At 59.7% G+C, this 57,671-nt stretch carries 39 protein-coding genes and 2 tRNA genes (1 of these 41 cut by a window edge); 9 read left to right on the top strand and 32 right to left on the bottom strand.

Features of this window, described 5'->3' with window-relative positions; genetic code table 11:
- A protein-coding gene (locus AO716_RS10370) for a CDP-glycerol glycerophosphotransferase family protein (protein ID WP_055240795.1) crosses the window boundary here: on the top strand, positions 1-2,297 show its 3' portion. The gene continues 1,537 nt to the left of window position 1, outside the view; only the last 2,297 of its 3,834 coding nucleotides appear in the window; its start codon lies off the left edge, out of view; it ends in the stop codon at positions 2,295-2,297.
- An 87-nt stretch (positions 2,298-2,384) separates the two neighbouring features.
- Positions 2,385-3,359, top strand: a complete 975-nt coding sequence (locus tag AO716_RS10365) for a glycosyltransferase family 2 protein (protein WP_055240794.1) — start codon at positions 2,385-2,387, stop codon at positions 3,357-3,359.
- Positions 3,360-3,362: 3 nt separating this feature from the next.
- Here AO716_RS10365 and AO716_RS10360 read toward each other — a convergent pair whose 3' ends face one another.
- The 4 genes from AO716_RS10360 to AO716_RS10345 all read right to left on the bottom strand — a co-directional run bounded on the left by AO716_RS10360 (position 3,363) and on the right by AO716_RS10345 (position 13,388).
- Positions 3,363-4,079, bottom strand: coding sequence for an NTP transferase domain-containing protein (locus AO716_RS10360; protein ID WP_055240793.1), 717 nt, complete (start codon positions 4,077-4,079; stop codon positions 3,363-3,365).
- A 116-nt stretch (positions 4,080-4,195) separates the two neighbouring features.
- The gene (locus tag AO716_RS10355) at positions 4,196-7,549 is read right to left on the bottom strand and encodes a CDP-glycerol glycerophosphotransferase family protein (protein WP_160317928.1); all 3,354 of its coding nucleotides are present in this window, start codon (positions 7,547-7,549) and stop codon (positions 4,196-4,198) included.
- 126 nt (positions 7,550-7,675) lie between these two features.
- The gene (locus AO716_RS10350) at positions 7,676-10,399 is read right to left on the bottom strand and encodes a glycosyltransferase (RefSeq protein WP_055240791.1); all 2,724 of its coding nucleotides are present in this window, start codon (positions 10,397-10,399) and stop codon (positions 7,676-7,678) included.
- A complete protein-coding gene (locus AO716_RS10345) occupies positions 10,392-13,388 on the bottom strand; it encodes a CDP-glycerol glycerophosphotransferase family protein (protein ID WP_055240790.1) in 2,997 nt (998 codons plus the stop codon). Before AO716_RS10345 ends, AO716_RS10350 begins: the two co-directional genes overlap by 8 nt.
- A gap of 440 nt (positions 13,389-13,828) precedes the next feature.
- On the opposite strand from AO716_RS10345, the gene wecB reads away from it, so the two are divergent.
- From wecB to AO716_RS10330, 3 genes are read left to right on the top strand one after another with little or no spacing between them, the layout of a single operon-like run.
- The gene (wecB, locus tag AO716_RS10340; RefSeq protein ID WP_321164367.1) at positions 13,829-14,962 is read left to right on the top strand and encodes a non-hydrolyzing UDP-N-acetylglucosamine 2-epimerase; all 1,134 of its coding nucleotides are present in this window, start codon (positions 13,829-13,831) and stop codon (positions 14,960-14,962) included.
- Entirely contained in the window at positions 14,955-16,601 is a 1,647-nt protein-coding gene (locus AO716_RS10335; protein ID WP_055240788.1) for a DUF6270 domain-containing protein, read from the top strand. Before wecB ends, AO716_RS10335 begins: the two co-directional genes overlap by 8 nt.
- 16 nt (positions 16,602-16,617) lie before the next feature.
- Positions 16,618-17,790: a hypothetical protein gene (locus AO716_RS10330; RefSeq protein WP_055240787.1), complete on the top strand. Its 1,173-nt coding sequence runs from the start codon at positions 16,618-16,620 to the stop codon at positions 17,788-17,790.
- 30 nt (positions 17,791-17,820) lie between these two features.
- On the opposite strand, the gene AO716_RS10325 is transcribed toward AO716_RS10330, so the two are convergent.
- The 10 genes from AO716_RS10325 to AO716_RS10285 all read right to left on the bottom strand — a co-directional run bounded on the left by AO716_RS10325 (position 17,821) and on the right by AO716_RS10285 (position 33,343).
- On the bottom strand, positions 17,821-18,666 hold the full coding sequence (locus AO716_RS10325) for a hypothetical protein (protein ID WP_055240786.1): 846 nt from the start codon (positions 18,664-18,666) through the stop codon (positions 17,821-17,823).
- A 587-nt stretch (positions 18,667-19,253) separates the two neighbouring features.
- On the bottom strand, positions 19,254-23,621 hold the full coding sequence (locus tag AO716_RS10320; protein ID WP_160317927.1) for a glycosyltransferase: 4,368 nt from the start codon (positions 23,619-23,621) through the stop codon (positions 19,254-19,256).
- 83 nt (positions 23,622-23,704) lie between these two features.
- Positions 23,705-24,952 (bottom strand): UDP-N-acetyl-D-mannosamine dehydrogenase, encoded by a 1,248-nt coding sequence (wecC, locus tag AO716_RS10315; protein WP_055240784.1) that lies wholly within the window; start codon positions 24,950-24,952, stop codon positions 23,705-23,707.
- A gap of 7 nt (positions 24,953-24,959) precedes the next feature.
- Complete coding sequence (locus AO716_RS10310; RefSeq protein WP_152969942.1) at positions 24,960-26,846, bottom strand: glycosyltransferase family protein; 1,887 nt, start codon at positions 26,844-26,846, stop codon at positions 24,960-24,962.
- Between the two features lie 8 nt (positions 26,847-26,854).
- Positions 26,855-27,745: an ABC transporter ATP-binding protein gene (locus tag AO716_RS10305; protein ID WP_152969941.1), complete on the bottom strand. Its 891-nt coding sequence runs from the start codon at positions 27,743-27,745 to the stop codon at positions 26,855-26,857.
- Positions 27,729-28,616, bottom strand: coding sequence for an ABC transporter permease (locus AO716_RS10300; protein ID WP_055240782.1), 888 nt, complete (start codon positions 28,614-28,616; stop codon positions 27,729-27,731). Before AO716_RS10300 ends, AO716_RS10305 begins: the two co-directional genes overlap by 17 nt.
- Positions 28,613-30,340 (bottom strand): glycosyltransferase family 4 protein, encoded by a 1,728-nt coding sequence (locus tag AO716_RS10295; RefSeq protein ID WP_235472058.1) that lies wholly within the window; start codon positions 30,338-30,340, stop codon positions 28,613-28,615. The genes AO716_RS10300 and AO716_RS10295 overlap by 4 nt, the downstream gene beginning before the upstream one ends.
- Before the next feature lie 14 nt (positions 30,341-30,354).
- Positions 30,355-31,560 (bottom strand): glycosyltransferase family 4 protein, encoded by a 1,206-nt coding sequence (locus AO716_RS10290; RefSeq protein WP_055240780.1) that lies wholly within the window; start codon positions 31,558-31,560, stop codon positions 30,355-30,357.
- Between the two features lie 77 nt (positions 31,561-31,637).
- Entirely contained in the window at positions 31,638-32,339 is a 702-nt protein-coding gene (locus tag AO716_RS17290; protein ID WP_152969940.1) for a hypothetical protein, read from the bottom strand.
- 5 nt (positions 32,340-32,344) lie between these two features.
- Complete coding sequence (locus AO716_RS10285) at positions 32,345-33,343, bottom strand: LCP family protein (RefSeq protein WP_055240779.1); 999 nt, start codon at positions 33,341-33,343, stop codon at positions 32,345-32,347.
- A 132-nt stretch (positions 33,344-33,475) separates the two neighbouring features.
- Here AO716_RS10285 and AO716_RS10280 point away from each other — a divergent pair, with 132 nt between their 5' ends.
- The gene (locus AO716_RS10280) at positions 33,476-33,949 is read left to right on the top strand and encodes a DUF3515 domain-containing protein (protein ID WP_055240778.1); all 474 of its coding nucleotides are present in this window, start codon (positions 33,476-33,478) and stop codon (positions 33,947-33,949) included.
- Between the two features lie 18 nt (positions 33,950-33,967).
- On the opposite strand, the gene AO716_RS10275 is transcribed toward AO716_RS10280, so the two are convergent.
- The 6 genes from AO716_RS10275 to leuC form a co-directional block, all read right to left on the bottom strand.
- Positions 33,968-35,107, bottom strand: a complete 1,140-nt coding sequence (locus tag AO716_RS10275; protein ID WP_055240777.1) for a D-alanine--D-alanine ligase family protein — start codon at positions 35,105-35,107, stop codon at positions 33,968-33,970.
- Positions 35,104-36,144, bottom strand: a complete 1,041-nt coding sequence (locus AO716_RS10270; protein WP_055240776.1) for an NAD(P)H-dependent glycerol-3-phosphate dehydrogenase — start codon at positions 36,142-36,144, stop codon at positions 35,104-35,106. Before AO716_RS10270 ends, AO716_RS10275 begins: the two co-directional genes overlap by 4 nt.
- Positions 36,141-36,899 carry a lysophospholipid acyltransferase family protein gene (locus AO716_RS10265; RefSeq protein ID WP_055240775.1) on the bottom strand — a complete coding sequence of 253 codons (759 nt, stop codon included), beginning with the start codon at positions 36,897-36,899 and terminating at the stop codon, positions 36,141-36,143. Before AO716_RS10265 ends, AO716_RS10270 begins: the two co-directional genes overlap by 4 nt.
- Positions 36,900-36,909: 10 nt before the next feature.
- Positions 36,910-38,235: a UDP-N-acetylglucosamine 1-carboxyvinyltransferase gene (gene murA / locus AO716_RS10260; protein ID WP_055242116.1), complete on the bottom strand. Its 1,326-nt coding sequence runs from the start codon at positions 38,233-38,235 to the stop codon at positions 36,910-36,912.
- Positions 38,236-38,457: 222 nt separating this feature from the next.
- Complete coding sequence (gene leuD, locus AO716_RS10255; RefSeq protein ID WP_055240774.1) at positions 38,458-39,057, bottom strand: 3-isopropylmalate dehydratase small subunit; 600 nt, start codon at positions 39,055-39,057, stop codon at positions 38,458-38,460.
- A gap of 9 nt (positions 39,058-39,066) precedes the next feature.
- On the bottom strand, positions 39,067-40,530 hold the full coding sequence (gene leuC, locus AO716_RS10250) for a 3-isopropylmalate dehydratase large subunit (RefSeq protein ID WP_055240773.1): 1,464 nt from the start codon (positions 40,528-40,530) through the stop codon (positions 39,067-39,069).
- 143 nt (positions 40,531-40,673) lie between these two features.
- Here leuC and AO716_RS10245 point away from each other — a divergent pair, with 143 nt between their 5' ends.
- Both AO716_RS10245 and AO716_RS10240 read left to right on the top strand, forming a co-directional pair.
- Complete coding sequence (locus tag AO716_RS10245) at positions 40,674-41,393, top strand: IclR family transcriptional regulator (RefSeq protein WP_055240772.1); 720 nt, start codon at positions 40,674-40,676, stop codon at positions 41,391-41,393.
- A gap of 46 nt (positions 41,394-41,439) precedes the next feature.
- On the top strand, positions 41,440-41,862 hold the full coding sequence (locus AO716_RS10240) for a potassium channel family protein (RefSeq protein WP_055240771.1): 423 nt from the start codon (positions 41,440-41,442) through the stop codon (positions 41,860-41,862).
- A 3-nt stretch (positions 41,863-41,865) separates the two neighbouring features.
- On the opposite strand, the gene AO716_RS10235 is transcribed toward AO716_RS10240, so the two are convergent.
- A complete protein-coding gene (locus AO716_RS10235) occupies positions 41,866-42,873 on the bottom strand; it encodes a thiamine-phosphate kinase (RefSeq protein ID WP_055240770.1) in 1,008 nt (335 codons plus the stop codon).
- A gap of 80 nt (positions 42,874-42,953) precedes the next feature.
- Between AO716_RS10235 and AO716_RS10230 the strand changes: the two genes are divergently transcribed.
- Positions 42,954-43,490, top strand: a complete 537-nt coding sequence (locus AO716_RS10230; protein WP_055242114.1) for a DUF1697 domain-containing protein — start codon at positions 42,954-42,956, stop codon at positions 43,488-43,490.
- A gap of 411 nt (positions 43,491-43,901) precedes the next feature.
- Here AO716_RS10230 and AO716_RS17285 read toward each other — a convergent pair whose 3' ends face one another.
- The 11 genes from AO716_RS17285 to AO716_RS10185 form a co-directional block, all read right to left on the bottom strand.
- Positions 43,902-45,695 carry a DUF6270 domain-containing protein gene (locus AO716_RS17285; protein WP_152969939.1) on the bottom strand — a complete coding sequence of 598 codons (1,794 nt, stop codon included), beginning with the start codon at positions 45,693-45,695 and terminating at the stop codon, positions 43,902-43,904.
- A gap of 170 nt (positions 45,696-45,865) precedes the next feature.
- On the bottom strand, positions 45,866-49,348 hold the full coding sequence (locus tag AO716_RS10225) for a glycosyltransferase (RefSeq protein ID WP_152969938.1): 3,483 nt from the start codon (positions 49,346-49,348) through the stop codon (positions 45,866-45,868).
- A gap of 22 nt (positions 49,349-49,370) precedes the next feature.
- Positions 49,371-50,807 (bottom strand): FkbM family methyltransferase, encoded by a 1,437-nt coding sequence (locus tag AO716_RS10220; RefSeq protein ID WP_160317926.1) that lies wholly within the window; start codon positions 50,805-50,807, stop codon positions 49,371-49,373.
- Between the two features lie 100 nt (positions 50,808-50,907).
- Positions 50,908-52,761, bottom strand: coding sequence for a hypothetical protein (locus AO716_RS17280; RefSeq protein ID WP_152969937.1), 1,854 nt, complete (start codon positions 52,759-52,761; stop codon positions 50,908-50,910).
- 139 nt (positions 52,762-52,900) lie between these two features.
- Positions 52,901-52,973: transfer RNA gene (locus AO716_RS10215), tRNA-Glu, on the bottom strand.
- A 124-nt stretch (positions 52,974-53,097) separates the two neighbouring features.
- Positions 53,098-53,169, bottom strand: a tRNA-Gln gene (locus AO716_RS10210).
- 117 nt (positions 53,170-53,286) lie between these two features.
- Positions 53,287-54,033, bottom strand: coding sequence for an HAD family hydrolase (locus tag AO716_RS10205; protein WP_055240767.1), 747 nt, complete (start codon positions 54,031-54,033; stop codon positions 53,287-53,289).
- A gap of 7 nt (positions 54,034-54,040) precedes the next feature.
- Positions 54,041-55,561, bottom strand: coding sequence for a glutamate--tRNA ligase (gene gltX, locus AO716_RS10200; RefSeq protein ID WP_055240766.1), 1,521 nt, complete (start codon positions 55,559-55,561; stop codon positions 54,041-54,043).
- A 34-nt stretch (positions 55,562-55,595) separates the two neighbouring features.
- Positions 55,596-56,189, bottom strand: coding sequence for a hypothetical protein (locus tag AO716_RS10195; RefSeq protein WP_055240765.1), 594 nt, complete (start codon positions 56,187-56,189; stop codon positions 55,596-55,598).
- Positions 56,190-56,202: 13 nt separating this feature from the next.
- The gene (locus AO716_RS10190; protein ID WP_055240764.1) at positions 56,203-56,976 is read right to left on the bottom strand and encodes a fumarylacetoacetate hydrolase family protein; all 774 of its coding nucleotides are present in this window, start codon (positions 56,974-56,976) and stop codon (positions 56,203-56,205) included.
- 54 nt (positions 56,977-57,030) lie between these two features.
- Positions 57,031-57,210, bottom strand: coding sequence for a hypothetical protein (locus tag AO716_RS10185; protein WP_055240763.1), 180 nt, complete (start codon positions 57,208-57,210; stop codon positions 57,031-57,033).
- Positions 57,211-57,671: the final 461 nt, after the last annotated feature.

Genomic DNA, 57,671 nt, shown 5'->3' with positions numbered 1-57,671 from the left:
GGGAAAGCAATCACGGTGCGACGGTGGGCTGCCATCCCCTGGCGCTCTTCCGCCACCTCGCCGATTTGCCCGAATTCAGCGGCTACCGCCATGTTTGGGCGGTCAATGATCCTGCGGTCGTGCCCGACGATGTCCGGGACCGGGGTAATGTGTTTTTCGCCGTTCCCCACTCAGATTTGTATCTGCGGGTGCTGGCAACGGCATCACACTTGGTCAACAACGTCTCTTTCCCGCCCTATTTCATGCGCAGGGTGGGGCAGCGATACCTCAACACCTGGCATGGAACGCCTCTGAAGACCCTCGGTAGGGACATGCGGGGGCCAGCCATGGAACACAGCAACCTCGCTCGGAACTTTCTGCACAGCTCTCACATCATGTCCCCAAATGCCCATACGTCCTGGGCACTGATTGAGCGTCATGACCTCGAAGGACTTTTCCGGGGCAAGATCCGGGTGACGGGCTCACCCCGGCTGGACCGCATGGTGACCGGGGGCGGCCCGTTAAGGAACCACATTCGGAAGACCCTGAACGTCCCCGAGGACCTCCCGGTGGTGTTGTACGCACCGACCTGGCGGGGTTCCACCACCGACCGTGTCCTGGACAGGGACGCACTCCTGGCAGACCTGGAGGCGCTGGCCAGCACCCGGCACCAACTCGTCTTCCGTGCGCACAGGCTTACCGAGAAACTCCTCGCGGGCCTGGACCTCGGCGTCACCATCGTTCCACCGGAAATAGACACGAGCGACCTGCTCAGCGCCGTCGACGTCCTCGTCACGGACTACTCAAGCGTCGCCTTCGATTTCCTGCCGACGAAACGTCCAATCGTCTACTACGCCTATGACTACGAGCAGTATTCAGCAGAACGCGGCCTGTACCTGGACCTTGGGGAAATGCCGGGCGAGGTTTGCCTCACCAGGGAGGAACTCGGACCGCTGGTCAGTGACGCTCTTTCCGGCGGGCACACTGCATTCCAGGACCAGTATGCCGCGGGCGCCGAACAGTTTGCTCCCTATGAAGATGGCGGAGCCTGCGCGCGGGTTACTGACTTTTTCTTCCACGATTCCGATTCCGATTCCGATTCCGATTCCGGGACCGGGATCGGCATCGAGCCTGCGGCAGAACCGCCGGCTGCGCTCTTTCACCACAGCCTGATTCCAAACGGCATCTCCAGCTCGTTCCGGAATCTGGCAGGCAGCCTGAGCGGGGAAATCCGGAAAGTCCTGGTAGTCGAACCGCATGTGCTGAATAAGGACCCGGGGCGCCTCTCCCAGTTTCAGCTTCTCCCCGAGGACGTTCAGCTCGTTGGAAGAGTGGGTATCCATGCCTTTCGCCCTGAGGAACGCTGGCTCCATGACAGGTTCAACCGAAGCCACAGGCTTGATTCGCCGGAACAGCAGAAGATCCATTCGGCAGCGATGAAACGTGAGTTCTATCGAATCTTTGGTTCCTCGGTCTTCCAATCCCTGGTGGAATTCGACGGGTACTCGCCTTTCTGGACGGCCCTGCTGGCAGCCGGCGGGCGCGAAACCAAACGCACCATCTACCTGCATAACGACATGCTGAACGAATGGAAGATGAAGTTCGCCAACCTGGAGGCGGTGTTCCGCCTCTACCCGGAGTTTGACCGGCTGCTCTCCGTGTCAGAAAGCCTGGGGCACGAAAACGCCCGGAATGTGGGGAGCGCCTTCAACATTGACCGGGACCTCTTTGGCTACTGCAACAACCAGATCGATGCCGAAGCCGTAATGCAGAGGTCGGGCGCCTCGCTTGACCCCGACCTCGCAGAGTGGTTTGCGGCCGGCGAGCAGAACGTGCTGGCGATCGGCAGGCTCTCACCGGAGAAGGATCATGCCAAGCTCATCAGCGCTTTCATCCGGTACAGGGAGAACAACCCCGATGCGAACCTGACCATCATTGGTGACGGCCCGTTGCGGGCCGACCTTGAGCAGCAGATCCATAACTCCGGCGCCGGGGAATACATTCTGCTAGCCGGACAACGGGAGAATCCGTATCCGGCGCTTGCCCTCGCCTCGGCCCTGGTCCTCAGCTCACTGCACGAAGGACAGCCCATGGTGCTCTTCGAGGCGATGATTCTTCAGCGCCCCATTATCTGCACCAACCTTCCCGGGCCGCGCGACATCCTCCAGGACCGCTACGGGCTCATCGTGGAGAACTCCGAGGACGGAATTCACGGCGGGCTGATGCGGCTGGCGGACGGGAACCTGCCCAGGGAAACTTTCGATCCCGCTGCTTACGCCAAGGAGGCTGGATACCAATTCCTCACTGCTGTTCTTTGAACTGTTCTTTGAATCAGGCACCTTTCCGAATTGTCCAGCGCAATCCCAAGGTCCAGGAGGCGTAGCGTGCGTTCAGTTTGTTTTTCAATGGTCAAAAACGAAGAAGACATCATAGAAGCGTTCGTCCGTCACACACTAAGCCAAGTAGACCATCTCTACGTTGCGGATAACCTGTCCACGGATGGAACGAGGGACATCCTCGACGCGCTCGTGGCCGAAGGGCTCCCGTTGACGGTCTCCCTCGACCCTGCCCAGGCGATGGAACAAAACGTCAAAATGACATCCATGTACCGGCGATATGCTGCAGCCGACAACTTCGATTTCGCCTTTTTCCTGGACGCCGACGAGTTCCTCCGGCTGGACAAAGACCTTATGGTGGCCGTTCCACGACGGGCTGGCAAGGGCATGGCCTTCTATGTTCCCAGGCTGAATTATGTGTACACGGGAGAACCGAAAGCCGGAGATGCCCTTTCCGTTTTCGATACGATGATCACCTTGGACACGATGAAGCTGTCACCGAAATCGATGATTTTTCATGACAAGGCCGGGTGCCGCCGCTACCACATCGGTAACGGGAACCATCATGTACGTGACTGGGCGCAGGGCGGACAAACAGTCTCAGAAGAACAACCGCAGCCCTTTGCTACCATGCTGCACTTTCCCATTCGGTCCGTCGAACAGTACCTGAGTAAAAGTCTGCTCGGTTGGCTCGCGATGCAGCTGAGGGCGGAAGGGGTCAACGATGCAGATCAGACCATTGGCAAGCATTGGCGCACACAGTATCGGCTGATCCTGCAGGAAAATGCAGACGTGACGGAAGAACTGGTCAAGAAGAACCTCTACGGCTCAGCGCCGGAAAACAGGCGTGGAGAGGAAAGGCCATTCCGACCAGATTTCCCCATCCGCTATGCGAATCTCATGCGGCATGAATCCGTGATGGTCCAGTTGGTGAAAATGTACTCGCGGACCATCGACGCCCTGTGGCAGGAGCGTGCTGAATGGGAGCAGCGTCTTGAAGGTCTGAAGACGCAGGCCACAGAGCCCGAGGCCAGTGTCCCCTGACAGTCAGAGCGTCAACTGTGCTGATCGGTGCATCTCGTCATTCGCACGGTCAAGGTCCTCGGCAAAGTCGACTTCAACGGCGTAGTAGCGGCTGATGTCGACCGGGAGATAGGCCACGCCGTCGTGCCTGATCGTTCCGACAATCCCTCCCTCGAAGTACTCCTGGTCATCAACCTCAGCCAGACGGTTGAGCAGGTTTTTCTTGTCTGCCGCTGAGATGTAGTTGATACCAACGGCTTCTCCCAAAGCATTCCTCACCGCCTTGGACAACTGGTCGATGTGGCCGTGCCCGTCAACCGTGTACTTAACCTCTTCATCAGAGACCGCGGAGGTGTCAACGGCGACAAAGGACTGGTCGGCTTCGATGTAGGGCCTCAATTCCTCAAACATCGCCGGATCGAAAACCACGTCACCGTTCATCCAGAGCACACCGCCCTGGTAGGAGTTCCTGAGGGCTTTCAGCAGGCTCTTGGACGTGTTGGTCTGGTCAAAGGCTTCGTTGTAGACGAACGAAGCATCGGGCATATGCTCCATGATTTGTTCGAGCTTGTATCCCACCACGATTGTGAGGTGCAGCTCTTCCCCGAACGCGGAGCGGAGATTGCCCACCTGCTGTTCCATGATGGTCCGGCCGTCGTTTAGCTGGGTCATCGATTTAGGGTGTGGACTGGCAAGCCTGGTACCCATGCCGGCGGCGAGAATGACGGCTTGTACTGTCATGACTATGCTCCTGACACTCGGCAATCCGGCAGGTACGAATAGACCCTGATTTACACTCTGGATTGATTCGAAGACCTAGGAACTACCAGACAGGATGCATTGCCACAACAGTGCTTTTAATCGTCTCCAAAAACGGCCCGGCAAACACGGAGGGCCGCACCGCCGTCGTCCAGCGGAGCGTATGTCTCCACGAAAGTCCGGTACTTTCCTGTCCACCGCCCCGGCTCATAAGTACGTATTTGCTCGAACAGTTCCTCACTGTTTTCCGCTACGGGTCCGGGGGCTTCCTCTTCCAAATCGAAATAGAATCCACGGGTCCTGTCGCGGTACTGCGCAAAATCCGGTGCCAGGAAGAACATCGGCTTACCGGTGACCGCAAAATCGAACATGATGGACGAGTAGTCAGTGACTAGAACATCCGCGGCCAGGCAGAGGCCGGAAACGTGAGGATAGCCCGTCACGTCCGTCATGCCCCTGACCGAATTCCCCTGGCGGCCGGACACCTTGTGGTGGCCGCGGTAGAGCATCGAGTATCCGGGACCCAGCTGTGCAACGGCCTCGGGCCCGTTGAGATAGTTGACTGCCTGCACTCTTCCGCTGTGGTCAACGGCAGTGTCACGCCATGTTGGGGCGTACAGCACCACCGTGTTTTGCGGAGGGATCCCCAGCCGCTCCCGCACCGAAGCGCGAACGGAGGACGCCGCTGGACTGCTCAGCGGATCATTTCGGGGATATCCCAGCACAGCGACCCGGCCGCTGTAGCGGAACGCCGCGGCGAGCCGCTCACCGGCGATCGGACTCTGTGCCAGCAGCATGTCCCATTCCCCCGGTTCCCGCTCAAGCGTGCGCAGGTAGGAGGGCGTCAGCCGTTGGTGCGGGGTGTCCAGCCCCACGCGCTTCAGCGGTGTGCCGTGCCAGGTCTGCACGTAAACCTGTCCTTCGCGTTTGCGGAAGAACACGGGAAAATCGTTGTTGTTGACCAGATACTTTGCGTTCCCCAGGACCCGGAACCAATCAGTGCTGAATCTCTGCAGCGGCACGCATCCCTCCGGAACGGGCGTTGAGGCGTCCGCGACGCTCCAGAACCTCTTGAGCTCCGGCCGGTATCCGGCGAGCGCCTGGGAGATGGCCAGTCCGCTGTCCGACGCCGTGATACCGCCAAAGGTCTCGAACAGCACCGCGCTCTCGTCCAAGGGACTGGAGCTTCCCCAATAGGTTTCAATCAGGCGGCGTCGGTTATATCCGCCCCGTTCCCCGCTTTTCAAAGAGGACAGCAGCCGCAGCTGGAACGCCTGCCCATGGCTCCGAGCTGGTGACACAATCCGAAGGCGGGCCATGTCTGCCTCTGCCCGTACACCGGCGAGCGCCCCCGTCACGACTACCGGATCCGTGCGCCCGCGTCCGCTCCCCCGCGACACCAGACGGTAATGGCCGAACCCGGGAAAAGATGCTCCCGCACCCCAGCGGTCCCTGGAGAGTTCGAACACAGCCTCAGTCTGCCCGTTCACACCGGCCCGCAGGGCGTCAGCGACAACAGTCTCCGGGCCTGCCAATGCCAGGTCGCCCGGCTGCTGCAGCGAACCCGCACTCCCATGAAGAACAACCACGACGGCGCTGCCCTCGGTCCGCCAGCCGCTTACCGTGATCCGGGCAGGACCCAGCGTTAGCGTGAGGAATCCGAACCCGGTTGCCGCCGCGCGGATCCGCTCGCCCGGCCCGGCCAGCGGCTCCAGTTCCCCGGTTCCGGCCGCTGTCCCCACGTGCTGGAGAGAGCCCGGTTTCCCTGCACGGATCTGGCCGGTCAGCTCACCGCCGGAAAGGCTCGGTGTTGCTTCGGGGGGAACGGACAGGGTGAAGGTGGCCGGGTCAGAGGGCTCAGCCTCAAATGGAAGGCAAGCCACTCCGGGCACGTCCAGCACGACGCCGTCAGGCGCCTCGCCGCGGAAGGTAACGGACACGGTGGTGTCGTTCACAGTCGGCGGGTCCGCCAGGTACCGGTAGCTGACCGCGGTAAACCGCAGTCCGAGGACTCCGTCGAAGAGAGCACAGAGCCTGCGGCTGCCGACGACGGGACCAATCGGTAACCGGGAAGGCACACGGTCCGCATCCCGCGAGGCCAGCCTGTCACGGACAACCATGCCCAGGGCGGACAGTTCCAGCTCCAGATACCACTCATTGGTCCGTGTTCCCTCCATTGCTGCCAGCACGGTGGGCGCGTCCAGCTCTGCAGAGAAACCGGCGCCGGCATAGGAGTTCAGCTGGTCACCCGAGGCCTCGTCGATGGCAGAGCGGTGGTGCCTCACAACAGGAAGCGGCAGACGGGTGCCGGTACTTGGTTCCACCAGCCACAGGTTCAGCTTCACCGGCTCCTTCTCGGCGTCCAGGCCCTCCACGTAGGCGAACCCGCCCAGCTGAAGGGTTTCTCCCTTCCAGCCAAAAAGGCTGACGCTGCTTCGGACCGTAGGTTCCCCGCGCAGCCGCAGCAGCCCTGCGGGCAATGGCAGGCTGACCAGGGGAAGATAGCCGGGGATTTCGTCCACGGATCCGCCGGAGTTTGTACCCAGCCGATACCCGGTTCCGCAGTCCTGCAGTTCTGCCAGCACAGTCCTCAAGTCCTCCAGGGATCCGCCGGCAGCGAGGAACACAAGGATGCGTGAGTGAACGGGAAACCGGTCCAGCGCTCCCGGTGTACGGCTCATGTGAGCAGCGACCGCCACCACAAGTTTCCAGTAGGACTCCTCCTGGCGGGGAACCTCTTTCGAGAAGCGGAGCCACTCAGTCCCGAGAGCTGCGCCGAACCAGGCGCTAACCGCTTCTTCTCGGCCTTCTTCGCAGACCAGGTCAGTTACTCTACTCGCCCTCTCAGCTAGCTGGAGGAGCTCCTCATGAACGGTCACCGCTCCGGGCATGTCAGGAGGCGTCCCTGTGGGAGTGACCACGTAGTCGAACCTGCCGGCCTGCAGGTATCCCCGCAGCGCGAGTGACTCCGTATCCTCTCCGGACGCGTCCCCGATAATCGGTTCCACGAATGCCCTGCGGTAAAGCTTCGTCCACGTCTCGGTGTCGGCGAGCGCGTCCGGACGGGTGAGCAGAGTGAACCCTTCCCGTTGCGTTTCCAGCAGCCGGGCTATGCTCCTGCCGGCAGGAGACGACGCCGTAGCTGGTACCGCTGCCACGAAATCGGCTGCTGATTTGTCCAGGGCTGCGGCGAGCCGCCGGTGTAGTCCGGGATCAGGCACCGCACCCGGCTCAACGAACGCGAGAAATGCTCCGGCCGACGCGTTTACGGCGTCCTCCAGGCGCCCGGTTCCAGGCAACAGGAAAAGCCGCTGATCCTCGCCCTCCATTGCGACCAGCGCAGGGGGCGCAGCACCGTGTGGAACCATCACGATGATTTCCAGGTCATGCTCATCCTGGGCCAGGAGTGCGGCCACTGTCCGCAGCAGCGCGTCTTCATCGTGCTGCGCCAACAGCACCAAACTAAGAAGTCTGCTCCGGGCAGCGGCAGCTGGCTTGGGGCCGACTGCCCTTTCCGTGATCTTCCGGGCCCTGATGCGGATCCGGCGCAGCACGGCCCGCGAACCTGGGAGCGTCATTCAGGCCAGCCGGTCGTTTGGGTCCGGAGTGACAGGGCGTCCGAGATCCTCGATCGCTGCGGTAATACGTTCGCAGCTGCGCGAGTCCCAGTGCAGGAACGTACGCCTTATCCGTTCACGGTAGGGGGCATGCAGTTTGTCGGGGTCGGGATGGGTGAGCAGCTCAACGGCCTCGTCGACGTCAGCCGCCACGGGTCCCAGTCCGTCCCTGGTGTAGTCGAAGTAACCCTTTCGGTAGACGTGTCCTCCCCCGAAAATCTCTTCGCTGTCCGGCTGCAGGTAGAGAATGCGGGAGCCCGCGTACGCGCCGTCGAACGCGAGGGATGAATGGTCCGTCACCAGAGTGTGCGACTGCACCAGTTCTTTCTGAACTGATATCTCCGAAAACGCCGCGGAGTGAACGTGTCCGGGCAGCTGGAGCAGAGGCACCATGAGTTCCAGTTCCGGGTGAGGCAGGAACAGGACCCGCTGCCCGTGCCGCAGGCAATGGGCCTCCAGCCGGGGAGAGCGCAGCAGCTCGAGCCAGGCACGTCCGTACTCGCTGTTTTCGAAGATCGCCACGCGTGCTGCGTCACAGGAGGCGGCGCTCAGCTCCTTGCCGAGATATTGGCGCCAGGTGGGTGCCACCAGTATGGTGCGGCGGTCTTCCAGCGCGGAGTGAATCGCAGCGTGGTAGAGGGAGTCGTGCCGGGCTAATCCGGTGGGTTTCACTTCGAAGGGAGTCAGGCTGTAGTTGTTGCCGTCGCCCGCAATCGACTCGTGTTCTGCCACCGAGGCCGTAGCCATCAGCGCGATGTCCTTTGAGTTCAGCCACAGGGACATGTCGTCCTTGATCACCCCGTGCTGCAGGTATACGAACCGGGCCTTTCCGCTGCCGAATCTGCGCCGGCTGACCGGAAACTCAATATTGACATTTGCGTGGGATGAAACCTTGTAAACGGCGTTGAGGTACAGCAGCACTGCTTCGTCGGAACCGTAAGCTGCCAGTTTGAAACCCTCGGCGCGCAGCCGCTCCCAGTCCCTGCTCTTCGGATCGAGCAGGAACCAGGCGTTGACGTCGGGCCGGTTGCGCAGCAAGTGGCGGTAGAGGTGTTCGGCGTTGTCGTCGGCCCGTCCAATGCGGTCCATGAGAATCCATGCGTCCCGGTACTGCGAGGCGGCGGGCTCTCGGTGCGCGAGCGCGATGAGCCTGCGGTCAGCGGCTGCACGACGGCGGGACTTGAGGTTCCGTGTCAGCCGGTTCACGTAGCGGCGGGCGCTCGCCAGCACTTCTTCGAATGCTCCGCCGCCGGTCAGGGAACGGCGTACAAGGCGGTTTTCCCGCATTTTCCGCAGCGGGTCGGTGGCCAGTTTTGCCTGTCCTCGTACCGCCTCCGCAGGCACAGCCGGCGGATGGAGCTCAAACCCGGCGAGCTTCTCGGGAACACGTCCGGGCTGCAGTGGCACCCTGCGGTCGGTGGTGACTTCGGCACGGATGCCGTTCAGCGTGAGCTCGGGGGTACACGCGGCGGGCAGAATCAGCACCCGTTCCCGAATCAGCGTTTTGCCGAGGACCTGATGGTCCCGGGTCTTGGCCGCCGCCGGGGCTGAAGGGACACCGTCAAGGTAGATCTTCTCCTCAGGCAGGCTGTCCTGGAACAGATACGCGTACCGCACCGTGCCGCGCTGCCCATCCCGGCGGATTTGCTGGACCACGGGCGGGTGCAGCGCCTGCCCCTTGTAGTAGCTGCGCAGGATGTTGTGGAAGACCCAGCCCTGGCTGACAACACTGAACGTGTCGATGACTTCCACGTCGATAAATGCCATGATCTCTTCGAGCAGCGCATGCATGGACGCCCGCTGAGACGGGGATGCACCGGCCGTCTGGCTGTGCATCCGCTTGTCGTCGATGTAGAACCACACCAGGTCGTAGAGCACCATGTACTGCGCCCAGTGCGGAACGCGTCCAAGCCGGGTCTGAACGGCTCGGAGCATCCCCAGGTACCCGTAGCGCGGGAGCTCGTCATAGGCCCGCGGATCGGCCCAGGTTCCGGCAACCAGCGACGCCCCATGCCTCCGGTTGCGCCGGTATAGATAGCGCGCGTCCGCAACAATTCCCAGGACCGGCTTGCCTGCCGCTGCCAGGTAGCGGCCTATCAGGTTGGAGTCCTCAAACTTGGGGCGGATCCTGCTGTCGAACTCAAGGTTGTTCTCAGCCAGGACCGCCCTGCGCAGGAAGGCGGTTGGGCCATGGAGCTGGATGTACTCCGGATTTGAGTCCAGGCTCACCAGCGCGTTGCCCAGCCGGAACTTCTTCCCGAGCGGATGCGTGTGGCGCATCTCGGTGGTTCCGTCGTTGAACTGCACCAGTCTGGTGGCCAGCAGCTGCGCTTTTCCATGGACATCTCCGGCAAGGAAATTTGCAACCTCACGGAAATAGGCCGGGTGGAAAACATCATCGGGGTCGCAGAACGTTATCCACGCATTTTCTACCAGGTGAAGCCCCGCATTTCGTGCTGCCCCCGGTCCGGCGTTGTCCTGGCGCACCAGCTTCAACCCGGGATGGTGGTCCTTTGCCCAGCGCTCAATGATGGCCGCCGAACCATCCGTTGAGCCGTCGTCGACCACCACGATCTCCAGATCCCGTACCGGGTAGCTTTGGGTCCGCAGGGATTCAAGGAACGCCGGTACATACTCAGCCACGTTGTAGAGGGCCACCACCAATGCGAACTGTCCCTTAGCCACGGATGCCTTCCTTGGTTCCGTCGCTTCGGGATGGGCTGCCAACCGCGGTCAGCAGGGCTTGAGCGGCGGCAGCAGCCGCTGCACCGGCTTCCCTTCCGGCAAACGTGTCTGCGAACGCCTCCACCTTCGAATTGCTGGTCCACGGATTCTTTGCAATTGCAGCCACCAGTTCCGCGGTGTTTGCCGCCGCGACTCCGGGGACGGTCTCCACGTAGTCGAGGTACAGTCCGCGGGCAGCCTGGTAGGCCGCGAGGTCCGGCGCAAGGAAGAACATGGGGCGCCGCAGCACAGCGAAGTCGAACATGGCGGACGAGTAATCCGTCACCAGCGCATCCGCTGCCAGATACAAATCGTTGATGTCCGGGTAATCAGTCACGTCAAGGATGTTGGGGGACGCTGCAACGCGGCGCTGAGCCGCAACGTTGTGGTGTGCGCGGATCAGGAACGTGTATCCGGGGCCCAGGGCACGTGAGGCCAGCTTCATGTCCAGATGCCCCACCCAATCGGGGCGGCCGGCACCGTTGCTGGCAACGTCACGCCACGTGGGGGCATACAGGATCACTTTCTGGCCGGCTCCGATGCCCAGCCTGTCCCGGACGGCGTCGCCCTTTCTTCCTTCCCGAACCAGCGCATCGTTCCTGGGATAACCGGAGGTGAGGATTTCGCCCGTATAGCCCAGCGCTGCAGGAAGGGTTCGCGCTGCAAACTCATTCTGTGCAAGAAGCAGGTCCCACCACTGCGCTTCCCGTTTCATCAGGTCCCGGTATGACAACGAGAGAGTACGGGGCGGGATATCCAGCCCAAGCTTCTTCAACGGTGTTCCGTGCCAGGTCTGCAGGTAGAACTGCCCTGGCGATTTGCGAAAGTACCAGGGGAAATTGTTGTTGTTTACGAGGGCCCGGGTTGTTGCCAGCTTCTCGTACCATTCAGCGGACCCCTGCAGCAGCGGTACCGCGTAGGGCGGTGTGTCCACGGATCTGTCGGCCACCGACCAGTACAGGGGCTCATCGAACCCGGCGGATGCCAGGTAATCCGAGATGGCGCGGGGGCTGTCAGTGCAGTTCTTGCCTCCGAAGCTCTCAAAAAAGATCCCCGGCTGCAGGGACGGTTCCCTTCCGGGAGCAAAGCAGGTGCGGCGCAGTCTATACTGGTGGAAGTCCCCGGCTTCGGAATCAGCCAGCGGAGCCGTGATGCTCACGGCCATTGCTCCGGACGAAGTCCTGAACCCCCTGACGCGGACGGCCGGGGTGAGGAATGAACGGAACGAACGTGAGACTCCCTCCTGGACGGCGACTGGAACATCCCCCGCACCGGCTCCGCTCCCCTTGGCACTCCAGCGCAGCGTGTAGGCGCCCGACGGCGGTGCAGGCGCTTCCTGCCCCCAGGACCGGAAGGCCAGTGGGAAGCTCAGCAGCACTCCATCCTGTACCGCATCGGTTTCCGCCGGTATCCGGTGGCGGGCGGTGACGAGGGCATAGGAAGCTCCCGGGGCTCCCCCTGAAACCTTGATCTGCAAACTCCCGTGGGGACCTGCGGCCAGGGATTCCGCGGCGGGGGTACCTGTCCTTCTGGCGCTCGCTGCCGATGGGGCAGGAACGGCCACGGCGCGTTCCAGCAAATGTCCGCCCACTTCGAGCCGCACAGTGAGTTCCGCCGTCGGGCCGGGCAGCTCAACGGCGAAGGCGGCGTCCGCGTGGCTGCAGTTGCGGTCGCCTGAGATCAGGTCCAGATGCGGATTATGCATCCGCTGGACAGGCAGCGCCTTGAATCCATCCGTTCCCGTCGTGCCCACGGCGAGCACTGCTTCGGTACCCGCCAGCTCGGCGTTGCGAAAGTAGGCATACCCCTCAACCCGGAACAAACCGTTCTCCTGTTCCTGCGGCGGGTCGGCGGAAACCACAAGTTCAAGGATGGACGGATCGACGTGAAGCAAGCTGGCTGGAACCGGCGCGTCCAGGCTGGCGAGGAACGCCGGGCGGGCTGTGATGGTCCTCCCGTCGAACACCAGGGGCGTGGCTGTTCCGTTGTTGATCCTGTCGACGAGTGCCAGTGTCAGCTCGTCCCGGCGGCCGGCTGATGCCAGGTACGCCAGGACACGGGCCTGCGGGTCTATTCGGTCCAGCTCCTGCCGGCTTCCCTGCAGCAGATTGGTTGCGCCTTCGCTCAGCATCGCCCAATACTCATTAGAGGCATCTGCTGCCTGTTCCAGATACGGAATTAGGTCCGCACCTGCCACCCGCCGCTGCCAGGCCGCCACGGCAGCCTCCGGCGCTCCTTCGGACAGGAGTTCCCGGACGCGTTCGGTGACGAGCAGACGGTCGCGCAGATCCTCGATCAGGTGCTTCTCCTGGGTCAGGGAGGAACCGTCTTCCCGTATTCGCCACGAGTAAACCGTGTCCGCCAGGACGTCGAAGGAAGCTGCCTGCAGATAGGCCCGTGCCGTGGTCTCCTGGTCCTCATAGCGGGTCTGTTCGGGGATGCTGCCCACCTCGCGGTCCCAGAACGGGCGCTGGAACATCTTGTTCCAAAGAAACACGTCATCAATGATCTCCGGGAGGTCCCGGAGGGTGGCCCCTGTGCGCCGCTCCTGATGCAGCCGGTCCGCGAGCTGCACCGACGTGCGGTGGTTGCCCCGGATACGTCCGTAGGAGCCGACGCAGAAGTCAGATTTAGTCTGTGCCAGGCTGGCGGCCATGCTCTCGTACGCATGGAACGGAACGACGTCGTCCGCGTCAGCAAATGCGAGCAGGCTTCCGCGGGAAGCCCTGATGCCGATGTTCCTCGCGCAGCCGGGTCCGGCATTGCGGCCGCGAATGAGTTTGATGCGGCGGTCATAGCGTGCGTAGCCTGCCGCGATGCGGGCACTCGGGTCAGTTGAGCCGTCATCCACCAGAATGATTTCCAGCCGGGAATAGGATTGGCCCACCAGGCTGCGGAGACAGCGGTCCAGATACGGCGCCACGTTGTGGAACGGGACGATGACGCTCACCAGCCCATAGTCGGGTTCCCGGAAGCGGATGCTGAGATGTCTTGCCCGTTTTAGGCGGGCGCGCAGGGCGGGGTGGAGCGAGGAAGCGAGCCACTCCCATATCTGACCAGTGCGGCCCACCGACCGCATCCTGCTCGACAGCTCCCCCACGCCGCTCCCCCGGTAACCGACGGATTCAGTTCCAGATACGCCCGTGCGCTTCCACCGAACCCGATCCTCGTTGAGGGCCGAAATTAGGGGAGAAATTAGGCCTCGTAAATAAGTAATTTGCTCCGGGTTTGCTCGTCTTTTACCCCTGGAGGCCTTCTGCACCAAAGTGGTGCCGCGGCGAGGGTATCACTCACAGAAATCGACGAAGCACAAGAGTAATGCCGGATCAGCTAGAATTGGCGGACACTCAACCAGTCGCACTTTTATGGGGTACCGCTTTGCCACTCGTTATGCCTATCTACGGAACACGTCCCGAAGCCATCAAAATGGCGCCTATCGTCGCCGCTCTTCAGGACTCGGCATCGCTGGACCACTTCACCGCGGTTACTGGCCAGCACCGCTCCATGCTGGATCAGGTGAACAGCCTCTTTGGGATCGTGCCCGACCACGATCTGAACATTTTCTCTCCCGGTCAAACGCTCAACGGCATCCTGACCAAGACCATCGAGGGCCTCGATAAGCTCTTCAGTGTGAACCGGCCCGACGCCGTAGTTGTGCAGGGCGACACCACCACGTCAACAGCCGGTGCCATCGCTGCGTTCTACCACAGCATCCCCGTGGTCCACGCAGAAGCGGGCCTGCGCAGCGGCGACCTTTTCTCGCCGTTCCCGGAGGAAGCAAACCGCAAAATCACGTCCCAGATCGCCAGCCTTCATTTGGCGCCCACCAGCACCAGCCGCGCAAATCTCCTGAAGGAAAACATCCCTTCAGCGGACATCGTCGTCACCGGAAACACGGTCATCGACGCCCTCTTTATGACCGTTGACAAGAAGGTACCTTTCACGGATCCGGCGCTCGAGGAGCTCGCTGCCAAGGGCGAAAAGATTCTCCTGGTCACCACCCACCGCCGGGAGAACCAGGGCGAGGCCATGCGCGGCGTCGGACGTGCTCTGGCCCGCATTGCGGACGCAGAACCCGATCTGATGATCGTGGTACCGCTCCACAAGAATCCGGTGGTCCGTGCAGCAGTCATGCCTGCGATTGAAGGCAAAAAGAACATCCTGGTGGTTGAGCCGCTGCCCTACGGCGAATTCACCCGCATGCTCTCCATGTCCCACCTGGTCCTCACCGATTCAGGCGGAGTCCAGGAAGAAGCCCCCAGCCTCGGCAAGCCCGTCCTGGTGATGCGGGAAAACACCGAGCGGCCCGAGGCTGTTGTCGCCGGCACCGTCAAGCTCATCGGCACGGACGAGGACCGTATCGTGAGCGAGGTGGACCAGCTGCTCAATGACCAGGCGCACTTCGATTCGATGGCCAACGCTGTTAACCCCTACGGCGACGGCAAGGCGGCAGCCCGGACTGTGGCCGCCATCGAGCAGATGCTGGGAGTTGGGTCGCGGATCGCTGACTTCGGGGATGCCTAAAATCCGGGTTCTGGTTTACGGCAGCGAGGCTGCCGTAAACCTCCTCGCTACTTATAGTGACAACGCGGTCCGTGCGGGATACGTAGCTCGCCAGTCGTTGATTAGCGCCATGAACGGTGCCAGCAGCGTTGACCTCACTGCCCTGCCAAGCCTGACCTCTGCTGCTTCACGTGTCTTGATGGATGACGCGCGATCCTCCTTGACCGACGAACTCGTAGTCAAGTCAGGGCAATTGGACTGTGTGCTGTGGGACTTGGCAGATGAACGATTCGGTGTCTACCGGCTCACTGACGGAACCTATCTGACCGCGTCGCCGCACCTAGCCAAGACCTCCGTGCGGGGCGCCCAGATCACCCGTCACGTCAGGTTTGGTACGCGGGAGCACTTAGCGCTGTGGAAAACCGCCGCTGACGGGTTGATAGCCCTGTTGGGGACGCTTGGGTTGCACTCTAGGACGTTCACCTTGAAGCTGCCTCCGGCGGCCCACTCTCAGAAAGCCCCTGGAGCCAGTCAGCGCCTGCACGGGCGTGCCCGCGCCATCGCTTATGCACCCTACTATCGACACCTGCGGCGGCGCGGAATTGCGGTTCTCGATGCCAAACCGAACATAGCGATGACCAAAGGAGCCCGCGGCGAGCCCGCGCCCAGCATAGGGGACCAGCATTATCACGACCTCGCCGCGCAGCTCGCGGCCGCTTTGAAAAACCGCAGCTCTGAAAAGCCCAGGCATTGGAACTGGGATGCCCAGCATCAGGCACCAGTGCTCTGCTGGAGTGATCCTGATCAGTTGGATGTCCGTATTGAGGGACGTACAGAACACGTTATCGTTCCCCGGCCGGGGACTGGGGAGAAGTATCCAATTCGCTTCCTGGTGCAGAATACAGGCGCCGATACCCTGCTGGTCGTTAGTCACGGGGCACTTGCACGCGCGAAATATGAGGTTCCCCGATTCGAGTTCCTGTCTACATTGCAGTCCAGGGGCGAGAATCTTCTTTTTCTTTCCGACGGCGCGCTGGAGGCCTACCCGGAACTCGAGCTGGCCTGGTTCACAGGAGATGCGGAAGATGATCTCACTGCGCGCTACAGTTCAACGGTCAGAGCCGTGGCAGAGCAGTTGGACGCCAAGAAGATTCTGTTTGTTGGCGGGTCAGGCGGGGGTTTCGCCTCTGTCAACCTCGCGGCCTCCGTCGAAGGATCCCGCACCCTGGCTTTTAACCCACAGACAGATATCCGTAAATACTGGGCTAAATCCGTTCTCACGTACCAGCGCACTCTTTTTCCGGAGATGAACTCCCCCGAAGAGCTAAGCCATCTCCAAGAGCGCGTTAGTCTGGTTCACAGAGTCTCCACCAGTGCGCCAGGGACCTATCAGGTAATCTACGTCCAGAATGACGATGATGCATTTCATATCGAAAAGCATCTCAAGCCTTTTGCCAAACAACTGGGGATGACCCCCACAACGTCTGTCTCAGCGAATGGGAACGTGCAACTCATTGTTGAGCCATTTGCCGTCGGCCACAACATGCCGTACCGAAGTGTTCTCAACCCACTGATTGACTACGCTTTGCATGATTGGGGAGAAAAACTCAACCCCTGGAACAAGCAGCAATACGAGCGCTTAGATCTTTCTGCACAATGACGGGAAAACTTCCAGTATGAGCTCCAAGCAGCCCCGGCTATTACTCTGGGCAGACATGATTTTTTGTGATGCGGAGACGGATCAGGAGATCATAAAAGCATATTTGAACCGCTTTAGCAGAACGTTGGCCTCCATAGGCGAACAATCGCCGCTATCCGACGGCACTGACATGCAGATAGTCATCCACGTCTCTAGGGACAAGAGTGCTTATCTTCCGGCCCTCGAACTGTCAATCAACCGCATGGACTCCTTGACACGGGCAATCACCCGCATCCATCTTTATGACCACCCGAGCGGCGGATACGACGCTCCGCCTACTTCCCACGTTGACAAACTGAAGAACCCAAATAAACAGCCAGGAAGAAGGGAGGCCCTTTTCGCGTCGGCTTCTAAGTATCTGCGTCTCGATCAATACGATGCCTTAATCCGAGTATCTATGGACGACGACGACCTGCTGCACCCAGACCACTTTGAGCAAATCAATCTAATCGCCCGTAAAGTTCTCTGCAGTACCCCGCAGTCAGTCAGCGCCGTCGGCATGTACCGCCAGTTTCTGGCCTATGTCCGACCAGAAGGTGTAACACTCGAAAACGTATCATTCAGACGGTGCATACCCGGGAACAAGTTCTTTGTGATTCCCCGCGCCCACTATGAGACGCTCGAAGCCTACAGCCCTTGGGGAATTCCGGAGTTCATTGACCAAGAAGCGGAAGATCTGTTCAGCCAGCGAGGCATAGTCTTAACTTTAGTCCGCAACAATGAGCCAACCTTCGTATATATGAGACGTGGGTCCAACCTGTCGCAGGACAATAAGTCAGCCTATATAGACAACCTCGAGGGGAGACTGCAGTTTCAGGACGAAGATGAATTACATGATTTCGTAGCCAACCAGTCGAATGACCTGACGTACTCGCCGGATCTCGCCCCACTGGCGCGTGAATTCCGCTTGACAGTCAGCCGCTCCCCAGGCGGCAGGGCCGTAGTGGCCGCCAACCTCGAGAAAATGTTCGGCCAAGATGCGATGATCGCCTACTATCTGGTGAAGGGGGCTGAACGGCTTGAGACCCTTTGGTACTCCCGCGAAGAGGTGGTTGTCTTCAAAGATGTTCCCCCTGGCTGCTCCGTCCGGGCGTTCGTCCGTTTGGGGGACGAGATCATCCATAGGAAAGCCGTTCGAATCTGGGGATAAGCAGTTCCCAGCACCCCGAAGATGGTCGTTTCAGTTGTCCCGGGGTGCGAGAATCCTCGTATCGAAGGTACGAAGGCCGCCGGAACCATCTGAGGCCCTGCGTGTAACCGTCGCCCAAACGCTCTGTCCGTCCGGAACCTCAGTCCGGAAGTACGTCGGAGTGTGCGAGGACATCAGGGGCAAGGCACCTTGTTCGGTCTTGAAAACCGCGGAGACAACCTCACCCGGCGGTACCCAGACCTTAAGCTGGACTTCATTGCCCGCTGCCCCATTCCGCCATTCAAACTGGTAAGGAATGAGAGACCTTCGCCTGGCGGGATCGTCGCCGGAGCGAAGCACGTCGCCCACATAGGGCGAGAATGCCCGGCCAATGTCCTGATGAGTGAGATCTTTAACCACCAGCACGGTGGCATCCAGGTTCTCCCGCTCGGCAAATTCCATGAAGGGACGGACATGGATCTTAAGATGGCTGTCATTTTCACCAACCAGGATGGAGACTGATGTGTCACGGCTGGATTCTCCCAGCGATTCAGGGATCAGCCGGTCAAGCCAAGCTACCGACTCTTGGTCATCAGCTCCTGCGATGAACGAGAGGATATGGGGCGCCGCACCCTTGAGGTAGGAACCGGGCAGGTACTGGGGCGCTCCAGCAACAACGCGGCCGGCGCCGAGCCTGAGCCCATGGGCGATTGCGGCCGTCCCTCCTTTGGAGGTCCCCAACATGGTGATATCCATGCGATCCACGCCGAGCTGCCGGGCTGTTTCCGCAATAAACTCCTGCACAGCGTTGAATATCGTCCGGTCCCGGTGATCCGCAAAATAGTACGAGCCCTGGGACCCGAAGTTGTCGAGAATATACAGCCGATAGGCGTCCACGTTCTTTAGGGATGAGCGGTAGTTATAGGTGAAGTCGTACGGAGCGCCTATCGCCGAAAACGCTACACATAATTTGGAGCGTCCCGCTCCCGAGACAGGCTCTTCCAGCAAATACGTGAGGTGACGCTCCCCCTGCCATACCGCCCAACCTGCAGCCGGGCTCGAGACACCGCGGGGTACGAGAAGACCTTCCTTGTTTTGAACATGCAGTCTTAGATCGGTGCACGCAGTCAACGTGACTCTTTGCTGCTGCCTCAGAACACGAGATGACCGGTTGCCTGGCCGGTCCCCTGCGAGCGTTGCGGGCCCGTCCGCCTCTATTCGTATTTCGCCAAGGTGTGCCCTTTTCCTGTCCAGGAGGACGAATGAATGTCCGTGCACTTCGACATCATAGGGCTTGGGAATAGTCCAGGAGAGACTGAAGGATCTGCCTTCGGTGGTTGCCCTGACCGTGTAGCCGGCGTCGGTTTGATTCGCACTCCAACCATCATCGGGATTAGACCTCCCGGTTAAAGGACGGGTCAAGATACGCCGGGCGGCCATTTCCCCGAGCGCCCCAAATGTTGCCTGCGCGATGCCCCGGACCCTCATGCCTGGTGGTCACCCAAGATGACGCTGGTTAGCGCAGGCAGCACCTTCTTTGAAGACAAGTGCTCGCTGACCCACGAACTCGCCTCAGCACCGTGGCGCTTCCATTCCTCGGTGGTTCTGGTCGCCCTAAGTATGTACGCCGCCATTTCGGGCACGGATGGGAACAGCCACGAGTCGGGGTAGATCTGGTCCGAGCCAGGCCAAGCCAAGCTCACAGGTGCGGCGCCGCTGGCTCCCCCGTCAGCAAGGGTCATATGAAAAGACTCGAATTCGCTGACTGAGAGGACCACACCGATATCGCGGTACCATCGGCTCATGTCAGGGCCATGCCCGTCAAAGGTGACGGCTCCGCGGAGCAAGGCATCGGCTTCGATGCGCTGGTACTGGGACTCGTAATACGCCATTTCGTCGGGCCTTGCACTCATCCAGGTGTAGTCTTCGGGCCGTTTGCCCTTGATGCGGAGCCGGTAACGCGGATCGACGGCACGAAGCGCTGCCAGCAGATCCAGAGCCCTGTCCAAACCTTTCTGGGCCGGCACTATCCCCACTAGGCCCAAAGTGAACCGCGCGTCATCATCCTTGGGCACGGCCAATTCCAGTGCCTCCACCGGGTTAGGCAGAACAATCGACTTCGCCAGGGATATACCCAAATCCCTTACGGCGATGTTCTTCACGTGCTCCCCAACAAAGATGAACTTCTCGACCCGGTCCGTGTTTATCATCTTTGGATAATCAGTGAAAAGTTCTTGGGAATGGAACCGCGACACCAGGCGCTGATGCTCGTGCAGGTTCTTGGAATACCAAACCGCGTTTCCCAGCGTCCACTCTGTGAATACAACATCAGCCTTGGACAGCTTTTGTCTGCTGAGCTCCTCATCATGCTGATTGTGCCCCTGCCACGAATCCAGGATTACCGTATGTCCCTCGGACTCAAGGGACCGGATGATACCGCTGGTGAACTTCAGGTCATGACCGGCTATGAGAATGGTCGTGTCTGGTCGCTGCCTGACGGAAACCCGCGGCTGCGCAGCAGGGAGTGTATCTATCGCCGGATACCGGCGAAATACAACCTTCCCGTTTATCCGGTCCACTCCATGAACCGTTGATGACAGCTTGGGGGAGCCCTCAGGAGCGGTTCCATAGCGCAACAGGCCTTCGCCGACACCGCTGCCGTTTTCGGCGGAAATCCCGATCTCGGACCATTCGCCGAAAGTTGTCGCCGTCAGAAGATCTTCGAAAACTGTTCTGTCCGTTCCCTCCCCCGGCATCTCGCCTATCCATCGGATGCCCTGGCGTTCGAGCATTGCGGGGGTCGCTTCCGACTCCGTAAGGAAGTCCAGGCCGCTTCCTTCCAGCGCGTAGTGGTCAGGGATGATTACCACTGTCGGCCTAATTGTCTGAGCAGCCAAAAGACGCAGCGCGTCCGGACTCGGGTCATTGAGCCGTACCGCATACCGTGGCGGTTCCGGTGCACGGACCACCATACCGGCGCAGCGAAGCATATAGGCCAGGCGATGGGCAGCGGTGTGCCCACGATGGATTAGCCGGTAACCAAGCCAGGCGTCACGCAGTCTCACTGTTTCGTTCTTCATCCAGCGGCTGAGGACAGCGTGTGCTTCCTCCGAATTGGCGACGGTATGGACCAGACCGGCCATGACGTTCGTGACGCCTTCGCCTTTTCCACTGAGGACAACGGAACCCGAAGCGGCAATCTCCGCGACCCGGCGGGAGAACATTGTCGGAGAGGCGTCCACGGAATTGACGTTCACGTGGACCGGGTGTGCCTTGTATGCCTTTACCATTTCCAGATAAGGCAGCCCTCCTCGAACAAACGGTCCCAGACTGGACGGAAAGCGATAAGGGCTGTCTTCGTTGAGATGCTGTCGATCATAGATGGCCAGCCCAAACGGCTTGGCTGCTGACAGGATTGCTGCCAGCTCCGCGGAGCGAGCTGGGTACCGATCGCCATAATACGAACCGGCATAGGCGACAGTGTGTTCGTACGGGTAGTCGGTGGGGAGAGGGTTGTGGAGTTTTGGCTGGGAGTAGAACGGAAGCGAAGCAACCGTTCGGTTGCGGCTGCTGGACTCGGCGTACCGTGCGATGCATCCAGAGTCTGTGGTGAATACATGGTCGAAGATTTCGGCCGTCCGCTTGAACCGGTTGAAGTGGACGGGATCTTCCTTGTTCCAGAAGATCGTTGGGATGGACTGCTCGTTACAGAAGGCGATTATCCCGCGGAGGTCGCTGAAGCGCTCCTCATCGTAGTAGCCGACCTTCTGCTTCCACTTCCCGTCTACCCCTTCCCAGGCAGATTCAACAAGCAGCACGTCAATTGGGCTTTGCGTGAGCTGGTCCCGCCAGGCACCGGGCAGCAGTTCGGTCAGCTGCACTTCGGGGCGGAGTCCCTCAGTGGTAAAGGAGTCGGCTATGACCCCGACAGAGATCTGCTTCAGGTCTCTTTGATCGGGCAGCGCAGGCTGTTCGCCATGAAGAAGCGGCAAAAGCGAATCACTCATGGTCCGGGCTATGTCGCCCCACTGGCGTGACCGGACGACCCAAAGCCTCGCTCGTTTCCCCAGTTCCTCGCGAAGAGCCTTGTTAGTCAGAAGCTTGGCAAGCTGATCGGCCAGCGGTACCGGGTTGGCCGGCTCAGCCAGCAACGCCCGCCCCTGGTCCGCGCCCGCAAACTCACGGAGGGGTGCAAGGTCGGTCAGCACCATGGCTTTCCCTGCGGCCATGGCTTCCAATGGTTTCAAAGGTGAAACCAGTTCGGTAACCGGAAGACGAAGACGGGGACACGGCATGACGTCGAAAACGCTTACGTAATCAGGTACTTTGGTGGCCTCAACCCTGCCCGTGAAGGTAACTCTGTCCCCCAGTCCCAGACTGTCAGTGCGGGCCACGAGGTGCGGCAATTCTGGCCCGTCTCCCACGATGACTGCATGGAAATCAATGCCCCGGTCCCGAAGCAGGGCAACCGCGCCCAATAGATCAGAGAGTCCTTCGTAATGGACCAAACTCCCTGCATATCCAATGACCGGAACACCGGTTGGCAGACCAAGGTCGAGGCGGAGTTCGTCCGACGCCGGCATCGGAGTAAACCGGTCAGTGTCCACGCCATTTGGCAACAGCTGGATTTTTTCCCGTTCGACCCCACGGCGAACCAGCTCTTCCCGGACCTGCTCCGTGATCGCAAAGACAATGTCAGCGTTGGACGCTACAAGGGTCTCTAGCCTCTTTGCCAACTGGAAACGTTCGGACTTTTCCCAGCCCGGTTTCTCGGAGGCCTCAGTAATTTCCCACAGCCCCCGTACCTCATAGGAGAACGGCAGACCAAGGCGACGGGCTGCCAGCAACGCCGGCAGGGCTGTCACATGGTTCGAAGCCGAGTGAATAGCGGCGACTCTTGCCCGCTGGGCTTCCCGCACGTACACGTCAGCAGCTTCCAGCCAATAACGGTCCAGCGGCTGGTTGCTCCAGGAAGGTCCAGGGGTGAAAACGTGCTCCACGCCAAGGACGTCCCTCGTAAAACGCGTCACGGGCGGTTTTGGTTGGTCCACCGGCACGTCCCAGGGGTAGCCGGGACGGGCAACCACCCGAACATCGACACCCTGCTTCAGGAAACCCTGGACGAGCTCAGCAGTTCTCGTCGAGTAGCCGTTGCTGTTGAAGTGCCCGGTGCTGTGGGCACAGTACATGACCCGCCCACGTTCAATTAGGTACCCGGCGTTGGGCTGTCTGGGAGCGATGTCCGGTTCTCTGCGCCACAACCGCTCCTGGCCGAGCACTGCTTCCACAGTCCTCCGGCCAGGAGCATCCAGTGATTCGAGAGCATCCGCATGTTCCCGGATAAGCGCAGCTGGTGCCTGAATCTCTCCGAGAACATAGTAGTAATGCGCGACGGCACGGAGGATATTGGCCGCGGACGGTTCCTTCCGCACATCGGACAGCAACTCCTCCAACCGGATTTCCCGCTCCATGCGCTGCTCTCCGGGCCATCCCGGTTCGGAAGGCCCCGGTGCTTGTGCCAACGTGCGTCCTTCCGCGTTTTGCGGGACCGGGTGCTTCAGCGACTGTGCCTGACCAGCCGGGCGGACCTTCCGGATCGGCGCAAGCATCGCCTTTCCGAGACGCAGACTCGCAGAGCGGCGCAGCTTGGTCAGCTCGGTCTTCAGCCGCTGGACCTCGCTTCTGGCAGTTTGCAGTTCGGAACGCAGCTGATCCGATTCGGCACGCACCTCGAGGAACTCCCGTTGTAGCGTGCGGAGCGCCAAAGCGTCCTCCTGGCCGCGTGCAACCGTCTCCTCATACAGAGCCAGGAGGCCATCCATATCCGAGGGGTAATTCTGGCGCCGGGCCAACGCGGCAGCCGAGAAGGACTGCCGTTCATCTGCGTACTTCATTGTGTCCTAATGCTGGAGCTCGACTCGTTACCGCTGGTTGGCTAGCGCCATACTCCACGCGTATCAATGACCTTCTTGCCAGCCAGAAGGGCCCTGTCCAGTTCCTTGAAGGCTGTGTGATCGACCAGCAAAAGGACCACATCTGCCTGCTCGATGGCATCCTTCGTGGCGGTTAGACAGACGTTGCTGCGACCCGTGAGGGCTCGGGGCAAATCTTCCACGTGAGGCTCCACTACGGAGAAGCGGACCTCGGGGAGCTGCTCACTCAGCGATGCAACAATTGAGATAGCAGGAGACTCACGCAGGTCATCAATGTCTGCTTTGAACGCCAAACCCAAGGCAGCCACCGTTGCGTTTGTGCGGCCGGCAACCAATTCCTTGACCTTTGCGATAACCCACTCCGGCTTCGCATCGTTCGTTTCGCGGGCCTGGCGGATGAGTTTGGCGTCCTCGGGAGCCGCCGCGACGATAAACCAGGGATCAACTGCAATGCAGTGGCCGCCGACGCCGGGGCCGGGCTGCAGGATGTTCACCCGCGGATGGTGGTTGGCGAGTTCGATGAGCTCCCAGACGTCGATCCCCAAGCGGGAGCTGATGACCGACAGTTCATTGGCGAAGGCAATATTCACGTCGCGGTAGGAGTTTTCCACCAATTTCGCCATTTCAGCGGTCTTGGCATCCGTGACGTGCATTTCCCCTTCGCAAAAAACGCTGTAAAGGTCGCGTGCCATTTCTGCAGCCTCGCGGGTGAGTCCACCAACAATCCGGTCGTTGGAGACAAGCTCGATCATGACCCGGCCGGGCAGCACACGCTCGGGACAATGTGCAACGTGGAGCACAGGCTTTCCTGATTGGGTGTCCAGCGACAGGTCAGGGCGGAGCTCAACGAGGTAGTCGCCTAGGTGCTGCGTAGCGCCGGGAGGAGAGGTCGACTCCAGAATGACCAGCTCATCCCCCGTCAGCTGGGGGGCGATGCTCCGCGCTGCTGCCTCTATGTATGAGAGGTCGGCAGTCCGGTCAGCGTTGAACGGAGTCGGAACGGCGACGATGTAGGCGTCGGCCACTGGTGTGTCCGTTGTGGCTTTAAGAGTACCGGCTGACACAGCCTTGGACACTGCTTCGCCCAAGTCGGGCTCGACAAACGGAACCTCTCCCCGGTTGATGGCTTCGACTGAGGATTCCTTGACGTCAACGCCGATGACGTTAAGTCCTTTGCCCGCCAGTACGGCCGCCGTAGGCAGGCCGATATAACCCAGGCCGATAACGGCTACGCTCTTGAATTCTTTCATGTTTCCCCTAAAGTGTTACGTGTTCTTCGGGCGAGCCGAAAAACTGTATATCTCCCGATGTCAGGAGTTCTGCATCGGAAACCTTCCATGCGTGGTTCACGCTTCCACGAAACTGGAAATAGTTGTATTTGTCGGCGGAGTATATGGTCCCTCCGCGCGCAATGACATCGTTGAGGAACGTACTGTCCTCACCAGTGCGGAGACTCTGGAATGGAATGTCGCCAAACACGTCCTTCCGTGCAGCGATTGTGGGGCCCATCACCATGTTAGTAAACCTGTGCTCACGCTCCGCAAATCGAAGAAGCGCAGCGTTGCGTTCCGCGAGGTACATATAATGGGCTTGTTTCCCCACTACGTCAGCCCGTGAGTACCCGAGTGCGTTAACCAGGTCGAGCAAATAGTTCGGCCCGTAGTAATCGTCGTCATCCATCTTCGACAGGACATCGCCGCTTGCCGCTTTGACGCAGTGGTTCAGGCACTCGCCCAACGACAGATCCTCACTTTGGTGAAGGAGGACGAGGTTGGGGACGGAGTATTTCTCCTGCCACTGCGCGATCTTCTCTTTCCCAACATCAAAACCGTGCGTAAGCAACACCAGCTCAGCGGCTGGGCCCACTAATCCGCCAACGGTCCTGAAAACGTGTTCCAGCTGGTGGGGCCGGTTGGAGGACACAAGCAGGGACACACTGGGTAACCTCACTGCCTGGGCTTTTTCCGGCACGGCCAGGCGAAGAACCGTCTCCGCCCGATGGGCATACGTGTGCTCTGCCCAAATCCGCCGCTGCGCCAGATGCAGTTGTCTGGAGGACAACTCCGGATTACGCATCAGGGCGCTTAGGGTTTGAGCAGCTTCTGCACGGTCGGACACGATGAACTGTTCATCGTTGTCCCACAGCTGGGTCAGTGCCGCACTTGGAGTACTGACCACGCTGGTACCCGACGCAGTGATTTCAAAGATCCGCCGAGCACACATGCTCGGAGAGTCCACCACCGAGTTGACATTGAGGAACGCTTTATACGCCTTATACGCCGTAAGCATGCGGTCATAGGGCAGGCTCCCGACCACCCGCCCATCGTACGGAGCTGGAAACTTATAGTTGTCGTCTGCCTCAGCGTGCCGGGAGAAGATTTCCAGGCCAATTGGCAACTGCGCGCTGATCTGTTCCGCTGCTCCCAGGAGGACGTCCATCTGTTCGCGCCGCTGAGGGTATTTGTGGGCAAAGTACATGCCGGCAAAAGCGATGTCACGCAGGTGCCACCCATAACGTGGCCTAGCCGGATTGTGGATGACCGGCTGGGCGGCGAACTGGAGAACAGCTACCCGGTCGTGGCCAAGGTCCCTCCGGTATGAAACCAGCCGGTTCGAATCACTGGTGAAGACGTGATCGAACAGCTTTGCTGTTTCCAGGAAATCGTCGTAGTGCGGAGGGTCCTCTTTGTTCCAAAACACGGTAGGGATATCGCGGCTGCGGCACTCCTCAACCAAGGCGCGGAGGTTTGCAGAAGGCCTTTTGGTGCCCGTCAGCTGGTGCTTCCACTCACCCTTGTTTCCGGACCAGGCCGACTCTACAAAGAGCAGATCAGGCTGCTTGGCAGCAATCTGATCTGCCCACCCGTCTCTGGACAGTACCGTCTGGTGCCACTCGTAGCCGAAGGCCAGGAGGGAAAAATCATCCAATATCACGGCAGCCGAGACCCCAGTCCTGGGTTCAGGTGTGTCCACGACCATCGGATTGAATGAAATGCGACGACGGCGGCCGGTCTGGAACGCGAGGGCACCATCAGCCGATCCCCGATAAATCCCACGCTCAGCCCTGTCCCGTCGGATCTTGGTCTGCAATCCGCTCCAGCCTGACTTCCTCAGATGCCAGAGTGAGCGGCGAAGTTCAGACATGTCCGTGATCATGCCCTCACAGACCTCCGGCGCCCGGGTTGCAGCGGCTCAATGGAGACAGTGTCGAGTGTGTTCTGCATCCGGCGGCGGATCTTCGCCGCAGCAAAACGGTCCCCTCCGGCGAGCTCTTTCGTATATTTGCGGTACCACCCCAGCGCAGTTTCCGTGTCCCCGTCGAAAAGCAGGTCTCCTTTGTCGATCCAAATGACCCGGGTGCACAAGTCCTGGATCGTCTTTAGACTGTGGCTCACAAGGAAGACGCACCCAGCCTGCTCTCGCAGTTGGTCCATTCTCTGCTTTGTCCGTCCCCGGAACTCGTCGTCACCAGTATTCAGCGCCTCGTCAATGATGAGGATCTCCGGATCGATGGCGGCCGCAATCGCAAAGCGAAGTCGCGAAGCCATGCCGGCTGAATAAGACCGCATGGGCAGGTTGATGGAACTGCCCAGGCCCGCCAGTTCCATGATGGCTTCGTGCCGATCGGCGATTTGCGCCTTGGTCAGGCCCATTGCCAAACAACCAAGGATCACGTTGTGCGCTCCCGACAGGTCAGGAACAAGAGCTGCTGAAACTCCTAGCATTATGGGAGTCGAAGAAGCATATATGGCGCCAGTGGTCGGCTGAATCTTGCCGCAAATCAGGTTCATGAGCGTACTCTTGCCTGAGCCGTTTAGTCCTATAACTCCGATCGCTTCACCCTGGTACGCGACCAGTGACAGCTCCTTGAGTGCATTAATCTTGACAGTGGACTCCCGACCTGAGATTTTGCGCATAACCCGTCCAAGAGCGCTTCCTGGGGACGAGCGTTTCTCATCTGAATTGACCGTATAGGTCATAGAAGCTCGGTCTATCACCACCGCAGGTGTTTGTGGCAGGAGCAAGTCAGTCGTCTCGGCCATAGCTCTCCTCCCCCTTCCAGAAAATGAGCATGCCGACCATCAGTGTGCCCAGGGCCCAGGCTGCCAATCCGGCCCAGCTCTGCCATCCCGGCGTCTGCGCGTAGAGGACACTGCTGCGGACAATATCGAGGACCAGATAAAGCGGGTTCGCCTCTACGATCGCCTTGATAACAGGAACGCTGTTATACCGGTCAATTGGAAACATGACGCAGGAGGCGAACATCCAGAACCGCATGGCGAAGGAAACGACATGGACGACGTCGTTTATTTTGGCCACCAGCGGCGCCAGCAGGAGCCCCGCCCCCAGATTGAAGATGAACTGCAGCCCTACTGCCGGCCCAAGAAGCAGCCAACGCCAGGTGATCTCTTCAGCAGGCGCGATGACCAGGATCATCAGGAGCATCATGATGATTACCGGGATGTTGGCAAGGAGTTCACGGATGTTTACTGCGACCGTCAGCGTTGCCCGCGGAAAGTTGAAGGCTTGGATAACATTGCGGTTTGAAGGGATAACACGGGCCCCGCTAACTACGGCCCTCGAACTCATTTGAAAGAGGAAGACACCGAGGATCAGGAACCCGATGAAGTTCTCCACCCCTCGGCTGGCTCCCAGGAGCAGCCCAAAGATGAGAAAGTAACCGATACCGTTGAGCAGCGGATCGAGGAGGAGCCAGGCGCTCCCCAATCGATCCCGCTTATTACCGCTCTGGACCCGTGCCCGTGCGTCGTAGACCATAAAGTGGCGGTAGTTCCAAAGGGAAATCAAGTAGTCGATCAGCCCCGGTTTTGCACCGACCCTCGCGAGTACCCTCAAATCCACTCTGACGGGCACATTCTTGGCGCCCATCTCGATCTTGGTTTCCTGACTCATAAGCTGGATCCCAATTCCATGTACCTCTTTATCGTTGTCTCGGCCAGTAATGACCAGGTTCGTGTGGCTACCGTGTGCTGACGTCCTGCATTTCCCATCAATGCCCGGGCCGCATCGTCTTCGAGGACCTCCTGCAGAATCCTGGCAAGGCTCGCGGGGTTCTCCGGAGGGGCTGCGCGTCCGTCAACTCCGGCCCTCACGACTTCGTGAAGCGCCGGAAGATCGCTGAAGACCACGGGACGTGCCGATGCCAGCGCTTCGACAGGTTTCAGAGGAGTAACAGCCCGTGTCACGGGCAGATCTTTGCGCGGCACCACGAAAACATCCATCGCCTGATGGTACAGATGGGCTTTCTCCCTCGGAACACGGCCAGTAAAGACGACTCTTTCCGCGATTCCAAGTCCGGAGGCCAGCCGTTTCAGGCCCGGTGCAGCGGCTCCATCACCCACAATCAAACACGTGGCATTAGGGACCTGAGGCGCCAGGACAGCGAAGGCACGCAGTAGATCATCCAACCCTTCGTACTCGACCAGGCTGCTGACCGTTCCGATGAACTGCCCTCCTACGGGCAGGCCGAGGCGTTCCCGGGCAGCGGCCTGCTCGAGTGGTTCAGCAAGATAGTCTTCGCCGACCGCGTTCGGCAGGAGAAAGATGTCTTCCTGCGGTACCCCTGCGGCGACAACACCGCTCTGCATAGCCTGCCCGAGCGTTGCCACCGCTCCGGCAGCACGCATTGTCTCGGCTTCCCGGGCAATGAACTTTCGGTAACGCTCACTCCGCCGCGCTTCCTCGCCCCGTGCTGACGCCCAGGTATCAGCCAGTTGCCCACGCACCTCGTATACCCATGGAATGTTCAGCGCTTCGGCGACCGTCTGCGCCACGAGTCCGTTCACAAAGTGTGTGGTGGTATGCAGCACTGCGGGCTTCACTTCCAGTGCCAGTCGCAGGACCGCCTCCGTCTGCAGCTGCAACCGGGCGGCCATGCCGTTGGGCAACCTGCTAGGCAGCAGGCGGTGGTAGGTGACGCCGTCGAGCACCTCAAGAGCAGGTGCCCAGACGCTGCCCACCTGAACCGGGTAACCGAGCCGGGTGACTGCATGGACCTTCCAGCCGCGCTTATGTTGTGCGTGCAACAATGACTGCGACCGCTGGGCATAGCCGCTGCCGGTTGCCGGCAGCGAGTTTGTTAGCAGATGCAGGACTGATTTCGGCTCTGAACTGAACCCCTGGACTTTGGCAAGTGTGGGGGCCCAGCCATCGAAAACACTCAGTTCGCTCGCGAGACGGGATCGGAGTCGGCGCTCGGAGCGCGTTCCGGTTCCCTGGTCCAGGACCGAAAGTGCGCCCGACATGTCGCCTTGGTACCAGCAGAGTCTTGCCTCAACTGCGGGCCGGCCCTTAACCCGCATAGGGGTCTCAGCCAGAATCTTCTCTGCGAGTTCCGGCAGGCCAGCCGCCACCGCCACGTCTGCGAGCCGCACAGCCAGACGGTGCGAAGGCACCGCTGCTGCCGCCCCAGTCAGCCTGGCTTCGAGGTCGTTCTTCCGTCCACGGATCAAGTCTACCAATGCCGGCAGGAAGACACCCGGCGCTGCCGCGGCAGCCGCCGCTACCGGCCGCACCGAGCGAGCCGGCAGACGCCGCGAGAGCTGCAGCGCAAGCATGGCCGGGTCATCTCCAAGGTGTTCGACAACCGTGGATGCGGCGAGTGACAAGTTGTTCAAGATCCTGGTGGAGTTCATTTGGTGCTGCGGTTCCCCGAGACAACGGATGTCAGGAGCTCAACATAAGCCCGGCCCAAGCTCTCGACATTGGCGTTGGCCTCCACCCAGTCCCGACCGGAGGACCCAGTGAGCAGGCGGCTGCGATCCTGGGCAAGTTCTTTCCAGAGTGCTGCTATATCAGCTGGGTCGGACCGCACGACGTCTCCAGCCTTCGACTCTTCAATGATCTCCCGGGCTTCTCCCAGCACAATGCCGGTGACGTGCCGTCCGACAGCCAGCACCTCGTAGGTCTTGGAAGGAATCGTCGTCTCAAAGGACTTCCAGTCATCCCGCAGTGAGATGACACAGGTGTCCGCCCTGCGGTAATAGCTCATAACTGCGTCTATGCCTCGGACTGGTTCGTGGAATTCGACTGGCGCTCCCAGCGCTTCAGCGAGTGCCTTGAGCTTTCGACGGTGCACACCCTGCCCGACCATGGTCAGCCGGACGGTGTCGTCTGCCTGCGCAGCGGCCCTGATGACTGTCTCCAGCCGCTGGCTTTCGCCGTGATTGCCCAGATATAGCACTTGCAGGCGGTCCGCTTCCGCGGGAGGAGGCGGCAGCAGTTCCCTGCTCGCGGTGTCGATGCCGTTGCTTATGGTTGCCACATTCTTCAGTCCGCGGTCCCGCAGTGTCTGGGCAAAACCATAGGTCACGGTGACAATAAGTTCAGCTCGCTGCTGGATGGCAACGATCGCTCTTTCAGCAAGGCTCTTGGCGCTGCCCTGCACCAGCCGGGCGTCACGGGCAATGTCCGGCCACGCATCCCGCATATCGGCAACAAAGGGGACGCCTCGCAGCTTTGCCACGGCAAATCCAGCGCCGAGAATAGGCAGTGAAGGTACGGTGGCTATCACGACGTCGGGCTTAGGGCCCATGAGTGCTGCTAGCACGCTGCAGGTGGCCGAAAAGCACTGGTCGGCGAACCGCCCCAGGCGGGTGGTGCGGTGATAAAGGTACGGGGCCCGGCGGATGGTCTCCCCATGACGTCCCCTATCCTTGCGAAACGCACGGCCCGCTTCCTTCCTCGGAAGGGTCCGCCGCCCGGACGAATGTGCAACGGGGGCGATGACTTCTACGTCCCATCCAAGTTCCCGGAACGTGCGGATGAGCTGGGTCCAGCGGCGTTGCGGCGGACTGTTCTCCGGCAAATATGAATGCGTCAGCAGCTGTGCACGCATGTCGTCCCCCAGAATCCGAGGGCGCGTAAGACGCCGCCCCCTATCAAACAGAGGTAAGTCTACCTAACGATTTGACCCTAGTCGGTTTTGCCTATGCCGGGAGTGCCCTTTTGAAGCTTGATGTAATAAAGAACACCTGCACCTGCCAGAAGCAGGAACATTAACGTCCGAGTTAGCCAGTGGGTGCTCCAGTTCGTTTCGGCGGCGGAGCTGGCACGGTCAGCAGCCGTAACTGCTTCTGAAGGACTTGCGGACGGGGAGAGCGAAGCCGCTTTCGTGGCTGTGAACGACGCCCTACCCGATGGCACTACGGCTGGGCCAGCAGATTCAGTGGGTGACGGGCTGGGCACCGCGCTCCCCTGCCCGGCGTCGAAAACATTGCTCACGGTGTCCGTTACGGGATCCCACCTGAGGTCTGTGTAGAGCCCGGTATTGGCGTCGACCAGGTTGTTGGTTCCGGGCTCGATCAAATACCCGGTGCCGGGGTGGACTTCATAACCCGCAAATGGGTCGCGCTGGATCGTTGTCTGAGTCGGGCCGGGGGCAGGAGCAGGAGCGGGGGCAGGCACAGCTGAAGTTCCCGGTGCGGGCACAACCGGTTCGGGATTCGGTGCCGGATCAGCGGGAGTGGTCTCGTCAACGGGAGTCTCCGGTACAGGCTCCACGACAGCCGGCGGCTGTTCTCCTTCGACGGCGAACGCCGGTACCGCACTCGATCCGGCTATTAGCACGGCAGCTACCGCGGCACTGCGCAGGCGTCGGCTCCTGGAGCTGCTCATCCTAGTTATTCTCCATTCAGACCGGCGGCATACTGAGCCACAGTATCGGTTTTCAGTGCCTCGGCAAGTTCCCCGGCCGCGGTTGCATCGGGCAATACGATCGACTGGCCATCCGCAGAGGTACCCACTCCAGCGTTGGGGAGGGTGAACATCTCGATGTCGCCGGAGCGTACGCTGCGCAGTTCCAGCGCCAGCGTTCCTACCCGGAGGCCGGTCAGCCCCTCGTCGACGCTCAGGTACGGCGAGATGGACGCGATTGCCCCGTGCAGCTTGACGGGGTCACCAAGGGTCTCAGTGGAGATGAGCTTCGACAGAAGCCCGTGCAGGAAAGCCTGCTGGTTCCGCACCCGCTGGTAATCCCCGTCATCAAAAGCATAGCGTTCGCGGACGTACTCGAGCGCCGGCGCGCCCTCCACCGTCACGGTCCCCGCAGGAAAGTACGCTGCGCCTTCTCCTGTCGCTTGGAAAGCGACAGGGTTCTGAATGCTCACCCCGCCCAGCGCGGTGGTGAGGTCCTTGAACCCCTCAAAGTCGATGACGGCCGCATGGTCGATCGGCACTCCGAACATGTCCTGGACAGTATCTACAACCAATGGGACCCCGCCCAGGGCCATGGCGGCGTTGATCTTGTACTCGCCGTGGCCCGGAATGGTGGTCCAGGTATCCCGCATTATGGATACGGCGTAGATACCCTGCCGGTCGCCCGGAATGTGCAGCAGCATCAGGGCATCCGATCTGGCGGCTGCCCCGGGCTCCCTGCTGTCACTGCCCAGGACCAGGATGTTCACAGTGTCTTCGGCATCCGAGGTTTTTGGCGGAGCGTTACCGCTGGAGAGCGGAATAGTTGCCGCCCCCGAGTCGAAAGTGCGCGCCAGGCTGTACAGATAACCGCCGGCGGCCAGGCCCGCGATCAGGACGATTGTGGCCATAACCAAGACCGTCTTGAGCACTGGACGGCGCTTCCGCTCGGCGTGCTCTCGGTTCTCCGAAAAGAGATCTGTCAAGGCTTTCCTCTCATTCCGGCCCCCCGTGCTGAGAAGTTTACTAGGACATCCTTCCGTTCCCGTACAACCTCTCCCCCGCTATCCACGGCCGCTGATTCCGTGGGCACCTGCCCCTCCGGATACCCTTGAAACATGAAATTCTTCCCGGCAGCCGTTTCCGCCGGCGCCCTGGTCCTCGCCGCAGTCTTGACCGGCTGCACTCCTGCAGCTGATGTGGAAGCCGCGCCTGATGCCGCTAACCCGGATTGTGCCCCTGTGATGGTGGCGCTGCCGGAAAACCTTGCAGGTGCAGACCAGCGTGAGACCACCAGCCAGGCTACTTCCGCCTGGGGCAGTCCTGCGGAGATCATTGTGCGCTGCGGTGTCCCGGTTCCCGGACCAACCACCGATGCCTGCGCAACAGTAAACGGTGTGGATTGGGTACTGCGTGAAGAGGGCAACCTCTGGACGGCCACGACCTATGGCCGTGACCCCGCCGTAGAAGTCCTGATCGACACCGAAAAGGTGGCGTCCTCCACGGTGCTCGTGGAACTCGAAAACGCCGTCTCGCGGATTGACCAGACCCGCGAGTGTGTAAGCACCAACGACGTCGACCTGCCGGGCTGACCGAGCAGCCGCTTTGCCTTAGCGCAGGCCCGTGGGACGTTCGAGCGCCAGGGAAATGAGTTCGTCGATCAGCTCGGTGTACGGCAGCCCGGACTTGGCCCACATCTGCGGGTACATGCTGATCGGAGTGAACCCGGGCATGGTGTTGATCTCGTTGATGATCAGGCTGCCGTCCGGTGTGTAGAAGAAGTCCACTCGGGACAGACCTTCGGCACCCACTGCTTCAAAGGCCACGGCGGCCAGTTCGCGCACCCGGGTGGTGATGTCGTCGGGCAGGTCTGCCGGGCAGCTCAGTTCCGCAGCAGCACCGTCAACATACTTCGCCTCGAAGTCGTACCATTCGTGGCCATTGTGGGTTACGGCGATCTCACCGGGCTGGCTGGTGCGCGGATCGTCGTGTCCTCGGCCCTGCAGCACGGCTACCTCGATTTCACGGCCGATAATGCCTGCTTCAATGATCACCTTGGGATCGTGCTGCCGTGCAGTTTCGACGGCGGCGCGCAGGCCCGTGGGGTCGGCCACCCGGGTAATGCCTATGGAAGAGCCGGCACGCGCCGGCTTGACGAACAGCGGGAACGCCAGCCGGGAACCACGTTCCAGGCAGGTGTCGGGATCCTGGTTCCACTGCCGGTCGGTAATAACCTCGTAGGGCCCCACAGCCAGGCCGGCGGACTCGAAGACCACCTTCATGTAGTGCTTGTCCATCCCTACTGCTGATGCCAGCACACCGGCTCCGACGTAGCGGATGTCTGCCATCTCCAGCAGCCCCTGAAGAGTGCCGTCCTCGCCGAACGGGCCGTGCAGCAGCGGCAGCACGACGTCGATTCGCCCCAGGGAGCGCGGCATCGCATCGGGTGCATGGGAGACGAGCTCCTGGGAGGCACCATCGCTGGAGATAACGACCGACTCCGGTCCGGCGGTAATTTCAGGCAGGGCTTCAGAGCGCAGGGACCACTGCTCCGGGTCCACGGAGGCAAGGGACCACTGGCCGTTGCGGGCAATGCCGATGGGAACGACGTCGTACTTGCTGTGGTCGATCGCCTCCAGCACTCCGGCTGCGGTCACGCAGCTGACCGAATGTTCGCTGGACCGTCCGCCGAAAAGAACGGCTACGCGCGGCTTGGAGCCGCCGTCGGGGGAAACGGGCTGGACGCTCATGATGCGTGTACACCTTCGGGTTTGAGTTCGCGGGCCAGCAGGCGCGGGCCCAGTTCGTCTACCGAAATGGCGCCCTGCAGCACTGCAACGACGTTCTCGGTAATGGGCATGTAGACGCCCAGCTGGGTGGCACGGTCCAGTACCGCCTGGGCGGACTTGATGCCTTCCGCTGTCTGGGCCATGGTCTCGGTTACTTCATCCAGGGTCAGCCCCTGGGCCAGGAGCCGGCCCGCGGTGTGGTTCCGCGAGAGAGAAGAGGAGCACGTGGCGATCAAGTCGCCCATACCGGAAAGCCCAAAGAGAGTCTCGGTCTTTCCGCCCAGTGCCACCGCCAGGCGGGTAGTCTCGGCCAGCCCGCGGGTCATCACTGAGGCCTTGGTGTTGTCCCCCATCTGCTTGCCTTCGCAGATGCCCACGGCCAGGGCGATCACGTTCTTGACGATTCCACCGATCTCCGTACCGATCACATCCGTGTTCGTGTACGGACGGAAGTACGGGGCTGTGCAGGCTGCAGCGATCCATCCGGCAACCCCGATGTCCGAGCACGCCACTACTGAGGCAGTTGGTTCTTCCCTCGCGATTTCCATGGCAAGGTTCGGACCGGAGAGCACGGCAATCCGTTCCTGCGGCCAGTCCAGTTCCTCGGCGATAACCGTGCTCATCCGGGCGTCAGTGCCTACTTCCAGCCCCTTCATCAGGGACAGGATGACTGCGTCTTTTGGAAAGAGGTCCTTGAATTCGCGCAGCCTCTGCCGCAGGGTCTGCGCCGGAACGGCCAGGACAACAAGCTGCGCTCCGTCGAGAACTTCTGCGGCGTCTGCGGAGGCCCGCAGGTTCGCGGGCAGGACGGTTTCCTTGAGGTACCTGGTGTTACGGCGGGACTCGTTGATTTCCTCGGCTGCCTCGGGCCGGCGGGCCCAGATGAGCACGTCCGTCTTTCGGGCTGCCCCGGAGTCCGCAGCGATCTTGGCAAACGTTGTACCCCAGCTGCCGGCTCCAAGAACGGCTACCTTTGCCGGAAGCGCTGCGGCTGTCACTTTTTCTTCTCCGTTTCCGGGTCGTAACCCCGTCCAACTGACTTCTGCCCCTTACGGGCCGGATCCCAGCGCTCGGCAGGGGCAGTTTCCCCGCGCAGCGACGCTACCAGGGACGTCAGCTCGGCCATGATCCGTTCCGTGGCCTCTTCCAGCACTGTTTTGGTGAGCGGAACTCCGCGCAGGTCAGATAGGTCCACCGGTTTGCCCACCAGGACGCGAACGCGCTTGCGGGGAAACAGGTGCAGCATCTTGCCGTATCTCGGAAGCAGGTCCTGGGCACCCCAGTGGGCCACCGGTATCACCGGCGCTCCCGTCTGGAGGGCCAGCCGTGCAGCACCGGTTCGTCCCTTCATGGGCCACAGATCAGGATCGCGGGTAAGCGTTCCCTCGGGATACACAATCAGCGCGCCGCCCGCGTCGATTACTGCCTGCGCTCCGTCCAGCGAGGCAGCCGCTCCTGCCCCGCCGCGCTGAACGGGCACCTGGTTAGTGGCGCGGAGCGCCGGGCCCAGAACAGGCACCTTAAAGAGGGAGGCCTTTGCCAGGTACCGGGGCAGCATGCCCTGGTTGTAGAAGAAGTGGCCGACTACCAGCGGATCGATCTCAGTCACGTGGTTGGGGCAGGCGATGAACCCAGTGTCCTTGGGCAGGTTCTCCATCCCTTCCCAGCGACGCCCCAGCATGAGGTTCATGGCCGGACGGACCACGGCCGCCAGGATGGTGAACGTGGTCCGTGACTTTCTCGATTCGCTCATGGGCGGAAGCTTACTTCCCGTCCGTGACGTCGAAGTCCGCACCCAGGCCCGCGAGTTTGTCCAGGAAATGTTCGTAGCCGCGGTTGATCAGTTCGACGCCGGTGACCCGGGACGTACCCTCGGCTGCGAGGGCAGCAATAAGGTGGCTGAACCCTCCACGCAGGTCCGGAATGTCCACGTCCGCTCCCTTGAGCTGTACCGGCCCGGAGATCACGGCGGAATGCAGGAAGTTACGCTGGCCAAAGCGGCAGGGAATGCTGCCCAGGCACTCACGGTGCACCTGGATGTTAGCTCCCATCCGGATCAGGGCATCAGTAAAGCCGAAACGGTTCTCGTAGACCGTCTCGTGCACGATCGAAACGCCCTCGGCCTGGGTCAGGGCGACGACGAGGGGCTGCTGCCAGTCGGTCATGAAGCCCGGATGTACATCGGTTTCCAAGACCAGCGGATTCAGCTTGCCGCCGGGGTGGTAGAAGCGGATGCCGTCGTCGTCGACGTCGAATGCGCCGCCGATCTTGCGGTAGATATTCAGGAACGCCGTGAGGTCCTGCTGGTTGGCGCCCTCCACATAGATGTCGCCCTTGGTGACCAGGGCAGCGGAAGCCCACGAGGCGGCTTCATTGCGGTCCGGCAGCGCCCGGTGGTTATAGCCGGTGAGCTCAGGAACGCCTTCAATACGGATCACGCGGTCCGTCTGGACGGTGATGATCGCACCCATCTTCTGCAGGACAGCGATGAGGTCCAGGATTTCGGGTTCGACTGCAGCACCGCTCAGCTCTGTGATGCCTTCGGCACGGACGGCGGTGAGCAGGACCTGCTCGGTGGCACCGACGGAGGGGTACGGCAGCTCGAGCTTGGCACCCTTGAGACCCTTGGGCGCGGAGATGGAAATACCGCCGGGACGCTTCTCCACCAGGGCACCAAAGTTCCGCAGCATCTGCAGGTGGTAGTCAATCGGCCGGTCGCCGATCTTGCAGCCGCCCAGGTCCGGGATAAAAGCCTCGCCAATACTGTGCATCAGGGGTCCGCACAGCAGGATCGGGATGCGGGAGTCACCGGCGTGGGCATCAATGTCCCGTGACGCAGCCGTTTTCGCGTTCTGCGGATCCATGAGCAGATCACCGGTAACGGGATCTTTCGTGACCTCTACGCCGTGGAGCCTCAGGAGTGACGTGACAACGTCTACGTCCTTGATTTCCGGGACGTTGCGCAGCAGGGAAGGAGTGTTCCCCAGCAGTGCGGCAACCATGGCTTTGGGAACCAGGTTCTTCGCCCCGCGGACCGGTACTTTGCCTGTGAGGGGTACACCACCACGGATGGTTAGAACGCTGCCCATGAACACCTGTTTCTTTCGTTTTATATTGCCCCCGAGGCCATAAGAGACTGCATCCCAAGCATAGGAGCAAGCCTGCCTATCCCGAAATAACGGGGCCGCCGGCACGGCGCTTGAAAAGGCACAGCCCGGCCTCGGGAGCGGGAAAACTGATGGGCCTCCCCTGAACGGGAAGGCCCATCAATACTACTGCGGTAGCTGCCCCTGGCAGAAACCGGAGGGTGCCTAGGTCCGCGCCGGAAGCGTAGTGGGCTTGAAGGCAGGCCGGCGCGCTTCGAAAGCTGTGATTTCTTCCTCATGCCGCAGGGTCAGCCCAATGTCGTCCAGGCCTTCCAGCAGGCGCCAGCGGGTGTAGTCGTCAATCTGGAACGGGGCCGTCACCGTGCCGCAAATCACGGTACGGGCTTGCAGATCGACGGTGACTTCAGTGCCCGGGGATTCTTCGAGCACCTTCCAGATGAGCTCGATGTCGTCCTGGGCAACCTGGGCTGCCACCAGGCCCTGCTTGCCGGAGTTGCCGCGGAAGATGTCTGCGAACCGGGAGGAGAGCACAGCCCGGAAGCCGTAGTCCTTCAGTGCCCAGACAGCATGCTCACGGGAAGACCCGGTACCGAAGTCCGGTCCTGCGACCAGTACGGAACCGGCGTTGAACGGCTCCTGGTTCAGGATGAACTCGGGGTTCTTGCGCCAGCCGGCGAACAGGGCATCTTCGAAACCTGTGCGGGTGATGCGCTTGAGGTACACGGCGGGGATGATCTGGTCCGTGTCCACGTTGCTCTGCCGCAGTGGAACGCCGATTCCGGTATGGGTGGTGATCTTTTCCATGATTCTCTCCTAGGCGGCAGCGGTAGCGGTGGAACCGGCGGCTGCACCGGGCAGGGGGTCAAGGTCCGACGGCGAGCTCAGGGTGCCGCGCACAGCGGTGGCTGCTGCCACTACCGGGGACACCAGGTGCGTGCGTCCGCCCTTTCCCTGCCGGCCTTCAAAGTTGCGGTTGGAGGTCGAGGCGCAGCGCTCCCCCGGTTCCAGCTGGTCCGGGTTCATGCCCAGGCACATCGAGCAGCCGGCAAAGCGCCATTCCGCTCCGAACTCCTTGAAGACCCGGTCCAGGCCCTCGGCTTCGGCTTCCAGACGGACCCGGGCGGAGCCGGGAACCACCATCATCCGCACGTTCGGATCCTTCTGCCGCCCGCGGATGATGTCCGCCGCGATGCGCAGGTCCTCGATTCGGCTGTTGGTACAGGAGCCCAGGAACACGGTGTCCACCCGGATGTCCTTCATGGGCGTTCCGGCGGCCAGGTCCATGTACTCCAGTGCGCGCTCAGCGGCTGCCTTGGCGTTCTCGTCACCGAAGTCCTCCGGCGAGGGAACGGATTCAGAGAGGGAAACACCCTGGCCGGGGTTGGTGCCCCAGGTGACAAAGGGCTCAAGTTCGTTGGCGTCGAGGAATACCTCTTCGTCGAACACGGCGTCCTCGTCGGTCACCAGGGACTTCCAGTGCTCGACGGCGGCATCCCAGTCCGCGCCCTGCGGCGCGTGCGGCTTGTCCTTGAGGTAGGCGAACGTCGTCTCGTCAGGAGCGACCATGCCCGCGCGCGCACCGGCTTCAATGGACATGTTGCAGATGGTCATGCGTGCTTCCATGGACAGCGAGCGGATGGCCGATCCGCGGTACTCCAGGACGTACCCCTGGCCGCCGCCGGTACCGATCTTGGCGATGACTGCCAGAATGATGTCCTTGGACGTTACGCCCGGTTTCAGCGTGCCCTCAACGTTGATGGCCATGGTCTTGAACGGCTTCAGTGACAACGTCTGGGTCGCCATCACATGCTCCACCTCGGAGGTGCCAATGCCCATGGCCAGCGCTCCGAACGCACCGTGGGTGGAGGTGTGGGAATCGCCGCAGACAACGGTCAGTCCGGGCTGGGTCAGGCCCAGCTGCGGGCCCACCACGTGCACAATGCCCTGCTCGGCGTCGCCCAGCGGGTGCAGCCGCACCCCAAACTCGGCGCAGTTGGCTCGCAGCGTCTCAATCTGCGTGCGGCTGACTGGGTCCGCGATGGGCTTGTCGATCGCCAGGGTGGGGGTGTTGTGGTCTTCCGTGGCAATGGTCAGGTCCGGCCGGCGCAGCTTGCGTCCGGCCAGCCGCAGTCCCTCGAATGCCTGCGGAGAGGTGACCTCATGAACCAGGTGAAGGTCAATATAGAGCAGATCGGGCGCACCGTCGGTGCCCTTGGAAACTACGTGCTCGTCCCACACCTTCTCCGCGAGCGTCCTGCCCGCTGTGTGTTCTGCCATGCCATCTGCTCCTCGCCCGGCGCAGTCCCCGGCATGGTGCCGGCTCCTGCGGAATTCTGATGTTTTTAAGACAACCAGCATTGACCGCAGCCCCGCCAGTTTTTCAGCTTGCATCTCAGATATTGAGACGGCAATATCATTCTATGGACAATTCAAGCGGCGTGGGAGTCATCGACAAGGCGGCAATGGTGCTGGACGCACTGGAAGCCGGCCCCACTACCCTGGCCCAGCTGGTGGCTGCCACCGGGCTGGCCCGGCCCACCGTGCACCGGCTGGCCCTGGCCCTGATGCACCACAGGCTGGTGGGACGGGATATTCAGGGGCGGTTCGTCCTGGGCAGCAGGCTGGTGGAGCTGGCGTCTGCTGCCGGAGAGGACCGCCTCATCGCCTCCGCCGGCCCGGTGCTGCTGGCCCTGCGGGATGCTACCGGCGAAAGTTCGCAGGTTTTCCGGCGCCAGGGAGAGTGGCGGGTATGCGTTGCCTCCGCTGAGCGGCCGATAGGCCTGCGGGACACCATTCCGGTTGGAACCCAGCTGTCCATGAAGGCTGGTTCCGCAGCCCAGGTACTTCTGGCCTGGGAAGACCACGACCGGTTGCTCGAAGGCCTGCAGAATGCCCGGTTTACACCCACTGTGCTTGCCGGCGTTCGGCGGCGCGGCTGGGCCCAAAGCCTGGGCGAGCGGGAACCGGGCGTAGCGTCAGTCTCGGCACCGGTCCGCGGACCCTCGGGCCGTGTGATTGCAGCCGTGTCCATCTCCGGACCAATCGAACGACTGACCCGCCAGCCCGGACGCATCCACGCAGAAGTGGTTTCCAAAGCTGCCCAGCAGCTCACCGAAGCACTGCGAACCAATACCGACTGAGCCGCCGTCGGCCTATCGTGGGAAGCCCGGGCTCAAAGGAGCGGCCATGAAACGGTTGCGCGTCCTCTGGAACATCATCCGCGTCACTGGCGCTGACGTCATTTTCTACGGCTTCCTCGCCGTCTACGCTTGCGCAGCCCTGCTGCTGCCGCTGTTCGAACCCGCAATCCCCCGTGTTGGCGACGCGTTCTGGTACCTGTTCGTTTCGTTCACCACCATCGGCTTCGGGGATTTTGTGGCTGTGAGCGTTGTGGGACGGCTGATCACCGTGGTGGTCTCCCTCTACGGCATCCTGGTCGTGGCCCTGGCCACCGGCGTGATCGTCGGGTTCTACAACGCCCTGCTGCGTACTCGGGCGAAAGAGAGCCTTCGGGAGTTCGTCAGCGAGCTGGAGCGCCTGCCGGACCTGAGCCGTGAGCAGCTGGTAACGCTTGCCCGCAAGGTGCGGGAACGGCATCTGCTGGAGTAAGTCTCAGCCGGCGAAGTGATCCCAGCCGGCGGCGGAGGGCGGCTCTCCGCCTATTGTGACCATCCCCTGCTCTTCCAACCTTGGCAGCACCGTACCCACACGCCGGAATCCCCGGGGAAGCACCCGTTCCGGAGCGAATGCTGCCAGGAGCCCGTGGTCCTCTCCCCCGCCCAGTACCCATTGCAAAGGGTCAGTACCCAGTTTCGCCGCTGTGTCCGCGAGCGGAGCACCTTCCTGCTTCAGTACATCCGCATCCAGGTCAACGCGAACCCCGGAGGCGTCGCACAAGCGTCCGGCGTCGCGGACCAGCCCGTCGGAAATGTCCATCATGGCGTGGGCACCCGCTTTGGCTGCTGCCGGCCCGGCAGCCAACGGCGGGCAGGGACGGGACTGCGCTGCGGTGAGAGCCCGTTCCCAACCGCTCAGCTCTGCGTACACCAACGAACTTTCCAGCAGCGCCAACCCCGCTGCGGCTTCTCCCAGCACACCGCTCACAGCCAGGACATCCCCGGGCTGGGCACCCAAGCGGAGCACAGGATCCCGGCCCTCCAGGTCTCCGGTGACAGCAGCTGTAACCACAAGCTGGTTGCCCCGGCCAAGGTCGCCGCCTGCCACGGAACATTGCTCGGCGCCGAGCGCCCGCAGGGCAGCGGAAAGGCCGTCGGCCAGGTCCTCGACCCAGCTCACCGGTGTATCTGCTGGCAGGGTCAGGCTGACCACCAATGACGTGGGCACGGCGCCCATTGCGTTGATGTCGGAAAGATTCTGCGCGGCGCACTTCCAGCCGACGTCGTAGCCCGTGGTGCTGTAGCCGCCCGGCCACTGCAGCCGGAAGTCCTGGTCCTGAACCAGGGTGTCTATGGAAATCACAGTCCGTCCGTCAGGAGCTGCCAGCACCGCTGCGTCGTCCCCGGGGCCTAGCGGCATCCGGGCGCCGCCCAAGCGGGGAAAGATTCGTGAAAGCAATTCCCCTTCGCCGAGTTCCGCTACTTGTTGAGGGTGCTTTGCCACGAACCTGTTTCCTTTGCCCTGTTAGTGCCCGGAATTCAATTATGCTGCACGGCGGCTGCGGGCCGGAGTACCCTCGGCGCATGAACGTTTTACCAACCAGGTATGCAGTGCTGCTGCGGGGTGTCAACGTGGGCGGTGTAACTATGAAAATGGCAGACCTTCGGGCCACCTTGGAACAGACAGGACTGCGCGACGTAAGGACTTTGCTAGCGAGCGGGAATGCCGTCGTAACTGCAGCCAAGGAGCCGACAGAGGTCAAAGGCATGGTGGAAACGGTGCTGCGGCGTGAATTCGGCTATGACGCCTGGGTCATTGTGCTGACTGTGGACCGCCTCGCCGAGCTCTCGGCCGCGGTGCCCTATCCCGCAGACGATCCCGGCGTGCACGCTTACGTGACGTTCTGCACTGATTCGGACATCTTGGAAGAGCTGTTTGCCCTAGGGGCTGCCGCCGGGCAGGAGCAGGTCCGCCTAGGTCCCGAGGCAGTCGCATGGACCGCTCTCAAAGGTGCAACGCTGGAATCTGAACTATCCCGTGCCACCGCAAAGCCACGCTACAAATCCAGCACAACTACACGCAATTTAAGGACCCTGGACAAAATAGTTGCTGCGGGATAATGCCTGCGCAAAAAGAAAAGGTCCCGGACATTTCTGTCCGGGACCTTACCTAAGACGCAGAATCTATCAGTCAACAAATAACCAAGACAAGAATACTCACTGCATTCGCCTACCGAACGGCCACGCACCGACATCGCCGCGAAGGGGCGGGAAGGGAGATCCCGTCCATTTGACACTCTCCAGCCCGATTTCGAGACACCACGCCTAGAGACAGCGGGTCTTGGCACACACGATTTTGACGCAACGTCACACAATCACCCACAAACCACCAATGCGAGACTTCAAAAGCAGGGTTCAGACCTTATTCTACGCGGTCACCGCGATATTGGCCCTCGAACAACAGGAACTCAAATCGCGACTGGAACTGATGAATCACGAAGCTCATGCTCGGCATCACCGGAAAACAAAGAGCTACAATACTCTCAGCGCACTGCGAGTCTGCTTATAAAAGTCCGCTACATAATGAAACGGGGACGTACCCCATTTATGGCCCGAATCTCCAACGATATGCTCTTTCTCATAAGAAATGAATCTAATCCCATCAAATGTACCAGCTATATCGTAAAGCCGATCGAGAATTCTATTATTTAAGTCGACTAGTCGCGCCTCTTCCAAAGGATTGCCACGATCATCGCCTTCCGCCCAGTAAGCTCGACTCACGCAGATTTTCGTCGGATCCACGATTTCGAGCAGCGCCTCGAATCCTCTTTCGAATAAAGCGAAATAATCTTCCGACCCCGCAGTCACAACGCTATCCTGCTGAGGAGCAAAGCCACATCTCTGCACTTCTGGAGAGTAGGTAATATAAGTCCCATTTACCCGAACAAGGGGTAATCTCTCATCAATAAAGTCTAGCAGGAGTAGATCGAAGGCCTCTTCTTTTAACCGGTTGGTAAGCGACTTCTCGAGATCGTACTTCACCATCCGGCGCTGGAAAGAACTCGGATTTCGCATAATGTCGATACTCGGAATACTACCAGGTGGGCGAGAAAATGCGCTCCCCATTGCGGAGCGCGAAACGTAATCCGCCAGTTCCAGTCCATCAAAATCACCGAAGGCATCACGAGAAACGCAGCTTCCATAAACGAAGACCCGAGATTTACGGCTACTTTCGTGACCTACCGTAATATCATCGGTCCTCACGGTAAGACTACCCAACGGATGCCCGAACCCGTCATGAAAGTCCACTTTGACCGCATCGAATTCGACCCAATCGAAAACACGAACTATCTCCCCTGATCTGCCACTGACCGCTACTCGTGCTCCGCCCTTAAGAAGTGAAACCGTTAGGGTGACGCCACCAAAACCCTCGACCATATTTGTCAAAGAAATTTTCACGGTTTGTTTAGCCGCATCTGTTTCAGCCGTAACTGACGCTGGCAAGCATTTGCCCCAAGATTCGCGAAGGTCCAGGGGAAGCCGACTGAACTCGGAAGGAAGGGTGCCGGTGGCGATCAGCTCATTATAAATGACGCGAACACTGCGGTGAGGGTTGAGCATTTCTTTGAGAACAGTCAGAATAATTTCTTTGTTAGGCACGGCATGACCTTCACCAAAGGCAGACACTACTACTGCTTGATTCTGGGCATTGGAATATAGGCCGTTACCTCTATAGATCAGACCAGAGTTTTCAAGAAACGGGCCAAGATGCGATCTGACATGCCAGTCATTATAATTCTGAAGATAGAGCAGCCTATGGCCGCGAAACCTGTCATTCTTCGAAGAAATACCAATCTCTGTCAACTTCGCTTCATTGACGAATGCGTCAGAGTCGAACTCAAAACCCGGCACGGCTACCGCAAAATAACTGCGAACAGATTCCGGAGCATAATGGCTGATGGATGTCTGAGGGTTCCATACAAAGGTAGAGGCCGCCTTCCCAAGCCTGTCCCCATAATACATAGCAGCGAATCCTCCACCGGACCCCCCTGCAAGAAGAAGGTGAGTCCCGACATTCCTAGTGAACGTGCTCAGGAGTTGGTAAATGGAATCTTGGACATCACCTCCTTCATAGCCCGCGTACCAGGCGAGCCCGAGCTCATCAGAGAGATTGAGGGTTGGGTCCGAAACCGCCATGTAAGGGACACCCAGTTGGCTTCCAAGGTTGGCCCCGGAAAAATAGGGCGGAAATGTTCCCTCCCGGTGTGTTAAAGCCCCGGAAAAGAACACAGGCAATGTGTGTCCAGCTAACACATTCGCACCCATGTTGGTACTCAGATATATGTCCAGGACATTGGCGTCACTGAGAATTATCGAATGGATCCCAGCCGACCACTCTGTGCTTTCCGCAAAGCTCTGCAGCGAAGACCACTTATGCGTGAGTGAACCCCACCGATCGTAGTTCCGTGCCACCATTTGCCGGCGGACTCCGGAAGTCACCTTACTGGCCCTTCTGGATTGAAATCGTTAATGAGCCTGATCTCAGCACCAATCGTCCGGTCGAATCCGGACTGTCGTCGAACCCGCTCTGCCGCTTGTCTAGACATCCTCATAAACTTCTCAGGGTCGTCCCAGAGGCCCATAATTCCAATGGCCATAGCTTCAGCATCTTCTCCGGGTGCCAATATACCTGACGACTCATCCACGAACTCCGGGATTGCAGTGACAGCGTTGGTTACAGGCACCAGACCTGACGACATAGCTTCGTCTCGGGAGACTCCCTGTGAGTCCATGCGAGTAGGAGTCAGGAATATGCCGTGTTCCTTGTGTACCGACGCAATTGAATCTTGGCTGAGAAAGCCTCGCTCGATACTCACGTTACCTAGTTCCTTCAGAGGTGCAAGCACGGATTCGAACAGAGGTCCGTCACCAATAATCGTGAACTCGGCCATCTCAAACAATGGATGTTCGCGAAGTATTCTAATTGCCTCCACGGTAAGATCGTTCGCATATTTCCTCGAAGCGAACGGCCGAATGCTGAGAAGCCTAAACCGCAAGTCCTTATCTTTTGGATGATAGTCGAATATATCCGTATCAATAACATTATGGATGACCGAGTACGCTCTCTCAGGCAGAACTATACCTATGTCTTCCATGACCTCGGCGGCGAAGTACTCCGAGACAAAAACAAAGTGGAGGTGCGGATGCAAGGAGGAGAAAACGGTACGCCAAAATAGCATACGACGCGCACTTATGACCTGGGCCTCAGCCCGTTGCTCATCATTCTCGTAGTTGAAGTCTCTCCGATGCCAAGGCTGGATCTCCGCTCCGTGGACCCACACTATAACGGGTACTTGCGGAATCTTAGCCTGCAGCACTTTCCACATCGACTCATCCAGAAAATGCACAAGAATCGCAGCAAATTCGTTGCATGCTATCGCGGCAGCTAGGTCGCTATCGTCACCAACAATAACGTCTACGCCTTCGAACTCGTAACTCGTGCGAGTCCCTCGAGAATTGAGACAAAAGATAACGGGCTCAATGCCGGCGGCTTGGTAGCTGCGGACCCTGCTATGGACGAACCCGTTTCGGTAAAGGTCGTCATGGGACGGATAGACGTTTGTCAGAACAAGATGACGGCCCAAGACTTTAACGGGCGTTGCTCGTTGGGCGGGGTCCATTCGTTCAAAGGAGAAGCCATGGATCTCCATAGATCCACTTCCTTGAACCCTGAGGCCTAGGTGCACCTTACGAGCAGTAGGAGGAACCTCTATTTCGTTGTTGATATTGACCGGAAGAATTTTACTACCAATGCGAGTACCGTTCTCGTCCAAAAACAAAACGACAACGGAACTCATTGCACCTACGCCAACAAGGGCGTTAATAGTCAGACGTGCATCAGCTGCGCTAAATCGTTCGATCTCAAGCGGCCGTTTTGCGTATAGGTATGCATGCTTGTCGGAGTCCATCGAAGACTGGATCATAACCCCGTTTGCGGAGTGCTTCAACGAAACAGACTCCGTAACTTCACGACATGGGAATTCAGCAAGGAGTTCTTCAGCGACGATACCAACCGAAACATCCAGAACACGCCCATGAACGGGAACATTCTCTGCGGCCTGCAGCAGTGAATCGATGCTGATTCCGACACTAATGTTTTTGTCCCATGACGAGGTATCAAAGAGTTGCTGCCCTGGCTCGGCATAGTCGAAGGACGGCACCGCCAAGATCGATCCCGCCACGATCCGCTGGCGGCTCAACTCCTCGATATCGACTATTACGTGTCCGAATTCGTCGGTGCGTAGTACGCTCGAAATAAGGTGTGAAGACGAAATGTCTGTGAATGCCTTTTTGAGACCTAATGGGTCAGCTCGATCACTACCATCCCGCGATACACAAGAAACACCAAGCTGCATTAGGTATAGAGCGTCCGCAAGATAATTCGGTCCGTAGCTCCCATCAGGCGTCCAGAATGCGGTAAAGTCTGTTTTGCTTATCTCATCGATGGAAAGCTCCGCCGCCCCCACGCTTATATAACGGATATGCTTGGATTTGCGGCACGACCTGAGATCGGTATCGGCGGGAGTCAATACCACCAATTCTTTTCTTTCCCAGACTTGATCGTCAAACTGACTAATGAGGCGTTTCACTTCGGTTACGCTGCTGGCCAAACCGATTACGGTGACGTCCCCCAGATCCCTTTGTGGGCCATCTGGCCAGACCTTGCGCGCCATGTATTCTAGACGCGAAGTGGTCGTGTGCTCGGTCAATACTTTACGAAGGGCGAGATGACGCACGTATGCCGCAAAGGGGTTTTCACGAACGCTTCCGGTCTCTCCGACTAGACGCTGAACACCTTTTTCAATAGTCCCTGAATTATCAGAGGAGATAACGAGGTCGCCGAACATCAGTCGCAGTCCTCGCGAATAGTTGCTAACAACGTGAGTATTACAAAGCATAAGATCGAACACACGACGAGCGAACATGGTCTGTGACTCTTTGACAGAGTTTAAGTTGATACCGAAATCGTAGCCCTTATAAGACCTGTCAATATCTGCGTATGGCAAACCGCCCTTGATCATTGCACGGTACTTTTCTGGATAGCTAAACGCAGGGTCATCGCTTCCGAAGTTCCGGTCAAATATTGCAACGTCGCCCAGAGAGGCGACTCCGCTCATGATCGAGTCGAAATCTCGCTGACGTTCAGGATAACGAGCATAGTATGCTCCCGCGAAGCTGGCTGCCGGAAGTCTCTTCTCTACCTGAACCGGAGAGTGAAGCAAAGGTTCGCAGAAAAAGGGCATGAGGTAGACATGCTCATGATTGAGCATGGATTTGTATCTTTCTACTGAGTCCAGGTCAGTGGTGAAAACGTAATCAAAGAGCGAAGCGGTTGATATGAACGAACCGTAATGAACGGGGTCTTCCTTGTTCCAGAAAACTGTTGGCAACCCAGCATTCTTGAACCATTCGATCAGAGAGAGAAGATCTGGTGACACGCGGTGAACCTTGTCGGTCCATTGCCCCAGGTTGCCCTTCCACGCAGATTCGACCAAGAGAACGTCAGGTTTGAACCGCTCAAGCTCGCTTTCCCAGTCAGCGAGGGAGAACCGCAACAGTTCACAGGCTTTACCAAAAGCGGTCCCGCTGAACTCGTCCATGATTCCTGCCACCCGCAGGCTGCTTACATTCTTGTTAGGAGACTTGCCGAACTTTGACAACGAAAGAATGGGCTTGTGATCCGCGTTTCCAGCCGACTTGCGCAAGGCGGCTAGGGTCCCCATGAATGCCCTGGATTCTTCACGCAACATCTGGTTTTCTACTCGAAGTAGCGCCAGGTCAGCATCGTGCACTGCTTCTTGTGACCCGATAATTTGAGCCGCTGTGTCGAGCTTCCCCTGAAGATCATGCAACTCAGCAAGGAGAACTGCGTTCCGTTCCGAGGCCGCCAGCTCCGCTCCAACCTGCTCAATAGTCATGTCTTTACTTTTGTTATCCAAGTCATTCTCCCCCGAGCGCTAGCCGTTTCTTTATATTCCGTAAGACATTACGAGGGACAAGCAACCATCTATAGAGCGGCGCTTGCGCCTTCTTGTTGGCATCAGCACGCAACTTCACATTCTCTGCCCGCTGATGCTCAAGAGCCCTCGACATGTCCAACAGTTGCTTATTGAGGCGTCTGTTTTGACGCCCAAATTCGCCCCTCGACACCGTCAACGTCCGCATCTGCTCGGTGAACTGCTTTTCATTCTGGGCCGCGGCTTCGACAGCTGATTTCATGAGACGGTTTTCCGATTGAAGGTTTTTTACGATTTCAGCAGCATTCTGTATTGGCTGTCCGATTTCATTTAGAAAACTTTTCATCAAGTTATCTAGGTCGCCGCTTGTAGCGGACATCTCCAGATTCCGCCAATCCGTCATTCTTTGACTTCTTGTCGAAAGATCTTGTTCAAATCGCTGTGCACGGCATGCAACCTCATTGAATCTTTCAGTGAGTTTCTTGAACGCAGTGCGCTCAGACCCAAGAGTTGCCTCCAAGTTATGCAGACGCCGTTCCAGTGCTGCTGCGTTTCCCTCCGAGGCACGAGCATTCGTGGTCTCTGAGCCTGCAGGCGTCTCTCCTTCGTCAATCTGCTTCATGATTCGCGCATAAGTCTCAGTTGAGAGCCTTTCTGCGTAACGACCGACCTGGCGAAGCGTTGCCTCCTGCGAACGCTGTAACACTTGTTGATTAGCCGCTGAAAGTCCAAGAAAGCGAATGGCCCGCCGCACCTGTTCGGTTGTTCGCATGGGTAGAAAAACGTAGGTGGGGGTGGCATTGTACTGTCCGACAATTGAGTACCCGAGAGGCGCTAGAAAATCATCAATCTCATTGAGTGCTTGGTCCGTCATGGCTTCGATAACTATGGCCGGCATATCATTTTCGATAATTTCACGTGCGCCCAGCAAGACCTGATAATCCATGCCCTCTGCGTCGATCTTTATCAAATCTACGGTTTCTGAAATTAGAGTGTCCAGTTGTGTAACCTGGATATCGCCGTTCTCGCCTACTCGGAGTGTCGTTCCTCCATAATTTGCCGCATCGAACATCTCTATTTCCGCTCGACCTTCAGAGGCACCCAGGGCTAACTGGTGAACAGCAACACTATTTAACAAGCCGTTATTGGCGACATTGCGCCTAAGAATATCCGCTATAATTGGAATGGGCTCGACGGCAATTACTTTGCAGCGAAGCACACCAGCGAAGTAGACTGTGTGGTTTCCAATGTTCGCTCCTACATCGACTACGACATCCTCAGCACCAACCAATCTCCGCAGCGCCTTGAGCAACTCGCTCTCGTAGAAGCTACCAGTCGATAAAAGGTGCTTACCGATATGGTCCCCTGCCGAGGGTACGCTCAGACAATATGAAATCGATTCTTCCGTCACGATTGCCACTGGTAAATAGTCAGGCACGGCTGACGTTATTGGCGCGTCCAATTTGGCCCCCAAGTACGCTTAGAGAAAGTCAAGCTCGGCGCCATGACACAACTGTGCGTCATAGGGCTTCGCCGGACTGTGATTCGTTTTTCTCAAATTCTACTGGACGTACAGCGTCCCAGACCGCCAATATACGGGAAGCTAGTTGGTAGCCAATACTTGGAGTCCGCATGCTCTCGTCTAAGCGTTGCTCCAATCCCGACGGAATCAGGTCTCGTGTACTCTGATCCATTCGCCTAAGCTGCCCAAGCGCCGTTTTGGCCTCTCTCGCTACGTATTCCGTCAGCGCTGGCCAGGCCATACGCTGCTTGCGGCCGGCACGTCTGCTTTGAATCTTTGAAGCAGCCGCCTGCTGGGCCGCCTCCCACTCTCCGGTTGATTCATCCGTTACCGCTCTGCGATACTCCGTTCGGTGCGCATGGAAGGGATCGTCAACACCGTCGAAACGAAAAGATAAAAGTTTCGGGTCGAGACCCTTAAGAACGTCATAAATCACCCGATTGCTCGCACGTTCTGTGTAGTCCAAAGACCGAGAAGCCGCTAATAGATCAGCGGATAGTAACGGATACCACGTCAGCCTGTCGTGATAGAAGGTAAATCCACGAAGCCCACAATGGGACCGATTCCGGTTGAACATATAGTGGTCTTCTATTTTTTCATGTATAGACTTCGAAGGATATGACTCAAGCTCGTCTGTAAGTGCAGTCACCAATCTATTTAACTGTTCGACGGTGTATCTTCCACTGACCGCTATGGACGATATGAAAGTCTTGACGAATTCCTCAGAGCTTTGTCCCTTCTCAAGGTACCTGTCCACTACAGTGGTCCAGAACGAGCGATAAATTTCCCCATTCGCCCCGCCAACCTGAATGCTGCTCCGATTCTTCCCCTGGTTGCTCCAGGCCCCTGCCGCCATGCGATGGTACTCGCCAAAAAAATAACTTCGCCAGAATCGTAGATTATCCTCCAGGGTTAGTGGATACTGTTCCACTGTATCGCCATCAAAGTATGACGCCCCATAAGCGCTCACTATCCCGGCTGCAATTTCAACGTCTTCGGAATTGGGAACACGAGCAGTGTTCACGCGGGCTTTTTGGTCCCATCCAGGAACGCGGGTTATAGCGCCAAAGGCAAGTCGGCTATCCTTGCCACCCGATAAGTCAACAACGGCTGTCTGAAACAATGTAGTCTCTGCAATGCCCTTGGCATTGTAAACTATTTTCCTAACGCCTGCCTCTATAAGATCCTTATAGGACTTTCCCATTGGGTTCATAGCCCATGAAAAAAGCGGTTTCTCGGGGTAAGAGATTGTGGCATCTCTTATTTCCACGTCGACGGATACGGGCACCAGTCGGACACCGTCTATCAGCGTACAACTAAGTGCAGATTGTTGCGTAAAGAAGCCATGCTCGCTGAAGAAACTTCCCACCACAGCGGCGGCGTTTGGCCGGATATCTATGGAGAATGCCGCCATCACGATTTTGTGTAGATGCAGCCTGTTGCTCGCGATAGCTAGGCCCGGGTGTTGTGAGGCGAAGCTGTGTCCATAACCGAACAGATCAGTTTTGACTAGGGACAGGCCCGGCCTGACATCGAATGTCGTATAGGAACCAGTTTCGGGATCAAGTTCCTCCAGCGACTCTCTTGAGATTCCGTCCCAAGGAACTACGATTCGGCCCTCTTGCATGCCGATTCCAGACATACCAAAGATTCCGATGTTGTCACGGTTCACACCCTGACCGGACGCCGCCACAAAGACCGTACGGCCGGTGGTCTTGTCACCTACAACCTGACAATGAAATCCGTATCTCTCTAGACTGCTAAGCGACCGGTGGGGATCTGGCTCTTCATTGCCTAAGGATATGACCGCAAAATCAACATACGGAGCGGGCAATTTGAAAAAATCGGTCAAGAGACAACTCCTGGTTCAAAGCATGTAATACATTCACCGTACAGAGTGTCATGATACAGAGTACCGAGTCGTAAACATATTCGTTGTATTTAAGACATGCAAAAGGGTCCTAAACGTTTCCGTCTAGGACCCTTCCCTGTGACCCCAGCGGGATTCGAACCCGCGTTATCGCCGTGAGAGGGCGACGTACTAGGCCGCTATACGATGGGGCCGTGTACAGTACTCGGATATGTATTGCCTCCGGTACTTCCTTGTCGATTCAATGAATCAACTCGAAAAGTATTTCATACTCTTCTGCTTCATATCAACTTCGCATTCCGCGTAGGCTGATTAGCGCTGGGATACCAGGACTCGAACCTAGAATGACGGTACCAGAAACCGTTGTGTTGCCAATTACACCATATCCCAATGTGCTCATCCGGGCCGTTCCAGAAGGTTCAACTTCCGGCTTCAACCCCTCAGCACGAGTTATTACTATACACGGGTTCCGGCCAGCGTGCAAAACGGCCGCGGTCCCTTCTCCGCCTAGCCAGGCGCAGGCGAGGACTGACCCACCATTGCCGGCACAGCAGCAAGGCTCCCGGATACCGGTAGGTCCGGGTGGGCGGCGCGAAGCTCTCTGCTCCCGCTGCGCTCTACCCACAATGCCTGCAGTCCGGCAGCTAATGCCCCACGTCCATCCACTACGGGGTTATCCCCGACATAGAGCGTCCTGACCGGATCGGTACCGAGCAGGCGCACGCCCTCCAGGAAGATCGCAGGATCCGGCTTGGCAGCACCCACAGCGTCAATACCCACCAGGATCTGGATGCGTTCCAGCCCGGCAGCGTCGAGCTTGGCGCGCTGGTAGTCATGGACGTTGTTGCTGACAGCGCCGTAGGGAATCTCCAGGGCGTCCAGCTGGTCCAGGACGGGCACAACGTCGTCGAACGGTTTGAAGTGCCCCGGGAGCACCTCGTCGTAGGCTGCGTTCCAGGCTTCCTCGGCATCGCCGTCGAACGCCGGCAGACCGTGGGCCTGCTGGGCGTGGGCTACCCGGAGCAGCCGCTGGCGGGTGAAGCTGAGTTCACCGGCAAGATAGCGGTCGTAGTAGCCCTGCGGGTCCGCTGTGTAGAGGCGCTGGTAGGCAGCCCAGTCCTCTTCGGTGAAGTGCGCCAGATCCCGTGCGCTGATTTCGCGCAGCGTGTTGCCCATGGCGGTGCGGAGGTCCACGAGGGTCTCGTCGATATCAAAGAGCACCCCCGTGGGCCTGCCGCTCCGCAGTTCACTCATGGATTGCTTACGCCTCCGCGGCGCGGAAGGAGCGGATACGTGCCAGGGAGGACTCGCGGCCCAGGATCACCATGGATTCGAAGAGCGGCGGCGAGATCCGGCGCCCGGAGACAGCGGTACGGACCGGGCCGAAGGCATGGCGCGGCTTGATGCCCATGTCCTCGACCAGGGCCTGGCGCAGGGCGGCCTGGATGTTCTCAGCTGTCCACTCCTGAACCGGCTCGAGGGCGGTCAAAGTGGCGTCCAGCACCTCGGTGAGGTTGGCGGGCAGACCCTTGCGGGCGTCGTCGGCAACGTCAATGGCGTCGTCGGCCTTGAACAGGAAGCCGAGCATGTCCGGAGCTTCGCCCAGCAGGGTGATGCGCTCCTGGACCAGGGGCGCTGCCTCGGTGAGGATCTCTTCTTCGCGTTCAGTCAGCTGCTCCCCTACCAGGCCGGCATGCTGCAGGTACGGGACCAGACGGTTACGGAAATCGGCAGGCTCCAGCATCCGCACGTGCGTGCCGTTGATGGCCTCAGCCTTCTTGATATCGAATCGTGCCGGGTTGGAGAGCACATCGTGGATGTCGAAGTTCTCCACGAGCTGGTCCACAGTGAAAATGTCCTCGTCGGCGGAGAGCGACCAGCCGAGCAGGGACAGGTAGTTCAGCAGGCCCTCGGGAATGAACCCGCGTTCGCGGTGCAGGAACAGGCTCGATTCCGGATCACGCTTGGAGAGCTTCTTGTTCCCCGCTCCCATAACGTACGGCAGGTGGCCAAAGAGCGGCATGTACTGAGCCACTCCGACGTCGATCAGTGCGCGGTAGAGGGCGATCTGGCGCGGTGTGGAGGAGAGCAGGTCTTCGCCGCGGAGCACGTGGGTGATGCCCATGAGGGCGTCGTCAACCGGGTTTACCAGGGTGTAAAGCGGGGCGCCGTTTGCGCGCACCACGACGAAGTCCGGAACAGTGCCGGCCTTGAACGTGATTTCGCCGCGGACCAGGTCATTGAACGTGATGTCTTCATCCGGCATGCGCACGCGCAGCACCGGCTCGCGGCCCTCAGCCTTGAACGCTGCGATCTGCTCTTCGGTGAGGTTCCGGTCGTAATTGTCGTAGCCTAGCTTGATGTCACGGCCGGCAGCACGGTGACGGGCTTCGATTTCCTCCGGCGTGGAGTAGGACTCGTACAGGTGCCCGGCGTCCTTGAGCTTGGCAATGACGTCCTGGTAGATCTCGCCGCGCTGGGACTGGCGGTACGGCTCGTGCGGGCCACCCACGTTGACACCTTCATCCCAGGTGATTCCAAGCCAGTCGAGCGCGTCAAGAAGCTGCAGGAAGCTCTCCTCGCTGTCCCGGGCCGAGTCGGTGTCTTCGATGCGGAAGATCATCTTGCCGCCGGTGTGCTTGGCGTAGGCCCAGTTGAAAAGGGCTGTACGGATCAGGCCGACATGGGGCGTGCCGGTGGGAGACGGGCAGAAACGGACCCGCACCGGAGTGTTGTCGTCGACGGTGGGCAGATCAGCGAAGGAAGTGGGCTCAGTAGTCATGATTAACCCAGTTTAGTCGCTGCTGCCAATCCCCTTACGCTGGCAGGCCCTGCAGCAGCGTAAACAGTCCTCCACCCACCGCGGCGCCCGCCGCGGCTGACCCCAATACCAGCTGCCAGCGGGTGCGAGGCTGCGGAACCAGCAAAAGACACAGCAGGAGCGCGGCAGCCACTGGCAGGGCGAACCCACCAGTCAGGGCAGACAGCAAAAACGGAATAACGACGACGGCGGCTCCCGTACTTACGGACGGCCAGTCCAGCTTCACCGCCCGGGCCAGAACCAGGACGACCGCATACGAAGCGAGCATCGCGAAGACCGCCGCCGCCAGGACCCGCGGACCGTCCAGCCAGAGAATCAGCCGCAGCAGGATGAAGCACAGAGCTCCTGCGCCCAGGATTACGGGCGTCACAGGCGCCCGTGCAATGGAGGAACGCAGGTCTCCCCTGCTGTCGAGGGTACGGACGAGCACCCAGGGGAAGACGAGCAGCAGCACTACAGTCCCGGCGCCCCAGGCCCAGGCCGCCGGCGTCGTAATTCCGCTGCTGAAGGCGGCCAGGACAAAGGCGCCGCCCCACAGCACACCCGGCAGGAAATCCGCGACGCGCAGTTTTTGCGTTCCCCCCGTCAACGCCTTCTGCTTCCTAGCCGCGGGCGATGTTAGCCAGCGTACCGATGCCCTCAACCTGGACTTCGATCCGCTGCCCGTCGGTGATCTGTCCGACGCCGGCCGGGGTCCCGGTGAGGATGATGTCACCGGGAAGGAGGGTAAACGCCTGCGAAACGTAGGAGACAAGTTCCTTCACTCCCCAGATCATCTCTGAGGTGTTGCCGTCCTGGACCAGGTCGCCGTCCAGATACGCACGGATCGCGAGGCTGTCCGTGTCCAGATCGGTTTCGATCCAGGGGCCGACGGGGCAGGACGTGTCGAAACCCTTGGCGCGGGCCCACTGGTTGTCCGTGCGCTGCGCGTCCCGTGCCGTGAGGTCGTTGGCGCAGGTATACCCGAAGACAACTTCGTCCACGCGCTCCAGCGGAACGTCCTTGCAGATCCGTCCAATAACCACGGCGAGCTCGGCTTCGTAGGAGACTTCCTCGGAGAAGGACGGCAGCACAATTGGGTCATTCGGACCGATCACAGACGTATTCGGTTTGAAGAACATCAGCGGGGCAGGAGGGACTTCCCCTCCCATTTCAGCGGCATGGTCGGCGTAGTTCTTGCCGATGCCGACGACCTTGCTGCGAGGGATGATCGGAGCCAGGAGGCGCATGTCCTCCAGCTTGTGCCGCTCCCCCGTGAGCTGGACGCCGGAAAAGAACGGGTCGCCCTTGATCACGACGATTTCTTCATGGCCTTCTTCACCGTCGACGACGCCGAAGGCAGGGTCACTGTCCTGGATAAACCTAGCAATACGCATGGACTCAAGCCTAGTCGAGATTCGGGCGTTCCATGCAGCCGGCAGCACCGGCGCTCAGAGGCCTGCCAAGATCCCCAGTCCCACGGGTAGGACCAGAACCAGCGCCGCAAAGATGATGACCGTTGCGCGGCCGCGGGTGTTTCCGACGTTTATGGTCATGCCGGTTCCCGTGCCTTTCCTTTTGGGCACCAGCACGTGGGGTTCATCGGGATCGTTGCGGAGTATACCCGCCACCCATTTGGCGTCTTCTGCCAGTTCTGCTTTCGACGGGTAAACCCCCTGCCGAGCAGCCTCCCGGCGCGCCCGGCGGCTGGCCGCAGAACAGCGGTGCTTCCCGAAGCGACTATCAACGGTAGGAAAACCGTGCCTACGGACATCTCTTCCCCTGTATCCGGTTCCCAGGCCCTGGGAACGGTGGGGTAGCCAGGCCGGGGTGTCGATGCGCCGGGTCGGGGATGAGGTGCCGGTCCCAAGAGGCCGGCTTGGGGGCTGGTAAGGCTACGTTCTGGCCGTGGTTCCCACGCCCTGGTGCGGCTGTTACCCGGTGTGGTCCCACGAGTGAACAGCTGTCACAGAAGGTGGGAATGCCGGCCACGGTGTCCTGGCCCGAGGCGAGGAACCAGGGGTTAAACAGAGCAGGGCCCGCACACGTGGTGCGGGCCCTGCAGCCCCCCGGTGTTCCCGGGGAAGCGGGC

Origin of the sequence: Arthrobacter sp. Edens01, assembly GCF_001307035.1 — a bacterium.
GTDB lineage: Bacteria > Actinomycetota > Actinomycetes > Actinomycetales > Micrococcaceae > Arthrobacter_B.
Note: the sequence above shows the minus strand (reverse complement) of the source record. Positions and strands in the feature narration are given on the sequence as shown.

Excerpts from the sequence above, each read along its gene's own strand:
- AO716_RS10230 (WP_055242114.1), top strand. The coding sequence starts at position 42,954 with ATGAACGTTTTACCAACCAGGTATGCAGTGCTGCTGCGGGGTGTCAAC.
- AO716_RS10205 (WP_055240767.1), bottom strand. The coding sequence starts at position 54,033 with ATGAGTGAACTGCGGAGCGGCAGGCCCACGGGGGTGCTCTTTGATATC.
- AO716_RS10280 (WP_055240778.1), top strand. The coding sequence starts at position 33,476 with ATGAAATTCTTCCCGGCAGCCGTTTCCGCCGGCGCCCTGGTCCTCGCC.
- AO716_RS10275 (WP_055240777.1), bottom strand. The coding sequence starts at position 35,107 with ATGAGCGTCCAGCCCGTTTCCCCCGACGGCGGCTCCAAGCCGCGCGTA.
- AO716_RS10365 (WP_055240794.1), top strand. The coding sequence starts at position 2,385 with ATGGTCAAAAACGAAGAAGACATCATAGAAGCGTTCGTCCGTCACACA.
- wecC (WP_055240784.1), bottom strand. The coding sequence starts at position 24,952 with ATGAAAGAATTCAAGAGCGTAGCCGTTATCGGCCTGGGTTATATCGGC.
- AO716_RS10225 (WP_152969938.1), bottom strand. The coding sequence starts at position 49,348 with ATGACTATTGAGCAGGTTGGAGCGGAGCTGGCGGCCTCGGAACGGAAC.
- AO716_RS10335 (WP_055240788.1), top strand. The coding sequence starts at position 14,955 with ATGCCTAAAATCCGGGTTCTGGTTTACGGCAGCGAGGCTGCCGTAAAC.
- AO716_RS10245 (WP_055240772.1), top strand. The coding sequence starts at position 40,674 with ATGGACAATTCAAGCGGCGTGGGAGTCATCGACAAGGCGGCAATGGTG.
- AO716_RS17290 (WP_152969940.1), bottom strand. The coding sequence starts at position 32,339 with ATGAGCAGCTCCAGGAGCCGACGCCTGCGCAGTGCCGCGGTAGCTGCC.
- AO716_RS10190 (WP_055240764.1), bottom strand. The coding sequence starts at position 56,976 with ATGCGTATTGCTAGGTTTATCCAGGACAGTGACCCTGCCTTCGGCGTC.
- AO716_RS10265 (WP_055240775.1), bottom strand. The coding sequence starts at position 36,899 with ATGAGCGAATCGAGAAAGTCACGGACCACGTTCACCATCCTGGCGGCC.
- AO716_RS10330 (WP_055240787.1), top strand. The coding sequence starts at position 16,618 with ATGAGCTCCAAGCAGCCCCGGCTATTACTCTGGGCAGACATGATTTTT.
- AO716_RS10290 (WP_055240780.1), bottom strand. The coding sequence starts at position 31,560 with ATGCGTGCACAGCTGCTGACGCATTCATATTTGCCGGAGAACAGTCCG.
- AO716_RS10300 (WP_055240782.1), bottom strand. The coding sequence starts at position 28,616 with ATGAGTCAGGAAACCAAGATCGAGATGGGCGCCAAGAATGTGCCCGTC.
- AO716_RS17285 (WP_152969939.1), bottom strand. The coding sequence starts at position 45,695 with ATGGGTGCGAATGTGTTAGCTGGACACACATTGCCTGTGTTCTTTTCC.
- leuD (WP_055240774.1), bottom strand. The coding sequence starts at position 39,057 with ATGGAAAAGATCACCACCCATACCGGAATCGGCGTTCCACTGCGGCAG.
- AO716_RS10305 (WP_152969941.1), bottom strand. The coding sequence starts at position 27,745 with ATGGCCGAGACGACTGACTTGCTCCTGCCACAAACACCTGCGGTGGTG.
- wecB (WP_321164367.1), top strand. The coding sequence starts at position 13,829 with ATGCCTATCTACGGAACACGTCCCGAAGCCATCAAAATGGCGCCTATC.
- AO716_RS10240 (WP_055240771.1), top strand. The coding sequence starts at position 41,440 with ATGAAACGGTTGCGCGTCCTCTGGAACATCATCCGCGTCACTGGCGCT.
- gltX (WP_055240766.1), bottom strand. The coding sequence starts at position 55,561 with ATGACTACTGAGCCCACTTCCTTCGCTGATCTGCCCACCGTCGACGAC.
- murA (WP_055242116.1), bottom strand. The coding sequence starts at position 38,235 with ATGGGCAGCGTTCTAACCATCCGTGGTGGTGTACCCCTCACAGGCAAA.
- AO716_RS10360 (WP_055240793.1), bottom strand. The coding sequence starts at position 4,079 with ATGACAGTACAAGCCGTCATTCTCGCCGCCGGCATGGGTACCAGGCTT.
- AO716_RS10310 (WP_152969942.1), bottom strand. The coding sequence starts at position 26,846 with ATGTCTGAACTTCGCCGCTCACTCTGGCATCTGAGGAAGTCAGGCTGG.
- leuC (WP_055240773.1), bottom strand. The coding sequence starts at position 40,530 with ATGGCAGAACACACAGCGGGCAGGACGCTCGCGGAGAAGGTGTGGGAC.